52 protein-coding genes and 1 riboswitch (2 of these 53 running past the window's edge) are annotated in these 55656 nt (G+C 66.9%); of the genes, 23 read left to right on the forward strand and 29 right to left on the reverse strand.

All coding sequences use genetic code 11. The annotated features are described in order from the left end of the window. From BLQ74_RS05685 to BLQ74_RS05695, 3 genes are all read right to left on the reverse strand, one after another. On the reverse strand, positions 1–405 hold the 5' portion of the coding sequence (locus tag BLQ74_RS05685; RefSeq protein ID WP_090261569.1) for a class II aldolase/adducin family protein. The gene continues 378 nt to the left of window position 1, outside the view; the window shows 405 of its 783 coding nt (coding positions 1–405); it begins with the start codon at positions 403–405; the stop codon falls past the left edge of the window. Between the two features lie 153 nt (positions 406–558). Beyond that, a complete protein-coding gene (locus tag BLQ74_RS05690; RefSeq protein WP_090261570.1) occupies positions 559–1245 on the reverse strand; it encodes an LrgB family protein in 687 nt (228 codons plus the stop codon). Next, the gene (locus tag BLQ74_RS05695) at positions 1232–1651 is read right to left on the reverse strand and encodes a CidA/LrgA family protein (protein ID WP_170842769.1); all 420 of its coding nucleotides are present in this window, start codon (positions 1649–1651) and stop codon (positions 1232–1234) included. The genes BLQ74_RS05690 and BLQ74_RS05695 overlap by 14 nt, the downstream gene beginning before the upstream one ends. 54 nt (positions 1652–1705) lie before the next feature. Here BLQ74_RS05695 and BLQ74_RS05700 point away from each other — a divergent pair, with 54 nt between their 5' ends. Continuing rightward, a complete protein-coding gene (locus BLQ74_RS05700) occupies positions 1706–2617 on the forward strand; it encodes a LysR family transcriptional regulator (protein ID WP_090261572.1) in 912 nt (303 codons plus the stop codon). A gap of 132 nt (positions 2618–2749) precedes the next feature. On the opposite strand, the gene BLQ74_RS05705 is transcribed toward BLQ74_RS05700, so the two are convergent. Together BLQ74_RS05705 and BLQ74_RS05710 are read right to left on the reverse strand one after the other, a co-directional pair. Beyond that, positions 2750–3217 carry a cupin domain-containing protein gene (locus BLQ74_RS05705; protein WP_090261573.1) on the reverse strand — a complete coding sequence of 156 codons (468 nt, stop codon included), beginning with the start codon at positions 3215–3217 and terminating at the stop codon, positions 2750–2752. Between the two features lie 5 nt (positions 3218–3222). Next, positions 3223–3675, reverse strand: coding sequence for a flavodoxin (locus BLQ74_RS05710; protein ID WP_090261574.1), 453 nt, complete (start codon positions 3673–3675; stop codon positions 3223–3225). A gap of 294 nt (positions 3676–3969) precedes the next feature. Between BLQ74_RS05710 and folM the strand changes: the two genes are divergently transcribed. The 5 genes from folM (at position 3970) to BLQ74_RS05735 (ending at position 6443) form a co-directional block, all read left to right on the forward strand. Beyond that, the gene (gene folM, locus BLQ74_RS05715; protein WP_090261575.1) at positions 3970–4680 is read left to right on the forward strand and encodes a dihydromonapterin reductase; all 711 of its coding nucleotides are present in this window, start codon (positions 3970–3972) and stop codon (positions 4678–4680) included. Positions 4681–4708: 28 nt separating this feature from the next. Then, complete coding sequence (folE, locus tag BLQ74_RS05720; protein ID WP_090261576.1) at positions 4709–5269, forward strand: GTP cyclohydrolase I FolE; 561 nt, start codon at positions 4709–4711, stop codon at positions 5267–5269. Between the two features lies 1 nt (position 5270). Next, complete coding sequence (gene folX / locus BLQ74_RS05725) at positions 5271–5642, forward strand: dihydroneopterin triphosphate 2'-epimerase (RefSeq protein WP_090261577.1); 372 nt, start codon at positions 5271–5273, stop codon at positions 5640–5642. Positions 5643–5767: 125 nt separating this feature from the next. Beyond that, the gene (locus BLQ74_RS05730; RefSeq protein ID WP_090261578.1) at positions 5768–6091 is read left to right on the forward strand and encodes a DUF1244 domain-containing protein; all 324 of its coding nucleotides are present in this window, start codon (positions 5768–5770) and stop codon (positions 6089–6091) included. A gap of 13 nt (positions 6092–6104) precedes the next feature. Beyond that, entirely contained in the window at positions 6105–6443 is a 339-nt protein-coding gene (locus BLQ74_RS05735) for a HopJ type III effector protein (RefSeq protein WP_090261579.1), read from the forward strand. Between the two features lie 68 nt (positions 6444–6511). Here BLQ74_RS05735 and trxB read toward each other — a convergent pair whose 3' ends face one another. Then, positions 6512–7459 (reverse strand): thioredoxin-disulfide reductase, encoded by a 948-nt coding sequence (gene trxB / locus BLQ74_RS05740; RefSeq protein ID WP_090261580.1) that lies wholly within the window; start codon positions 7457–7459, stop codon positions 6512–6514. Positions 7460–7840: 381 nt separating this feature from the next. On the opposite strand from trxB, the gene BLQ74_RS05745 reads away from it, so the two are divergent. The 3 genes from BLQ74_RS05745 to BLQ74_RS05755 all read left to right on the forward strand — a co-directional run bounded on the left by BLQ74_RS05745 (position 7841) and on the right by BLQ74_RS05755 (position 12559). Then, the gene (locus BLQ74_RS05745; RefSeq protein WP_090261581.1) at positions 7841–9787 is read left to right on the forward strand and encodes a sensor domain-containing diguanylate cyclase; all 1947 of its coding nucleotides are present in this window, start codon (positions 7841–7843) and stop codon (positions 9785–9787) included. Between the two features lie 84 nt (positions 9788–9871). Beyond that, entirely contained in the window at positions 9872–10621 is a 750-nt protein-coding gene (cysZ, locus tag BLQ74_RS05750) for a sulfate transporter CysZ (protein ID WP_090261582.1), read from the forward strand. 204 nt (positions 10622–10825) lie between these two features. Beyond that, positions 10826–12559 (forward strand): sensor domain-containing diguanylate cyclase, encoded by a 1734-nt coding sequence (locus BLQ74_RS05755; RefSeq protein WP_090261583.1) that lies wholly within the window; start codon positions 10826–10828, stop codon positions 12557–12559. Here the strand turns inward: BLQ74_RS05755 and BLQ74_RS05760 are convergent. Beyond that, the gene (locus tag BLQ74_RS05760) at positions 12556–14265 is read right to left on the reverse strand and encodes an acid phosphatase (RefSeq protein WP_090261584.1); all 1710 of its coding nucleotides are present in this window, start codon (positions 14263–14265) and stop codon (positions 12556–12558) included. The genes BLQ74_RS05755 and BLQ74_RS05760 overlap by 4 nt on opposite strands. Before the next feature lie 180 nt (positions 14266–14445). Between BLQ74_RS05760 and BLQ74_RS05765 the strand changes: the two genes are divergently transcribed. Further along, on the forward strand, positions 14446–15648 hold the full coding sequence (locus tag BLQ74_RS05765) for a glycosyltransferase family 4 protein (RefSeq protein ID WP_090261585.1): 1203 nt from the start codon (positions 14446–14448) through the stop codon (positions 15646–15648). Position 15649: 1 nt separating this feature from the next. On the opposite strand, the gene BLQ74_RS05770 is transcribed toward BLQ74_RS05765, so the two are convergent. From BLQ74_RS05770 to BLQ74_RS05795, 6 genes are all read right to left on the reverse strand, one after another. Then, positions 15650–16609, reverse strand: a complete 960-nt coding sequence (locus BLQ74_RS05770) for a DegV family protein (RefSeq protein WP_090261586.1) — start codon at positions 16607–16609, stop codon at positions 15650–15652. Positions 16610–16804: 195 nt separating this feature from the next. Next, positions 16805–17917 carry an NADH:flavin oxidoreductase gene (locus BLQ74_RS05775; protein WP_090261587.1) on the reverse strand — a complete coding sequence of 371 codons (1113 nt, stop codon included), beginning with the start codon at positions 17915–17917 and terminating at the stop codon, positions 16805–16807. Between the two features lie 56 nt (positions 17918–17973). Then, on the reverse strand, positions 17974–18567 hold the full coding sequence (locus tag BLQ74_RS05780) for a TetR/AcrR family transcriptional regulator (RefSeq protein WP_090261588.1): 594 nt from the start codon (positions 18565–18567) through the stop codon (positions 17974–17976). 101 nt (positions 18568–18668) lie between these two features. After that, positions 18669–19409: a nitroreductase family protein gene (locus BLQ74_RS05785; RefSeq protein ID WP_090261589.1), complete on the reverse strand. Its 741-nt coding sequence runs from the start codon at positions 19407–19409 to the stop codon at positions 18669–18671. A gap of 171 nt (positions 19410–19580) precedes the next feature. After that, positions 19581–20063: a glutathione peroxidase gene (locus BLQ74_RS05790; protein ID WP_090261590.1), complete on the reverse strand. Its 483-nt coding sequence runs from the start codon at positions 20061–20063 to the stop codon at positions 19581–19583. A gap of 203 nt (positions 20064–20266) precedes the next feature. After that, positions 20267–20752: an FKBP-type peptidyl-prolyl cis-trans isomerase gene (locus tag BLQ74_RS05795; protein WP_090261591.1), complete on the reverse strand. Its 486-nt coding sequence runs from the start codon at positions 20750–20752 to the stop codon at positions 20267–20269. On the opposite strand from BLQ74_RS05795, the gene BLQ74_RS05800 reads away from it, so the two are divergent. The 4 genes from BLQ74_RS05800 (at position 20721) to BLQ74_RS05815 (ending at position 25512) form a co-directional block, all read left to right on the forward strand. Then, positions 20721–21059: a DUF3565 domain-containing protein gene (locus BLQ74_RS05800; protein WP_090261986.1), complete on the forward strand. Its 339-nt coding sequence runs from the start codon at positions 20721–20723 to the stop codon at positions 21057–21059. The two genes, BLQ74_RS05795 and BLQ74_RS05800, sit on opposite strands and share 32 nt — an antisense overlap. 7 nt (positions 21060–21066) lie before the next feature. After that, positions 21067–22251: an acetate kinase gene (locus BLQ74_RS05805; protein WP_090261592.1), complete on the forward strand. Its 1185-nt coding sequence runs from the start codon at positions 21067–21069 to the stop codon at positions 22249–22251. 90 nt (positions 22252–22341) lie between these two features. Next, the gene (pta, locus tag BLQ74_RS05810) at positions 22342–24465 is read left to right on the forward strand and encodes a phosphate acetyltransferase (protein ID WP_090261593.1); all 2124 of its coding nucleotides are present in this window, start codon (positions 22342–22344) and stop codon (positions 24463–24465) included. 132 nt (positions 24466–24597) lie between these two features. Next, positions 24598–25512 carry an acyltransferase gene (locus BLQ74_RS05815; protein WP_090261987.1) on the forward strand — a complete coding sequence of 305 codons (915 nt, stop codon included), beginning with the start codon at positions 24598–24600 and terminating at the stop codon, positions 25510–25512. Positions 25513–25572: 60 nt separating this feature from the next. Here BLQ74_RS05815 and BLQ74_RS05820 read toward each other — a convergent pair whose 3' ends face one another. From BLQ74_RS05820 to BLQ74_RS05855, 8 genes are all read right to left on the reverse strand, one after another. Beyond that, on the reverse strand, positions 25573–26328 hold the full coding sequence (locus BLQ74_RS05820; protein WP_090261594.1) for a YiaD family glycine zipper/OmpA-like lipoprotein: 756 nt from the start codon (positions 26326–26328) through the stop codon (positions 25573–25575). Between the two features lie 96 nt (positions 26329–26424). Next, the gene (locus BLQ74_RS05825) at positions 26425–27069 is read right to left on the reverse strand and encodes an MBL fold metallo-hydrolase (protein ID WP_090261595.1); all 645 of its coding nucleotides are present in this window, start codon (positions 27067–27069) and stop codon (positions 26425–26427) included. Positions 27070–27296: 227 nt separating this feature from the next. Next, positions 27297–28313, reverse strand: a complete 1017-nt coding sequence (locus BLQ74_RS05830; protein ID WP_090261596.1) for a DUF2955 domain-containing protein — start codon at positions 28311–28313, stop codon at positions 27297–27299. Then, positions 28303–29427, reverse strand: a complete 1125-nt coding sequence (locus BLQ74_RS05835) for an HlyD family secretion protein (protein ID WP_090261597.1) — start codon at positions 29425–29427, stop codon at positions 28303–28305. Before BLQ74_RS05835 ends, BLQ74_RS05830 begins: the two co-directional genes overlap by 11 nt. Then, a complete protein-coding gene (locus BLQ74_RS05840) occupies positions 29424–30938 on the reverse strand; it encodes an efflux transporter outer membrane subunit (protein ID WP_090261598.1) in 1515 nt (504 codons plus the stop codon). The genes BLQ74_RS05835 and BLQ74_RS05840 overlap by 4 nt, the downstream gene beginning before the upstream one ends. A gap of 17 nt (positions 30939–30955) precedes the next feature. Then, positions 30956–32059 carry an AI-2E family transporter gene (locus BLQ74_RS05845; protein ID WP_090261599.1) on the reverse strand — a complete coding sequence of 368 codons (1104 nt, stop codon included), beginning with the start codon at positions 32057–32059 and terminating at the stop codon, positions 30956–30958. A gap of 83 nt (positions 32060–32142) precedes the next feature. Continuing rightward, positions 32143–33918 carry a monovalent cation:proton antiporter-2 (CPA2) family protein gene (locus tag BLQ74_RS05850; RefSeq protein WP_090261600.1) on the reverse strand — a complete coding sequence of 592 codons (1776 nt, stop codon included), beginning with the start codon at positions 33916–33918 and terminating at the stop codon, positions 32143–32145. Between the two features lie 306 nt (positions 33919–34224). Next, positions 34225–35241, reverse strand: a complete 1017-nt coding sequence (locus BLQ74_RS05855) for an AraC family transcriptional regulator (protein WP_090261601.1) — start codon at positions 35239–35241, stop codon at positions 34225–34227. A 125-nt stretch (positions 35242–35366) separates the two neighbouring features. On the opposite strand from BLQ74_RS05855, the gene BLQ74_RS05860 reads away from it, so the two are divergent. Both BLQ74_RS05860 and BLQ74_RS05865 read left to right on the forward strand, forming a co-directional pair. Next, positions 35367–36206 carry a metal-dependent hydrolase gene (locus BLQ74_RS05860; protein WP_090261602.1) on the forward strand — a complete coding sequence of 280 codons (840 nt, stop codon included), beginning with the start codon at positions 35367–35369 and terminating at the stop codon, positions 36204–36206. 205 nt (positions 36207–36411) lie between these two features. Continuing rightward, positions 36412–36744, forward strand: coding sequence for an EF-hand domain-containing protein (locus BLQ74_RS05865; protein ID WP_170842770.1), 333 nt, complete (start codon positions 36412–36414; stop codon positions 36742–36744). Positions 36745–36802: 58 nt separating this feature from the next. Here the strand turns inward: BLQ74_RS05865 and BLQ74_RS05870 are convergent, their stop codons facing one another. Then, a complete protein-coding gene (locus tag BLQ74_RS05870) occupies positions 36803–37741 on the reverse strand; it encodes an alpha/beta fold hydrolase (RefSeq protein ID WP_090261604.1) in 939 nt (312 codons plus the stop codon). Between the two features lie 194 nt (positions 37742–37935). On the opposite strand from BLQ74_RS05870, the gene BLQ74_RS05875 reads away from it, so the two are divergent. Further along, positions 37936–38799, forward strand: a complete 864-nt coding sequence (locus BLQ74_RS05875) for a pre-mRNA-processing factor (RefSeq protein ID WP_090261605.1) — start codon at positions 37936–37938, stop codon at positions 38797–38799. Between the two features lie 25 nt (positions 38800–38824). Here BLQ74_RS05875 and BLQ74_RS05880 read toward each other — a convergent pair whose 3' ends face one another. The 4 genes from BLQ74_RS05880 to BLQ74_RS05895 form a co-directional block, all read right to left on the reverse strand. After that, positions 38825–41551 carry a winged helix-turn-helix domain-containing protein gene (locus tag BLQ74_RS05880; RefSeq protein ID WP_090261606.1) on the reverse strand — a complete coding sequence of 909 codons (2727 nt, stop codon included), beginning with the start codon at positions 41549–41551 and terminating at the stop codon, positions 38825–38827. Between the two features lie 305 nt (positions 41552–41856). Beyond that, entirely contained in the window at positions 41857–43224 is a 1368-nt protein-coding gene (locus tag BLQ74_RS05885; protein WP_090261607.1) for a DUF1329 domain-containing protein, read from the reverse strand. Positions 43225–43329: 105 nt separating this feature from the next. Beyond that, the gene (locus BLQ74_RS05890) at positions 43330–45252 is read right to left on the reverse strand and encodes a DUF1302 domain-containing protein (RefSeq protein WP_090261608.1); all 1923 of its coding nucleotides are present in this window, start codon (positions 45250–45252) and stop codon (positions 43330–43332) included. 207 nt (positions 45253–45459) lie between these two features. After that, entirely contained in the window at positions 45460–47142 is a 1683-nt protein-coding gene (locus tag BLQ74_RS05895; RefSeq protein WP_090261609.1) for a fatty acid--CoA ligase, read from the reverse strand. A 189-nt stretch (positions 47143–47331) separates the two neighbouring features. Here BLQ74_RS05895 and BLQ74_RS05900 point away from each other — a divergent pair, with 189 nt between their 5' ends. Next, positions 47332–48507 carry an acetyl-CoA C-acyltransferase gene (locus BLQ74_RS05900; protein WP_090261610.1) on the forward strand — a complete coding sequence of 392 codons (1176 nt, stop codon included), beginning with the start codon at positions 47332–47334 and terminating at the stop codon, positions 48505–48507. A 111-nt stretch (positions 48508–48618) separates the two neighbouring features. Here BLQ74_RS05900 and BLQ74_RS05905 read toward each other — a convergent pair whose 3' ends face one another. Continuing rightward, a complete protein-coding gene (locus tag BLQ74_RS05905) occupies positions 48619–49248 on the reverse strand; it encodes a LysE family transporter (protein WP_090261611.1) in 630 nt (209 codons plus the stop codon). Positions 49249–49347: 99 nt separating this feature from the next. Here BLQ74_RS05905 and BLQ74_RS05910 point away from each other — a divergent pair, with 99 nt between their 5' ends. From BLQ74_RS05910 to BLQ74_RS05925, 4 genes are all read left to right on the forward strand, one after another. Beyond that, positions 49348–50313, forward strand: a complete 966-nt coding sequence (locus BLQ74_RS05910; RefSeq protein WP_090261612.1) for a 2-hydroxyacid dehydrogenase — start codon at positions 49348–49350, stop codon at positions 50311–50313. Positions 50314–50412: 99 nt separating this feature from the next. Next, positions 50413–51411 carry a methyltransferase gene (locus tag BLQ74_RS05915; RefSeq protein WP_090261613.1) on the forward strand — a complete coding sequence of 333 codons (999 nt, stop codon included), beginning with the start codon at positions 50413–50415 and terminating at the stop codon, positions 51409–51411. 68 nt (positions 51412–51479) lie between these two features. Continuing rightward, positions 51480–51587: riboswitch (yybP-ykoY riboswitch) on the forward strand. A 110-nt stretch (positions 51588–51697) separates the two neighbouring features. Further along, positions 51698–52276 carry a TMEM165/GDT1 family protein gene (locus tag BLQ74_RS05920; protein WP_090261614.1) on the forward strand — a complete coding sequence of 193 codons (579 nt, stop codon included), beginning with the start codon at positions 51698–51700 and terminating at the stop codon, positions 52274–52276. A 92-nt stretch (positions 52277–52368) separates the two neighbouring features. After that, positions 52369–52812, forward strand: a complete 444-nt coding sequence (locus tag BLQ74_RS05925) for a ketosteroid isomerase-related protein (RefSeq protein ID WP_090261615.1) — start codon at positions 52369–52371, stop codon at positions 52810–52812. 7 nt (positions 52813–52819) lie between these two features. Here the strand turns inward: BLQ74_RS05925 and BLQ74_RS05930 are convergent, their stop codons facing one another. Beyond that, on the reverse strand, positions 52820–53842 hold the full coding sequence (locus BLQ74_RS05930; protein WP_090261616.1) for an NAD-dependent epimerase/dehydratase family protein: 1023 nt from the start codon (positions 53840–53842) through the stop codon (positions 52820–52822). Positions 53843–53882: 40 nt separating this feature from the next. Next, positions 53883–54704, reverse strand: a complete 822-nt coding sequence (locus BLQ74_RS05935; RefSeq protein WP_090261617.1) for a M48 family metallopeptidase — start codon at positions 54702–54704, stop codon at positions 53883–53885. Between the two features lie 177 nt (positions 54705–54881). Between BLQ74_RS05935 and BLQ74_RS05940 the strand changes: the two genes are divergently transcribed. After that, positions 54882–55656, forward strand: the 5' portion of a protein-coding gene (locus BLQ74_RS05940) for a methyl-accepting chemotaxis protein (protein ID WP_090261618.1). 1367 nt of this gene lie beyond the right edge of the window; 775 of the gene's 2142 nt are visible here — the first part of the coding sequence; it begins with the start codon at positions 54882–54884; its stop codon lies beyond the right edge, outside the window.

Consider the following 55656-nt stretch of genomic DNA (forward strand, 5'->3'; position numbering starts at 1 on the left):
CTGGGAAATCGGCAGCAGGCCCTGCGTCTGTGCCGACACCGCGATCCCGGCCGGTGTGTGCGTGTGCAGCACGCAGGCCACGTCATGGCGCACCTCGTGGATGGCGCTGTGGATGGTGTAACCGGCCGGGTTGATGTCATAGGCGCTGTCCATCAGCTTGTTGCCGGCCAGATCGATCTTCACCAGGCTGGACGCGGTGATCTCGTGGAACATCATGCCGTAGGGGTTGATGAGGAAGTCTTCGGTGCCCGGAACCTTGGCCGAGATGTGGGTGAAGATCAGATCGTCCCAGCCATGCAGGGCGATCAGCCGGTAGCAGGCGGCGAGATCGACGCGGGTCTGCCACTCGGCGGCGGAGACCTGGTCGCGAAGGCTGGCGGCGGGCTGGGGAGTGACAGCGTGCATGACGGTTCCTCATCGGTTGTTGTTATTCGACGAGGGCAGTCTAGTCAGGCGTGGCGGGCGGGACTGTCGCCGGCATGACAGTCTCGCCGCATGAATGATGGGGGATTCGCGCGGCGATGCCGGCGCAGCGCAGGTTCTCCGTAGCCTGCGCCGCTACAGGCAGAGCGCCAGCAGCGGCGCCAGGAGCAGGTTGAACAGCCCGGTGAGGACCATCAGCAGGCCGGCCGCCGAGCCTTCTTCGCCGCCGAATTCGTAGGCGCGGCTGGTCCCCGCACCGTGGGCGCCGACGCCGAGCAGCGCACCACGGGCCAGGCTGGAACGCAGGTGCAGCAGCTTCATCAGCACACCGCCGGCCAGGGCGCCGAAGACCCCGGTGATCATCACGAAAGCCGCCGTCAGCTCCGGCACGCCGCCGAGGTCGTGGGACATTTCCATGGCGAACGGCGTGGTGATCGAGCGCGGCACCAGCGACAGCGCCACCGGGCCGTCCAGAGCCAGGGCGCGGGCCAGGGCCCAGGAGCTGCCGATGGCCACCGCGGAACCGGCGCACATGCCCACCAGCAACGCCGGCCAGTGGCGCGCGAGCAGGCCGCGCTGCTGCCAGATCGGTATCGCGAAGGCCACGGTCGCCGGGCCCAGCAGGGTCACCAGCCAACGCGTATCGCGGGCGTAGTCGGCATAGTGCGCATGCAGCGGGATGGCCACGGCGAACAGCAGCAGCGGGACGAAGACGATCGGCGAAAAACCGTACCAGCGCACACGGCGGTAGAGCAGGCGGCTGAACAGATAGCCGGCCAGGGTCAGCGCCAGCCAGAACAGGGCGTGTCTATCGAGGCTCATGGCGCGACCTCCAGCGATACATCCACTCCACCGAGAGCGCGGTGACCAGCATCACCAGCAAGGTGCTGCACATGATCACCAGGAGAATCTTCCAGCCTTGGCTGCGCAGCAAGGCGCCGTAGTCCAGCAGGCTCATCAGCGCCGGGATGAAAAACAGCAGCATCTCCGCCAGCAGCAGGCCGGCGCCGCCCTGCAGCAACGCCGGGCGGATCGCGCCACTGGCGAACAGCGCCAGCAGCAACGCCAGGCCGATCACCCCGCCGGGCAGCGGCAGTCCGCAGGCCTGGGCCAGCCAGCCGCCGAACCACCAGAAGCCGATGAGGATGGCGAGCTCGAAGCACAGACGCGAGGCGCGGCGGAACATGGGGAGACCTGCAAGAACGGGGTTTTCGATGGCGCTCAGCATAAGACCAGGGCTAGTATCGCCAAAACGAATTGTTCGAATCGGAGTCATTCCAGAATGGAATTCCGTCAGTTGCGCAGCTTCGTCGAAGTGGTGCGCCAGGGCAGCTTCACCCAGGCCGCAGCCATCCTCCATGCCAGCCAGTCAGCGGTGAGCAAGCAGGTCGCCCAACTGGAGCAGAGCCTGCAGGTCCAGTTGCTGGAGCGCAGCGGGTCGCACATCCGCCCGACCGCCGCCGGTAGCGTGGTGCTGCGCCGCGCCGAGGACATGCTGCGCCTGCGCCGCGAACTGCTCACCGAACTCGACGAACTGAGCCAGATGAAACGCGGCGAACTGCGCCTGGGCCTGCCGCTGCTCGGCGCCGATCCCCTGTTCGCCTGGCGCTTCGCCGAATACCGCAAGCGCTACCCGCAGATCCAGGTGCGCCTGCTGGAAGGCGGCAGCAAGACCCTGGAACAGGCGGTGCGCGCCGGCGAGCTGGAGCTGGCCGGCTGCCTGACGCCGAGCGACACACTCTTCGACTGGCAGGAATTCTGTAACGAACCCCTGGATGCCCTGCTGCCGGCCGACCATCCACTGGCCGAACGCCCGAGCATCGCCCTGCGCGAACTGGCCGATACGCCGTTCCTGCTCTATCAGCAGAGTTTCACCCTCAACGACCGCCTGCTGCGCGCCTGCCACGAAGCCGGCTTCGAGCCGCGCGAAGGCGGTCGCAGCGGCCAGGCCGACTTCCTCGGCGCGCTGGTCGCCGCCGGCCAGGGCGTGGTGCTGCTGCCCCGCGCGGTGGCCCGCGAGATCGAGCGGCCCGGCGTGGTGCGGGTGCTGCTCAGCGAACCGGACCTGCGCTGGGACATCTGCTTCATCTGGCGCCGTGACGCCTACCTGTCCCACGCGGCCAGGGCCTGGCTGGAGCTGCTCAAGGAGAACCCACTGCGTGCCGCCGAGTCCGAAAAAGCGCAGGAAGGCTGAAGCGCGCTGTGCGATAGCCACGCGCTGGCCTGGCCGCCAAGGCGATGGGCAGCGCTTCGCTCAACGCTAACCTCCGAACCCACACCGCCGTAGCGTCGGGGCGTGGCGCGCTACCTGGCAAGCCACACGGCGTCAAACCAGTTCGGGGTAGTCCGCCGCCAGTTGCGGCCAGTCGCGTTGCGTCTGTTCATCGTCAGCGAGCAACTGGAAGCCGGCGAACTCGAAGGCCGGCGACACCGTGCAGCCGACCAGCGCGTAGTCGCCCAGGCAACGCGCCGCCTGCCAGGCCCGGGCCGGCACGGCGCGCTGCGGCAGGCTGCCCTCGCCCACCGGGCCAAGAAGCTCCCGGCGCAGCGTGGCGGGGCTTTCGGCGATCAGCAGTTCCAGCGGGCCGCCTTCGTGGTAATGCCAGAGTTCATCGGCATCGACCCGGTGCCAGCGACTCACCGTGCCAGCGGGCAGCAGGAAGAGGATCGCCGACGACTGCGCTCGGCCCGCCGCGTCGCACTGGCGCGAGGTGAAGAGGCGGCGGTAGAAGCCGCCTTCCGGGTGCTCGGCCAGCCCCAGGCTGTCGATCAGGTAGCGGGCGCGCGGATGCATCGGTGTCAGCCTTTCAGCGCCGCGATGAAGTCGGCGATCCAGGGTTCGGCATCGGTTTCCGGCGTCACCGTTTCGCTGGCATCCAGGCGCAGCATCGGCAGCACCTCGCGCAGGCCCAGTTCGGCGTACAACTCACGGACCTGCTCGCCACCGCCGCAGTAGGTGTCGCCATAGCTGGAATCGCCCAGGCCGATCACCGCGCCGGGCAGGCCACGCCAGTTCGGCAGGCGGTCGCGGATGGCGTAGTAGAGCGGCTGGAAATTATCCGGCAGTTCACCGAGGCCAGTGGTCGACGTCACCACCAGGAAGGCTTCCGGCGCCGCCGCGCAGAGCGCCTCCAGGGTGGCGCGCGGCTCGTACCAGGTCTCCAGGCCGGCGGCCTCCAGCAGGCGCTTGGCATGGCGCGCGACTTCTTCGGCTGTGCCGTAGACCGATCCGGACAGAATGGCGACTTTCATGGTGACTCCCAGTTCACACGACAAGGCCCGTCATTATGCCGCAAGGCGATGCTGACGCGGCATCGACGCCCCTGTACAAGCCCGCAAAAATCTATACAAAAACAAAAATTCGTACACAAATAGAATTGCAGGATTCCACCAGAACAACGGAAAAGACCCACGCTTCAAGAGGTTGCCGTATAAAGGCAGGCACCGGGCGGCAAAATGATTTGTACAAAACGATGGACTGGTATAAGTTTTACCCCAGCACATTACTGGGTCTTTTCCCCTCACCGCCCACTTCGCGAGATCAGCATGGGTTCGAGCAACGCCCCGATTCTCATCACTGGCGCCAGCCAGCGTGTCGGCCTGCACTGCGCCCTGTGCCTGCTGGACGCCGGCCAGCCGTTGATCGTCAGCTACCGTCGCGAGCGCGAGGGCCTGGCGACATTGCGTGAACGCGGTGCGATTTGCCTGCCGGCGGACTTCGCCGACGAAGCCGGCATCCTCACCTTCATCGAGCAGGTGAAAGACCACACCGACAGCCTGCGCGCGATCATCCACAACGCCTCCGACTGGATCAGCGAAGCGCCCGGCCACGAAGCCGAGGCGTTCCGCCAACTGTTCAGCGTGCACATGCTCGCGCCCTACCTGATCAACCTGCACTGCGCGCCGCTGCTGGAGCGCTCGCAGCCCGCCGACATCATCCACATCAGCGACGACGTCGCGCGCAAGGGCAGCGCCAGGCGCATCGCCTACAGCGCCAGCAAGGCCGGGCTGGACAACCTGACGCTGTCCTTCGCCGCGCGCTTCGCCCCGGCGATCAAGGTCAACACCATCGCTCCGGCGCTGGTCATGTTCAACGCCGAGGACGATGCCGACTACCGCGCGCGCACCCTGGCGAAGTCCGCCCTGGGCATCGAGCCCGGACCGGACGTCATCTACCAGGGCATCCGCTACCTGCTGGACAACCCCTATGTCACCGGCACTACCTTGACCGTCAACGGCGGCCGGCATCTCAAATGACCGCCCGCCGGGGCGCGAGGAAGCATTCATGAACGAACCACTGTCCAGCCACTACCGCGAGATTCTCCTCGGCCTGGGCGAGAACCCCGCCCGCGAGGGGCTGCTCGACACCCCCAAGCGCGCCGCCAAGGCCATGCGCTACCTGTGCCACGGCTATGAACTGACCCTGGAAGAGATCGTCAACGGCGCGCTCTTCGCCTCCGACAACGACGAAATGGTGATCGTCCGCGACATCGAGCTGTATTCGTTGTGCGAACACCACCTGTTGCCCTTCATCGGCAAGGCCCATGTGGCGTACATTCCCACCGGCAAGGTACTGGGACTGTCCAAGGTGGCGCGCATCGTCGACATGTACGCGCGGCGCCTGCAGATCCAGGAGAACCTGACCCGCGAGATCGCCGAAGCCATCGAGCGGGTTACCGGCGCTGCCGGCGTGGCGGTGGTGATCGAGGCCAAGCACATGTGCATGATGATGCGCGGGGTGGAGAAGCAGAACTCGCTGATGAACACCTCGGTGATGCTTGGCGCCTTCCGCACGTCCACCAACACCCGCCAGGAATTTCTGCAACTGATCGGACGGAGCAAGTGAAATGACGCGACTCGAGCCGGGCATGGCGCGCATCCGGGTCAAGGATCTGCGCGTGCGCACCTTCATCGGCATCAAGGAGGAGGAAATCCTCAACAAGCAGGACGTGCTGATCAACCTGACCATCCTCTACCCCGCGCAGGATGCGGTGCAGGTCAACGACATCGAGCACGCCCTGAACTACCGCACCATCACCAAGGCTATCCTCGCCCACGTCGAGGGCAACCGCTTCGCCCTGCTCGAACGCCTGACCCAGGAAATCCTCGACCTGGTGATGTCCAACCCGGCGGTGCACTACGCCGAGGTGGAAGTCGACAAGCCGCACGCCCTGCGCTTCGCCGAGTCGGTGTCGATCTCCCTCGCCGGACAGCGCTGAGCCGACCAACGCCCTCCGCCTTTCGGCCCGAGGGCGTTGCTGGCGCGGCACCCGACTCTTATCATCTGCGCAGCCCCGAAATGCCCCGACGCCCCGCGACGACGCGCTAACCGAGAGCCCCTGCGATGACCAAGCCCGCCACCGACACGATCGACCTCAGCCAAGAACAACGCACCGAACTGGAAGCCGCCGCTTTCCGCACGCTGGTCCAGCACCTGCGCACGCGCAAGGACGTGCAGAACATCGACCTGATGAACCTGGCCGGTTTCTGCCGCAACTGCCTGTCCAAGTGGTACAAGGCGGCGGCCGACGACATGGGCCTGGCGCTCAGCGCCGAGCAGGCCCGCGAAGAGATCTACGGCATGCCTTACGCCGAATGGAAGGCCAAGTACCAGAAGGAGGCGACGCCGCAGCAGCAGGCCGCCTTCGACAACGCGAAGAAGCACTGACGAGTCCGCCTTGATGACCCTCACCGATTTCCGCGCGCGCCTGCGCAGCGAGCAACACCTGTTCACCGATACCCTGGCGTTCATCGCCGAGCACTACAGCTACAGCCCCAGCGCCTTCAGCAACGGCACGGTGGAAAACCCCGCCGGGCAGAACGAGGGTTCGTGCAAGACCCTGGGCTTCGCCATTCTCGAAGGCCTCAGCCTGGAAGAAACCCTGCTGGCCTTCGGCGAGCACTACCGCGCGGTGCGCGATAACCCCGAGGGCACCGACCACGCCAACATCCGCGCCCTGCAGGCCACCGGCCTGGCCGGCGTGCGCTTCGAGCGGCAGCCACTGTCGCGGCGCGGCTGACGCCCAGCAGACAGGAAAAAGCCCCGCGATCGCGGGGCTTTTTCATTGCACGCCGGCACTCGGAGCCGTTACAGGGAATCCAGGTAACGCTCGACGTCCAGCGCCGCCATGCAGCCGGCGCCGGCAGAGGTGATGGCCTGGCGGTAGACGTGATCGGCAACGTCGCCAGCGGCGAACACGCCGGGGATATTGGTCGCCGTGGCATTGCCGTCGCGGCCGCCGTTGACCACCAGGTAGCCGTCCTTCAGTTGCAGTTGCCCCTCGAACAGCGCGGTGTTTGGGGTATGGCCGATGGCGACGAACAGGCCATCCACCTTCAGTTCCTCGACGCTGCCGTCGCCGTTGCGCAGACGCACACCGGTGACGCCCATGTCGTCCCCCAGCACCTCGTCCACCTGGGCATTGAGCTTGAGCACGATCTTGCCCTCGGCGACCCGCGCTTGCAGCTTGTCCTGGAGGATCTTCTCGGCGCGGAACGTCTCGCGGCGATGCACCAGGGTCACCTTGCTGGCGATGTTGGCCAGGTACAGCGCCTCTTCCACCGCGGTATTGCCGCCACCGACCACCGCCACCTCGCGGTTGCGATAGAAGAAGCCGTCGCAGGTAGCACAGGCGGAAACGCCCTTGCCCATGAAACGCTCTTCCGATGCCAGGCCCAGGTAACGCGCGCTGGCGCCGGTGGCGATGATCAGCGCGTCGCAGCTGTAGGTCGCGCTGTCGCCCTTGAGGACCAGGGGCTTGCCGGTCAGATCGACCGCGTTGATGTGATCGAAGACGATCTCGGTCTCGAAGCGTTCGGCATGCGCCTGCATGCGCTGCATCAGCGCCGGTCCGGTGAGGCCATGGGCATCGCCCGGCCAGTTATCCACCTCGGTAGTGGTCGTCAGTTGCCCGCCGGCCTGCATCCCGGTGATCAGCAACGGCTTGAGATTGGCGCGGGCGGCATAGACGGCGGCCGAGTAACCGGCGGGGCCGGAACCCAGGATGATCACGCGGGCATGACGGACTTCAGACATGACGGATTCCTCAGCGAGAAAGAGAAAAGGGAGCTGCCAAGTACCAGGGGGAAGGTTGGGAGGAGCGGCAGCTCCCGGCAAACGCAGTTTCGCGAGGAGTGCAGCGACCGACAGGAGCGAACCGGCGCTGACGTGGAGTGACCCACGGCCTGAAGTCTGACAGAAGATTCCCAATACACATTGAGATAAGTCAGGCTCACTCCGAATCGTCGGCAGACCGCCCCACCCTCGCGAAGCAAAACATGCCGCGCAGGGTAAGGCCGGGCAGGCTGGCCACAGAAATGCCGATTCTCAATTCCCACGATAGAGAGCGGCTATGCACACCGCTCGGCGGCGAGCCAGCTAGACTCAGGGAGCCTTCCACCGACCTGCATTCCTGGAATGACGCTACGAACCCGACTGCTGTGGATGTTCCTGCCGTTGCTCGCCACCAGTCTGGTGGGCATCTGGTTGCTATCCGAGCAGATCCTGCTCGAGCGCTTCGACCGCGACGACCGTCAGCACCTCTACGACGAAGTGCGCATCCTCGGCAATCGCCTCAACTTCGAAAAAAAGCGCCATCTGGATATCGTCCGCAGCTACGCCTGGTGGGATGCCAGCTACCGCTTCGTGTCGCGGCCGACGAAGACCTATGTCGAGGAAAACCTCGACATCGACATGCTCGGCAACCTCGACTTCGACTTCGTCATCTACCTCGACAGCCACGCCAAGGTCATCGCCCAACGCTGGGATACCCAGCGCCTGGAGCATCTGGTGCCGGCCGGCGGTTCCCTGCCGGCGTTGCCGCGCCTGCAAAGCGACGTGCTGAAGAAAGCCATCGAACTGGGCGCGACAGACTTCCAGGGCGACCCCGGCCACAGCCTGTCGCAGTGGCTGCTGGTGGATGGCGCGCCGCTGCTGCTGCTCAGCCATCCCATCAGTGACAACACCGGGCTGGCCGAGCCGGTCGGCGCCATCATCGCTGGCTACCTGCTCGACCAGCGCCACCTGCAGTACCTCCAGGAACAGATGGACTCGCGCCTGCAGGTGCTGCCGGGAACGGCGGCCGGGGAAGGCTGGCGGCCGCTGAACATCCCCGGCCGCGACGGCGGTTCGCTGCTCAGCCCACGGCGCGTGGCGGACGCCGACACGCAGCAGGCCACCCTGCTCTACCTGAGTTCCACCGGCGAGCCGCAGTTCCGCTTCGAGATCAGCCAGACGCGCCGAGCCTTCCAGCAGGGCCAGGAAGCCACCCGGCTGTTCCTCGGCATGACCCTGCTGATCACCTTCGTCGCCCTGCTGCTGGCCTACCTGGCGCTGGAAATCTGGATCATCCGCCGCGTACGGCGCCTCAATCAGGAAGTCGCCGGCATCGGCAGCGCCTCGCGGCTGTCGCGCCTGAGCGACCTCGGCGCGGACGAAATCGGCCAGTTGGCCGGCGAAGTCAATCGGATGCTCACTCGCCTGGAGCAGAGCGAAGCACGCGACCAGGCGATACTGGAGAGCATCCGCGACGGCTATTTCGAGCTGGACGACGACGGCATCGTGCTGCGGGTGAACAGCGCCTTCTGCCGCATGCTCGGCTACAGCAACGACGAGGTGCTGGGCCAATCCTACCGGCAACTGCTCGACCTGCCGGACGCCGATCGCGCCCGCGACCTCTATGAACGGGTGCGCGCTGGCGAACAGGAAACCACCTTCGCCGCGCCCTTCCGCCGCCGCGACGGCCAGCGCATCAATGTCGAAACCCGGGTCTCGCCGATGTTCGATGCCAACGGGCGGATCGCCGGGCTGCGTGGCATCCTCCGCGACATCAGCCTGCAGGTCGCCTACCAGAACCGGCTGCTGGAAATGGCCTACCGCGACGCCCTGACCGGCCTCGGCAACCGCAAGGCCTTCAACGAGGAACTGCCACTGGCCCTGCAACGCGCCCAGGGCGGCGTGGGCGCGGCCCTGCTGTACATCGACCTGGACCACTTCAAGCCGGTCAACGACCGCTTCGGCCATGCCGTCGGCGATGCCCTGCTCAAGCAGGTCGGCGAACGCCTGCGCGGCAATCTGCGGCAACCGGACATGGCCTTCCGCCTGGGCGGCGACGAGTTCGCGGTGATACTCGACGACGCCGATGGGCAACTCGCGGAGAACCTCGCCAAGCGCCTGCTGCACAGCCTCAACGCCGACTACCAGGTGGAAGGACAGCACCTGGACTTCCTCTCGGCCAGCATCGGCATCGCCGTGTATCCACAGGACGCCAGCGACGCCGACGGGCTGATCCAGGCCGCCGACAGCGCCATGTACCAGGCCAAGGGCCAACGCAACCGCTACCAGCGCCATCGCGCCGGGCAATAGCCCCGCGAGCGGCCAAACAGACGGCTCGCGGCGCCATGGGCGGCTCTGCTAAGGTCGCAGCCTGGATTCCCACGGAGACACTCCATGCCCAGCCTGAGCGGCCCGCAATACCTCGGCGAAGGCCTGAAACTGATGATGCGACCGGGCCTGCGCCTGTTCGTGCTGCTGCCCCTGGCGGTCAACCTGCTGCTGTTCCTCGGCCTGATCGGCTTTGCCGTGCGCGAGTTCAACCACTGGGTCGCCTGGCTGATGCCGAGCCTGCCGCACTGGCTGAGTTTCCTCGAATTCATCCTTTGGCCGCTGTTCGTCCTGCTGGTGCTGCTGATCCTGTTCTTCAGCTTCACCCTGGTAGCCAACCTCATCGCCTCGCCATTCAACGGCTTCCTCGCCGAAAAGGTCGAAGTGGTGGTGCGCGGCACCGACCAGTTCCCCTCCTTCAGCTGGACCGAACTGATCGCCATGGTGCCGCGCACCATCGGCCGCGAACTGCGCAAGCTCGGCTACTTCCTGCCGCGCGCCATCGGCCTGCTGATCCTCAGCCTGATCCCCGGCGTCAACCTGGTCGCCACCCCGCTGTGGCTGATCTTCGGCGTGTGGATGATGGCCGTGCAGTACATCGACTACCCGGCCGACAACCACAAGCTCGGCTGGAACGAAATGCTCGCCTGGCTGCGCAGCAAACGCTGGGCCTGCATGGGCTTCGGCGGGGTGACTTACCTGGCGCTGCTGATCCCGGTGGTCAACCTGGTGATCATGCCCGCTGCCGTCGCCGGCGCGGTGCTGTTCTGGGTGCGCGAGGGCGGCGACCAGGCGCTCAGCCGAGGCGGGCGCTGAGCCGCCAGAGGAAAAGCCGTGGGCCGAGCGGCCTTTCGCCGTTCAGGGGAAACCTGCACAAGTAGGAAAATTCACCAAGAACCAAGCCTCCCTTCCGACTGATCCGTGCACGCCATCCCGCGAGAATATCCGTAGCCCGGCTTCTCCGGGTTGGCTGCGGCCCGCGCCGGCCGACAGTGCCATCGCCACCGACGGATCACTCGCATGTCCAGACTGCTCAACCTGCTGCTGCGCCGCTCTCATTCGCTGCGGCGCACCCTGATGCTGTTCTATGCCGTGGTGGTGCTGCTGGTGGCCGGGGCCTTTTCCGCGCTCGCCTATCTGTCCCACCAGAGCAGCCTGGAGACCCATGCGTCCAAGGTGTTGTGGGAAAACTCGCAGCGCATCGCGCAAACCTTCGAGGACTATCTGGGCAAGCTCGATGTGATGCTCGCGGTCGCCTACCCGGAAGGCCTGCCGGCAGTCGCCGAGCTGGGCGAGGTGCCGGCACGCGACGAGCTGGTACAGCGCCTGAAGCAGGCCACCATGCTGTTTCCCCCGCCCTACGACCGGGTGTTCTACGGCAACCAGCGCGGGCAGGCGGTCGGCCTGACCCAGCATGAAGACGGCAATACCGAAATGTTCATGCGCCTGGATGTGGAAACCCGCAGCAGCTACCAACTGCTCGGCGGTCTGCAGGGGCGCTGGCAGCTCACCGACAACGAGCGTCTGCCCAACGATGTCCGCACCCGCCCCTGGTACAAGGTCGGCCGGGAAAGTCCGAACCTGACCTGGACGCCCCCCTACCTGTCCTTCTCCGGCCAGGAGCTGGTGGTGGCACGGGTTCGCGGCGTGGCCGACGGCAGCGGCCGCATCGGCGGGGTGCTGGGCGCGGAAATCTCGCTCAAGGCGATGGACGATTTCACTCGCGCGCAGCGGATCAGCGAACACGGCCTGGCGTTCGTCATGGAGGCGAACGGCGCAATGATCGCCGCCAACGATCAGGAATCCATCACCACCGGGGTGTTCCGCCGTTACGCCCAGGATTACCCGGTCTATGGCATTCGCCAGGTCTACAAGGCGCTGGCCGGGCAAAGCGGCATCGCCAGCCTGATGCCGGGCGAGGCCCGCGCCTTTGGCATGCGCCTCGACGGTGCGCCCTACCAGGTGTACGTCCAGGTGCTGCACGTCGGCCACGGTCTCAACTGGCTGGTGGTCACCGCCGCGCCACTGAGCGACTTCGCCGGCGAAATGAACCTGCACCTGCTGATGCTCGCGGTCGGCCTGGCCCTGGTGCTGATCGGCGCGCTGCTCTTGAGCTGGCGGATCGCCGCCTGGATCACCCGCGACGTGAGCACCCTCTCGGCCGCCGTGCGCCAGCTCGGCGAGGGCGGCGTGAACATCGACTTCACGGTCGAGCGCCGCGATGAGATCGGCCAGTTGGGCGACGCCCTGCACCAGATGCACGCCGCGCTGAACAACGACCCGCTGACCGGGCTGTGCAGCCGCGTCGGCCTGACGCGCAACCTGGAGCGGGCGATCGCCCGTCAGGGCGCGTCATTCTCGCTGCTGTTCATCGACCTCAATGGCTTCAAGGCGATCAACGACACCTATGGCCACGATGCCGGCGACCAGGCGCTGATCGAGGTGGCGGAGCGCCTGCGCCTGGCGGTGCGCCAGGGCGATCTGGTGGCGCGCCTGAGCGGCGACGAGTTCGTCGTGGTGCTCTGGCGGGTCGACAGCGACGCCGTCGCGGCGCAGGTCGCGGAGAATATCCGCCGCGCGCTGCAACCACGACTGCAACGCCTGCGGCCATTCGCCGGCGAGCAGCCGGTCCAGGTTGGAGCCGCGCTCGGTACGGCCCTCTACCCGCGCGACGGCGAAGACCTGGAGTCGCTGCTGCGCACGGCGGACCAGGCCATGTACGCCGACAAGTCCGCCAGCAAGGCGCAGCGCTAGGCGCCCAGGCGCAGGGCCGCGGTCAGGTCGCCCATCGGCGTCTGGCCGCGCGCGCGCATGGCCTCGTCGCGTCGCTTCAGACCATCGAGGGTCTCCAGGTCGAAGACCCGCGTGATCAGGCGCAGGATCGAGCCGGTGTCATAGACCGTATGGTCCACCGTGCCCTTGCGCGCGAACGGCGAGACCACCAGTGCCGGCACGCGCGTGCCCGGCCCCCAGCGATCGCCCTTGGGCGGCGCCACGTGGTCCCACCAGCCACCGTTCTCGTCGACGCTGATGACGATGACCATGTTCGCCCACTGCGGACTCTCCTGCAGGTGCTTCACCGCCCGCACGATATGCCGGTCGCCGCTGGCGATATCGGCGTAGCCGGCATGCATGTTGAGGTTGCCCTGCGGCTTGTAGAAGGTCACCGGCGGCAGCTTGCCGGCGCGCGCGTCGGCGAAGAAGCGGTTGCTCGACGGATCGTCGCCTAGCCCCGCGTCGCGCAGTCGCCGCGCCCGTTCCTGGGGATACTCCGGGCCCAGGCGGACGAAGTAGTTGAATGGCTGGTGGTGGTACTGGAAGTTGGGAATCCTGGGGATACCGCCGGAGATCTTGTACTGCTCCAGGGTGGCCTGCCAGGCTCCGGCGTACCAGGCCCAGTCGATGCCCTTCTTGTTCAGCTTGTCGCCGATGTGCTCATGTGTTTGCGGCACCAGCACATTGGCCTGCGCCGGCAGCGCGTAGTCCGGCCGCGCCGGATCACGCTGGGCGGTCGGCCAGTACGGCGGCAGCATGGTGTTGACGGCAAAGCCATCGGGCGTGAGGGCGCTCGGACCGAACTTGGGCGGGCCACCCTGGACGCTCGCCGGGGAGTCCTCCAGCGGCTTCAGGCGCGGGTCCTCCGGGTCGTCGCTTTGCAGCGTGGCGATCTGCGAGCGCGCCGGCGAGTCATGCGCGTCCGGGTAGACCGGCGCGGTCGCGGCGACCAGATACTGGTGATTGAGGAAGGAGCCACCGAAGGCACCCTGGAAGAAGTTGTCGCAAAGCACGTAGTCCCTGGCCAGGTCCCACAGACGCAGGCTGTACGGCGTTTGCGCGTAATAGCCCATGGGCAGCGCGCCAGAGTCGGCCCAGGCGACGAACCGGTCGTTGCGGCCGCCATTGATCTGCATCTGGTTCTGGTAGAACACATGCCAGAGATCGCGGGTCACCAGGCCCAGCGGCAAGTCTTCGCCTTGCGGGCCCTTGAGCGCGAAGGGCGCATTGGGCAGATCGACCTGGTACTGCACCCCCTCGGCATAGGTCACACCTTCCAGGGTCTGGCCGAGCGGCAGCACACCACCGAATACCGGCGGCAGCTTCTCCAGCAGGCTGCCGTCGCGGTCGCGCTGCTGGTACTCGGCCGGTTGCAACGCCGAGAGCGGCTTCTGCACACCGGGGAAATCGCCGAACAGGTTGTTGAAGCTGCGGTTCTCCGCATAGATCACCACGATGGTCTTGACCTGCTCGCGCAACGCCCGGTCCAGCTCGACGCCGCTCGACTCGAGGCCGCTTGGCGCCCCTTGCGCCTCGCCCGCCTGCGCGCCGTCCTCGCCGATCAGTCCGCCCAGGGCGACGCCCGCGCCGAGCACGGCGACCCCACCGAGGAAGCGGCGGCGCTCGGCATCAGGCAGTTGATCGTCATCGTTGCCCGGCAAACGCTCGTCTGGTTTTTCGCTCATCGCGGACTCCACTGGTCGGAAATCAAACCCGCTGAACTCTAGCAGTGCTTTGTGACGAGCAGGCGAAGGCTCTGAGGCGGCGCTTTCCGCACCGGCCGCGGATTTCTCCGGAAAACCCTGTCACATGGCTGTCATCCGTCTTTCACATGAGCTACATGACGTCGGCAGAAACTGCCCCCCATGAGCACGACTCCCCTGCGCATCGCGCTGATCAGTGAAACCTTCCCACCGGAAATCAACGGCGTCGCCAATACCCTCGGCCGCCTCGCCGCCGGTCTCCTGCAACTCGGCCACCGGGTGCAGGTCGTGCGGCCGCGGCAAAGCGGCGACGATGGCCGTCACAGCAACGACGAGCTGCTGCTCACGCGCGGCTGGCCGCTGCCCGGCTACCCGGGCCTGCAGTGGGGCCAGTCGTGCCTGCACAAACTGCTGCGCCACTGGCAACGCCTGCGCCCGGACGTGCTCTACATCGCCACCGAAGGCCCGCTCGGCCTGGCCGCCCTGCGCGCCGCCCGACGCCTGCGGATTCCGACGCTCAGTGGCTTCCACACCAACTTCCAGCAATACAGCGCGCACTACGGCCTGGGCCCGCTGACCCGCCTGGTCACCGCCTACCTGCGCTGGTTCCACAACCGCACCCTGCGCACCCTGGTGCCCAGCGCCAGCCAGGCGGTGGAACTGGAGCGGCGCGGCTTCGAGCACATCGCCCAGCTCGCCCGCGGGGTCGATGGCCGCCTGTTCCAGCCCGGCCGCCGCGATGACGCCCTGCGCCGCCAATGGGGTCTCGCCGAGCAGGACATCGCCGTGCTGCACGTCGGCCGCCTGGCCGCGGAGAAGAACCTGGCACTGCTGGGACGCACCTTCCGCCAGCTGTGCGTGGCGCACCCACAGCTCAAGCTGCGCCTGGTCATCGTCGGCGACGGGCCGCAGCGCGCCCAGCTCGCCCATGAGCTGCCGGAGGCGATCTTCTGCGGCTTGCAGCGCGGCGAGGAACTGGCCCGGCATTACGCCAGCGGCGATCTGTTTCTGTTTCCCAGCCTCTCCGAGACCTTCGGCAACGTGGTCCTCGAAGCGCTGGCCTCGGGGCTGGCGGTGGTTGCGTTCGACCAGGCCGCGGCCGCCCAGCACATTCGCCATGGCTACAACGGCGCGCTGGCCACGCCCGGCGACGAAGCCGACTTCATCGACGCCGCCAGTTGGCTGCTGGACGATCGCGAGCATCTGCGCCATCTGCGCCTGAACGCGCGCCAGCATGCCGGGCGCCTGGAATGGGGCAGCATCGTCGAGCGTTTCGAGGGTTACCTGCTGGACGCCAGCCGCTTGCAGGCGTCCAGCGCGACCGGCAATGACGCCGCGCTGAACGCCAGCTCGCTGCGCAAGTGAGTCAGGCGAAGGGCTTCGGCTCGGCGGCGAACGACAGGCTCATCGCCCCGGCGCCCAGGTTGATGCCGCCAGTCGGACTGAGCATGGCCAGGTGCACGGCGATGCCACGTTCCAGGCAACTCTGCTCCAGCGCATCGAACCCCGGCAGGTCGCGCAACGCCGAGGGATCGCCGGCATAGCTCAGGCAGACGTGCGGGGCCAGCAACTCACCGGCCTCGACCCGCGCACGGGCGAAATTGAGCAGGCGCTCGGCGGATTTCTCGTAGTTCGGCGAGACCGACACCGGCTTGTCTTCGCCATGCACCAGGCTGAGCACCGGCTTCATGTCGAGCATCGAGCCGATGCCGAGGAAGGCGCCACGCAGGCGATCGCCGATGCTGCTGCGGTCGCCCTTCTGGAAACCGCGGCGGCGAATGTGGCCGAGATCGTTGGCCACCAGGAAGGTGTTCATCTGCTCGCTGAGTTGCTCCAGGCGCGTGCGGATGGCATTCGGATGTTGGTCCTCGGCAAGCAGTCGCACGCCTTCGGCAGCCAGTACGGCAAGCCCGGCGAATACCGTCTGGCTGTCCACCACGCGCAGCGCGAAGGGGCCATTGATGCCGGCGGCCGCGCGGCGTTCACGGTAGTTCTGCAACAGACCGAAGGACGCCTGGGTGGCATTCTCGAAGATCGGACTGCGCACGCTGCTGACGGTCAGGCAGATCACGTAGTCGAAGTCGGTCACCAACTGGTCGAGGAACCAGTTCTGCACCTCGGCGGCGTTCAGCGGCTCGCTGCCATCCTCAGGGCCGACCTTGGGCAGGTCCTGGGAATAGAAACGCAGGGTAGTCTCGGGGTCACGGTCATCGATGATCCGGCGCTCGCCCAGGCGAATCCCGATGGGCATCACGCGGATGTTGTTAGCAGCTAGGAATTCAGGGGGCAGGTCGCAGGTCGCATCCACCACCACGCCAATCCGCATGGTATTGCTCCTTTGGCCGTGTACCGGCCTATTGTTGTGTGATCGCGGTCATACAATGCCTGTTTCCGACATTTAAGTCAGCATACTGGAACCTTCGTCTCGGAAAAGTTTTGTAATTGCGCCACAAACCGTCCTCCCAAAGCCAAAGGCCCGCCCGGGGCTGAACCCCCGCGCGGGCCTGGGTAGTACGTCGACTCAGGCCAGCGTGGCCAGCGACTCTCGGCTGAACGGCTTGATGTCGGCCAGGCGGCCGTCACGCACCTTGAGCGCCCAATCCGGGTCGACCAGCAGGGCGCGACCGACCGCGACCAGGTCGAACTCCTGGTTGTTCAGGCGCTCCAGCAGACCGTCGATACCGGAGGGCTGGGCGACCTCCTGGGTATTGCCGAAGAAGGCCAGGAACTCGCTGCCGTCGAGGCCGACGTTGCCCACGGTGATGGTCGGCTTGCCGGTGAGCTGGCGGGTCCAGCCGGCGAGGTTGAGCTCGGAACCCTCGAACTCGGGAATCCAGAAGCGTCGGGTCGAGCAGTGGAAGATATCCACACCCGCCTCGGACAGCGGCTTGAGGAACTCGCCCAGGGCTTCCGGGGTTTCCACCAGGCGCGCGCCGTAGTCCTGCTGCTTCCACTGGGAGAAGCGGAAGATGATCGGATAGTCCGGCCCCACCGCCTCGCGAACGGCTTTGATCAGCTCGATGGCGAAGCGCGAACGATTGGCCAGGCTGCCACCGTACTCGTCGCTGCGCTGGTTGCTGCCGGCCCAGAAGAACTGGTCGATCAGGTAGCCGTGGGCGCCGTGGATTTCCACGCCGTCCATGCCGATGGCCTTGGCGTCGCGGGCGGCCTGGGCGAAGGCGGCGATGACATCCTGGATATCCTGCCGGGTCATTTCATGGACCAGCACCTGACCGTCCTTGACCTTGCCGCTGGGGCCATAGCCCGGCACGCTCGGTTCCGGCTCGGTGCCCAGACGGCGCACCGCGCCGACGTGCCAGAGCTGCGGAACGATCTTGCCGCCTTCAGCGTGCACGGCATCGACCACCTGCTTCCAGCCGGCCAGGGCGTCCTCGCCGTAGAAGCGCGGCACGTTCGGGTAACCGTTGGCGGCCGGGTGGTTGACCGTGGTGCCCTCGGTGACGATCAGGCCGACGCCGGCGGCGGCGCGGCGGCGGTAGTACTCCACCACGTCGGCATGCGGCACGCCGCCCGGGCTGAAGTTACGGGTCATCGGCGCCATGACCACGCGGGTCGGCAACTCCAGGTTAGCGAGGCGGAAAGGCTCGAACAGTCTCTCTACGGATGCGCTCACGAAGGTACTCCAGGGACGGCCAGGCGACCGGTCGTCTCGTCAGTGGTTGAAGGAAATCACGCCCGCAACAGGTGCTCCAGGCGAGTGAGGAAAGCTTCCATGGGCTTCAGCGACGCGCCGCTCTTCAGCCGCGACAGCACGCCCTGCCAGGCATTGCTGATGAATTCGGCGAGGTTCGCGCAGTCCTCGCCCGCCGGCAGCTCTCCGGCACGCTGCGCGTCCTGCAGGCAGGCGCGGAGGATGTCCACCGCGCGCTGCTGGATGGTCTCCACCTTGGCGCTGATCGCCGGTGACAGCTCGGCCATCTCGAAACTCAGGCTGCCGATGAAGCAGTGGTATTCGAGCTTCTCCTGGCGCGAGAAGTGCGCCATCAGCTCGCGGTAGTAGGTCAGTATCCGCGCGCGCGGCCCCAGCAGCGGATTGCCCAGTGCCTCGGCGTAGCGCCCCAGGCGCTGGCCGTAGAGGTGCTCCAGGGCCTGCAGGGCGAAATCTTCCTTGCTGGCGAAGTAGTGATAGAAGGAGCCCTTGGGAATGCCGGCGGCCTGGACGATGTCCTGCACGCCGGTGCCGTGGTAGCCGCAGCGGGTCATGACCTGGGAGCCCTTGGCAAGGATCAGGTCGCGCTTGTCGAGTCGGATGCTGGTGTTCATGGCCGGGAGAATATGACCGGTCGTCTCGCCCCGCCCAGCACTATTGATATCGGTGATTGGCGCTCACAATCCAACGCGGCCCCGGCTCGCCGGGAACGGCCTCAGAGCCAGGTCACGCTGCGCTCCAGAGGGAAGCGCAGGCGCGGGTTGTAGACGCCCTTCTCGCTGGCCTTGCCGACCGCCACCAGCATGACCGGCACGGCCTGGCGGGGAATCGTCAGTACGCGGCGCAGGCGCACGTCGTCGAAGCCTTCCAACGGGCAACTGGCGTAACCATGACTCTGCACGGCGAGCATGAAGTTCTCCGCCGCCAGCGCAGTGGACTTCACCGCCCACAGGCGCATCTGCGCACGACTGTTGGGCGTGCGCATCACGGCTCGGCGCAGGCCGACGACCCGCACCAGCCAGCGTTTGAAGCAACCGAGCAGGCCAAAGGGCCCCTGGTTGTACTGGAAGGGCGCGGTGCGGCGATAGAAGTCGCGGATCGGCGGCGGCACCTCGGCCTCCGGCCATTGTTCGATGATCTGCTGGCAGGCCTCGCGCCAGGTGTCCGGGCGGGCCAGGACCAGCACCAGGACCTGGGCGCTACGCGCGGCGTTCTGGTTAAGGCAGACCGGGTGAAGGCGGCGGAGCAGCTCGGGGTCACGGATGACCTGGAAACTCCAGGGCTGCAGGTTGCAGGAGTTGGGCGCGAGCGTCGCCAGCTCCAGGCAATCGCGCAGCACGGCATCCGGCACCGCTTCGTCGGTGAAGCGCCGCACCGAACGCCGCTGCTCGATCAGCAGGCGCAATTCGGCGGGGCTGGCGGGCAGGATCGGGGACTCGGAAATGAGTCGGGTCATGGCGGCGGCATCCTCGGTCGATCGGAGGATTTAAACCGCACGCGGGACGGGCGGGAAGTGTCCGGGCGAAATGCCGGCAGAAATGGCGCAAGCGCCCTTGGCGCCAGGCAGCCGGCCCGAGACGCTCAGACGCGAAGCGGGCAGCGCCTCGGGCGGAGGCCGCCACCCGGCTCAGCCGAGGGCTTTCTCGATGGCCTGCACCAGTGCCGGGTCGTCCGGCGTGGTGCGCGGGCTAAAGCGCGCCAGCACGCGGCCGTCGGGGCCGAGCAGGAACTTCTCGAAGTTCCAGGTGATGTCGCCGGGGAACTCCGCGCCCTCGCCGGCCAGCAAGCGATACAGCGGGTGCCGCTCCGGCCCGTTGACCTCCAGCTTGGCGGACATCGGGAAACTCACGCCGTAGTTCAATGAGCAGAAGGCCTGGATTTCCGCCTCGCTGCCCGGCTCCTGGCCGGCGAACTGGTTGCACGGCAGGCCCAGCACCACGAAACCGCGCTCACGGTATTGCTGGTAGAGCTTCTCCAGCGCGGCGTATTGCGGCGTCAGTCCGCACTTGGAGGCGACGTTCACCACCAGCACGACCTTGCCCTTCAGCGGGGCAAGCGGCAGATCCTGGCCGTCGAGGCCGTGCAGAGTCAGATCGTGGAAAGCGCTCATGGCGTACTCCTTGGAATTGATGTGGCACAAAGTGCCCCGCGCCCTGCCAGACAAAGCGTCCGCGCGGCGCGTCCCAGTCGGATCGGGAAAAGAACCCTGGCGTCCCTGCGTGCGAAAGGCGCCCGCAGGCGCCTTTCAACGAAACAGCTTAGCAGTTCCGACCGGGCTTCACCGGGCCATCAATCGGCCCGGCGAGCGCGATATCAGTGGTGATGACCACCTTCGCCGTGAACGTGGCCGTGGGCGACTTCTTCCGCGGAAGCGTCGCGCACCTGGACCACCTTGACCTTGAAGTTCAGGCGCTGGCCGGCCAGCGGGTGGTTGCCGTCGACGGTCACGTCGTCGCCGTCGATGTCGCGGATGGTGACGATCTGCATGCCGCCGTCCGGAGCCGATGCATGGAACTGCATGCCGACTTCCAGCTCATCGACGCCTTCGAACATTTCGCGGCTCAGGGTGGCGACCAGCTCGGCGCTGTACTCGCCGTAGGCTTCGCCCGGCTCGATGGAGACGTCCAGCTCGTCACCGACCTGCTTGCCTTCCAGCGCCTTTTCCAGGCCGGCGATGATGTTGCCGGCGCCATGCAGATAAACCAGCGGAGCGCCGCCAGCGGAACTGTCGATGACATCACCTGCATCGTTGGTCAGGGTATAGTCGATGGAAACCGCCTTTTTGGCTGCGATCTGCATGGTACGAAACCTTTCGGAAAAAGAAGAAGAGCGGGCAAGTTTACGCTCCGCCGGGGCCGAATGCGACCCGAAGGCTGACGGATGGCCCGCCGTCGAGGTGCCGCGCCTGCTTGACTTCCATCAGGACGAGGACGGCCACTGGGTGGCAGTGTTGTCCTGCGGACATACCCAGCATCTGCGCCACCAGCCACCCTGGCAATCGCGCGCCTGGGTGCTCGATCCGGCCCGCCGCGCGGCGCAGATCGGCCAGCCATTCCCTTGCGGCTGGTGCGCTCGCGGCGGCAAGCCCGACAACGACAAGGAATGAGGTGACCATGCCGGCGCGCAACATCCTGGTGATCAACTGCGGCAGCTCGTCGATCAAGTTCGCCCTGGCCAACGAGGAGCGCAGCGATTTTCTCCTGCATGGCCTGGCCGAGCGCCTCGGCTCGCCCGAGGCGGTGCTGCATTGGCAGCGCGGTGAACAGAGCGACAGCCAGGACTTGGCCGGCGGCGCCCACGAGGCCGCCCTCGCGCGCCTGCTGCCGCTGGTCGAGCAGACCCTGGAAGGCCCGCTGCACGCGATCGGGCACCGTGTGGTGCATGGCGGCGAGCGCTTCACCCAGGCCTGCCGGATCGACGCCGAGGTACGCCAGGCGATCCGCGCCACCGCGCCACTGGCGCCGCTGCACAACCCGGCCAACCTGCTCGGCATCGAGGCGGCCATGGCGCTCTATCCGCAACTGCCCCACATCGCCGTGTTCGACACCGCCTTCCACCAGAGCCTGCCGCCGCGCGCATACCGCTACGCCGTGCCGGATGCGCTGTACCGCGAGCAGCACGTGCGCCGCTATGGCTTCCATGGCACCAGCCACCGCTACGTCAGCCACCAGGCCGCGGAAATGAGCGGACTGGCGGTCGGCGACAGCAACTGGCTGTCGGCACACCTGGGCAATGGCAGTTCGACCTGTGCGATCGCCAATGGCCAGAGCCGCGACACCAGCATGGGCCTGACCCCACTGGAGGGCCTGGTGATGGGCACCCGCAGCGGCGACGTCGATCCCAATCTGCACAGCCACCTGGCGCGCACCCTGGGCTGGAGCCTGGAAAAGATCGACCACATGCTCAACAACGACAGCGGCCTGCTCGGCCTGTCCGGGCTGTCCAACGACATGCGCACGCTGGAACAGGCACGCGAGCAGGGCCACGCCGGCGCCGCCTTGGCCATCGAGGTGTTCTGCTATCGCCTGGCCAAGTCGCTGGCCGCCATGACCTGTGCGCTGCCACGCCTGGACGGCATCATCTTCACCGGCGGCATCGGCGAGAACTCGCCCCTGGTGCGCAACCTGACGGTGCAGCACTTGCACGTCCTCGATCTGCAACTCGACGGCGCGGCCAACGCCCGCTGCGTGCGCGGCGTCGGCGGGCCGATCCATGCCGCGGGTCACCCGCGGGTGCTGGTGATCCCGACCAACGAAGAACGCCAGATCGCCCTCGACACCCTGGCCGTGCTCGACTGAAGATTGCCACCGGCAGCACGCATGCCCCGCTCGCGCCGCCTGCCCGGCCCCACAAGGGCCACCTCGAACCGAACGGCTTAAGGAGCCCGGATGCATACCTTCTTCATCGCCCCGACCGGATTCGGCGTCGGCCTCACCTCCATCAGCCTCGGCCTGATCCGCGCCCTGCAACGCGCCGGACTGAAGGTCGGCTTCTACAAACCCATCGCCCAGCCGCAACTGGGCGACGACGGCCCGGAACGCTCCAGCGAGCTGGTCGCGCGCACCCACGGCCTGAAGACGCCCACGCCGCTGGCGCTGAGCAAGGTCGAACGCATGCTCGGCGAAGGCATGCTCGACGAGTTGCTGGAGGAGATCATCCAGCAGTTCCAGGTGGCCGCCGCCGACAAGGACGTGATGATCGTCGAAGGCATGGTGCCGACCCGGCATGTCAGCTACGCCGCGCGCATCAATATCCACCTGGCGAAGAGCTTCGACGCCGAGGTCGTCCTGGTCTCCGCGCCGGAAAACGAGACCCTCAACGAACTCTCCGACCGCCTGGAAATCCAGGCCCAACTGTTCGGCGGCCCGCATGATCCGAAGCTGCTCGGGGTGATCCTCAACAAGGTCCGCGATAACGACGACGAAGGTCGCCCGCTGCATGGCGAGGCCGCCGCCCGGCGCTACGCGGCGCGCCTGCAGGAACATTCGCCGCTGCTGCGCAACGGCGCCTTCCGCCTGCTCGGCTGCATCCCCTGGCAGGACGACCTCAACGCCCCGCGCACCCGCGACGTCGCCGAGCTGCTCGATGCCAGCGTGCTCAACGCCGGCGACTATGAGCAGCGGCGGGTGCAGAAGATCATTCTTTGCGCGCCCTCGGCGCCAAACACCGTGCACCTGCTCAAGCCCGGCGTGCTGGTGGTGGTGCCGGGCGACCGCGACGACATCATCCTCGCCGCCTGCCTGGCGGCCATGAACGGCGTGCCGCTGGCCGGCCTGCTGCTGTGCAGCGGCCTGGCCCCGGACGCGCGGATCATGGAGTTGTGCCGCAGCGCCCTGCAAGGCGGCCTGCCGGTGCTGACGGTGAAGACCGGCTCCTTCGACACCGCCGGCGACCTGAGCCGGATGAACAAGGAAATCCCGGTGGACGACCGCGAGCGCGCCGAGCGGGTCACCGAGTACGTCGCCGAGCACATCGATTTCGACTGGCTGCGCCAGTGCTGCGGCGCGCCCCACGAACCGCGCCTGTCGCCACCAGTGTTCCGCTACCAACTGACGCAACGCGCGGCGCGCGCCGGCAAGCGCATCGTCCTGCCCGAAGGCAGCGAGCCACGCACCGTGCAGGCGGCGGTGATCTGCCACGCCCGCGGCATCGCCCGCTGCGTGCTGCTGGCCAAGCCCGACGACGTGCGCGCCGTGGCGCAGATGCTCGGCATCGCCCTGCCGGAGGACCTGGAAATCGTCGACCCGGACCTGGTCCGCGGGCGCTATGTCGAGCCCATGGTCGCCCTGCGCAAGGGCAAGAACCTCAACGCGCCGATGGCCGAGCAGCAACTCGAAGACAACGTGGTGCTGGGCACCATGATGCTCGCCCTCGATGAAGTCGACGGCCTGGTTTCCGGCGCCGTGCACACCACCGCCAACACCATCCGCCCGGCGCTGCAACTGATCAAGACCGCGCCCGGCTACAACCTGGTGTCCTCGGTGTTCTTCATGCTGCTGCCGGACCAGGTGCTGGTGTATGGCGACTGCGCGGTGAATCCCGATCCTTCGGCCAGTGACCTGGCCGAGATCGCCCTGCAGAGCGCCGACTCCGCACAAGCCTTCGGCATTACCCCGAGGGTCGCCATGATCAGCTACTCCACCGGCGACTCCGGCAGCGGGGCAGATGTCGAGAAAGTGCGGGAAGCTACGCGCATCGCGCGGGAAAAACGCAGTGATCTGTTGATAGACGGGCCATTGCAGTATGATGCCGCCGCCATCGCCAGCGTCGGCCAGCAGAAAGCCCCGGACAGCCCGGTGGCCGGCCGCGCCACGGTGTTCGTGTTCCCCGACCTGAATACCGGGAACACCACCTACAAGGCGGTACAGCGCAGCGCCGACTGCATCAGCATCGGCCCCATGCTGCAAGGCTTGCGCAAGCCGGTGAACGACCTGTCGCGCGGCGCCCTGGTGGAGGACATCGTCTACACCATCGCGCTCACCGCGATTCAGGCCGACACGCAGCACCATTGACCGCAGGACGCCGCCCCCCCGGGGCGGCACAGGCCAACGCCGGGCACAGGAGTGCCGATCGCAACAAGCCGGGGCCAAGACCCCGCCCACGCGCCACGACCGATCATGGCGCCCATGTACAAGGACTGCTTCATGCTGAATGTTCTACCCCACTTCCTGCGCGGCTCGCTGGCCGGCCTGCTGTTGGTGCTCAGTACGCTGTGCTGGTGCCTTCCCCTGCTGGGCATGTCGCTGATCAAGCTGCTGCTGCCCTTCTCTGCCACCCAGCAGGCCTGCAGCAAGCTGATGAGCCTGATCGCCGAAGGCTGGATCGCCTGCAACAAGGGCTGGATGAACCTGGTCCAGCGCACCCGCTGGCACGTCGAGGGTCTGGAAACGCTGGACTACCAGCACTCCTACCTGGTGACCAGCAACCACCAGAGCTGGGTCGACATCCTCGTCCTGCAGTACCAGCTCAACCGCCGCCTGCCGCTGCTGCGCTTCTTCCTCAAGCAGCAACTGATCTGGGTTCCCGTCATCGGCCTGTGCTGGTGGGCGCTGGATTTCCCCTTCATGAAGCGCTACAGCAAGGCCTACCTGGAGAAATACCCGGAGAAGAAGGGCCAGGACCTGGCCACCACCCGCAAGGCCTGCGCCAAGTTCAGCCGCATTCCGGTGGCCATCTTCAACTTCCTCGAAGGCACCCGCTTCACCCGCGCCAAACACGACCAACAGGACTCGCCCTTCCAGCACCTGCTCAAGCCCAAGGCCGGCGGCATCGCCTTCGTGCTCGATGCCATGGGCGAACAACTGCGCACCCTGGTCAACATCACCATCCACTACCCGGACGGCAGCCCGACCTTCTGGTGCCTGCTCTCGGGCCGCCTCAAGCGGGTGGTGGTGCGTTTCGAGGAGTTGGAAATCCCGCGCCAGTTCATCGGCAAGAGCTACGACCAGGACGAGAACTATCGCGCCGAATTCCAGCGCTGGGTCAACCAGCTTTGGGAGCGCAAGGACCAGTTGCTGAGTCAGTTGCACCGCGAATTCCCGGCGGCCGCCAAGGCCTGACGCCAATCGCCGCCGCAACGAAAAAGCCCGCCATACGGCGGGCTTTTTCTTGCCGCGCAATCAGTACTGCGGCTGGTACTGCTGCTGCGGAGCGCCTTGCGGCTGGGTGCCCTGGGCACCGCTGCCCTGGGCGCCCGGCAGCGCGCGCAGGTTGACCTCGACGCGGCGGTTCTGCGCACGGCCGTCGGCGCTGGCGTTGCTCGCGATCGGCTGGTCCGGGCCCATGCCACGGGTGCTCACCCGGCTGCCATCGACACCCTGCGAGGTCAGGTAGGTGGCCACGCTCTGTGCGCGACGCTGCGACAGGTCCATGTTGTGCGCACGGCTGCCGGTGCTGTCGGTGTAGCCAACGATCTCGATGCTGTTCTGGTTGAACTGCTTGAACGAGTTGGCCAGGTTGTTCAGCGGGGTATAGAAGGACGGCGCGATGTTGGCCGAGTCGGTGGCGAAGGTGATGTTGCCCGGCATGATCAGCTTGATGTCATCGCCCTGGCGCTGCACTTCGACGCCGGTGCCCTGCATCTGCTGGCGCAGCTGGGCTTCCTGTTTGTCGGCGTAGTAGCCGTAACCGGCGCCGGCCATGCCGGCTACCGCGGCGCCAATCAGCGCACCCTTGCCACGGTTGTCGTGGTTGATGGCAGCACCGGCGACGGCACCGGCCAGCGCACCCAGACCACCGTACTTGACGGTCTTGCTCACGCCACCTTCGGGCGGAGCCTGGGTATTGGGATCATAAGGATTCTGCGCGGCACAACCGGCCATGAGGGCAAAAGCGGTTACGGCCGCAACCATGGACAGACGACGTGCGGTGAACATGAAGGAGGACTCCTCGAGTAGCGATACGCCCATTTTCGGGCGGCAGATTAGAGCACAGCACAGCGCGAAAATTCCGCGTTGCGCTGCAAATAGCCATCAGGCACGGATAAAGGGGTTCTCGCGCATCTCATCGCCCAGGCGAGTCTCCGGGCCATGGCCGGTGACCACAGTGGCGTCCTCGTCGAGGGTGTAAAGACGCTGGCGGATCGAGCGTTCGATGGCGCCGTAGTCGCCGCCCCAGAGATCGGTGCGGCCGATGCCACGGCGGAACAGGGTATCCCCGGCGATCAGCAGCTTGGCCTGGGGGAACCAGAAGCTCATGGAGCCCGGCGTATGCCCCGGCGTGTGCAGCGCCACACCGCAGCCACAGGCCAGCGCTTCGTCGTCGCGCAGCCACTGGTCCGGCGACGGAACCGGCTTGTAGGGCACGCCGAACAACTTGCACTGCATTTCCAGGTTGTCCCAGAGGAACTGGTCGTCCTGATGCAGGTGCAGGCTGGCGCCGGTCCGCTTCTTCATCTCGCCGGAGGCGAGGAAGTGATCCAGGTGCGCATGGGTGTGGATGATGCTCACCACCTTCAGGCCCAGGGCATCCAGGCGCTGCAGGATCAACTCATGGTCACCGCCCGGATCGACCACGATGGCCTTTTTCGTCAGCGGGTCGCCGATGATGGTGCAGTTGCACTGCAAGGGGCCGACGGCGAAGGTTTCTCGTATCAGCGCGGGTTTTGCGGCTTCCATGGATGTTCCTGCAGGGTTATTGGCACCTGTTGGGTGCGCTGTGATTGACGATGGCAATGATCAGGCGGAAAGGTCACGGCCACTGGCACGCCCACATCAGGCGTAAAGGGTGGCCCCAACAGCCCCGCACTTTCAACACCCCGGTCGAGGCAAAGGCCTGGCCGACGATGATCGGGCGCGCAACGCCGGCCACTGGCGCGCCGATCGCTTGCTCGCAGCGAGGCCCGCTAGGCTTCGCTCGGCCGCGAGCGGCGGCTATCGATCCATCGGAGCATGCCGCTGGCATACAGCGAAACGGCCAGGAACAGCGCCATGCGCACGGCGAAGGCACGATAGACGTCCTGGCCGCCGGCGCTGTCCTGCACCGACTGGCCGAGCAGGATGAGCATGGTCGACAGGCAGCTCACCCAGAACGCCGGGCTCTGCCGGGTGGCCACCGCCGCGTAGAGCCGACGCGCCTGCCAGAGGGCGAAGAGCAGCACCCAGAGGAAGAACATCCAGAGGTGGACGAAGACACTGAGCGCGCCCCATAGCAGGATCGCCAGCACGCCGGCCAACAGCGTCGAGCCGATCAGCTCGCGGCTGGCGTGCCGCGCGCGGGTCTCGCCGGCCTGCTGGCCGAGGCTCACCGACTTCATGATCAGCGGCATGAAGCGGTCCGGCGCGATCAGCGCGAGGAGAAAGGCCGGCATCACGATGAGCGTGGCGCGCAGGGCGATCCAGCCGACGTCCTCGGCGCTCGGCAAGGGCGCCGCCGGCAGCGCCGCTGCATTCGCCGGTTCCGGGAACAGGGCATGGGCCACGGCGGCGCTGAGCGTCGCCAGCAACATGCCCTTGGCCATGGCCTCGACCACCGACAGGGCGAGTTCGAAATCGCTGGCGCCGGCCGCGACGATCATGGTCAGGCCGACCACCAGCAGGTTCGCCAGCAAGCCATTGCCGCCGCGCAAGGCGTAGCGGAAGCAGAGGAACAGTCCCAGGCCGACCAGCAGCACCCCGCTCGCCGGGGCATGCCGCAGCAACGGAATCAGCAGCAGGCCGCTACCGCAACTGAGCAGCACCAGCAGGGCCAGGGCGGGCGCCGCGCGCAGCGGCAGCGGCTGGCTGCGCATGGCCAGGAGCAGCACGGCGAAGACCGGCGCCAGGATCGGTACCGGCAGCCCCAGGCCGAAGCTGGCCGCCAGACCCAGCGCGGTGCCCCAGGCCAGGCGTAGCGCGCGCCGTCGGCGCAGCTCAATAGGCATAGGACATCCAGCTCATGAACCACATGAACAGGCGGCCCAGCAGGTTCAGCGGGTTGCCCTCGCTGGGCAGGGCCATGACCTCGGCCTGCCCGCCGATGCGCAGGTCGCTCAACGCCGGCAGGACATCGCGATCGAGTTCGACAATCACCGGGAAACGCTGTGCGGAACGCAACCACTCGCGGTTGTTCTGCACCGTCGGCAACGAGCCCGGCGCGGTGCTCTGGCCCACGCTGACGCCGTAGCCGATGCTGCGGATGCGGCCGTGCAGCAGCTCGCCGGGCAGCGCATCGAGGATCACCAGCACCGGCGTGCCCGGACGCAGGTGGCCAAGGTTGTTCTCGGTCATGTCGGCGCTGATCCACAGGTCATGGATGGCGATCAGGGTCATCACCGGGCTGCCGGCACCGACGTAGTGGCCGACGTCGGTGCGCAGGTCGGTGATCAAACCGTCCGCGTCCGCGCGCACCACGGTGCGCGCGAGGTCCAGGCGCGCCTTCTCGAGGGTCGCCGCGGCGCTGCGCAACTGCGCGTTGTCCATCTCCTTGCCGCCCTGCTGCTCGCGTGCCCGCTCGACCTCGGCGCGGGCCGCCGCCACCTGGCTGCTGGACTGTTCGCGGGTCGCCTGGGCGCCCTCCAGGCGGCGCACGGAAACCGTGCCCGGGTCTTCCTGGTAGAGACGCTGCAGGCGCTCGCTGTCCTGCCGCGCCTTGCGCTCGTTGGCCAGCGCCGCCGCCAGCGAGGCCTGCGCCGAATCGATCCCGGCCGTGTTGGCGCCGATCTGCCGGCGCACCGCGTCCAGGTCGGCCTCGGCCCTCGCCTGGGCGATGCGGTATTGCTCCGGGTCCAGCTCGAACAGCACGTCGCCCTTGTGCACTTCCTGATTGTTGCCCACCGCGACCCGCGTCAACTGGCCGGCCACTTCAGCGCTCACCGGCACCACATAGGCCTGGATGCGCGCCTGCTGGGTGTAGGGCGTGAAGCGGTCGGCGAGCAGGTACCAGGCCAGGCTCAAGACGATCAGCAGCAACAGCCATTGGATCCCACGATCGGGCGTGGCGGGCGGCGTGGCAGGAGACTGGGCCTGCGCGGACGGCGTAGCGGGGGTGTCGCTCATTTCGGCTCACCTAGGTCCTGGGGGGCCGGCACATCGAGCATGTCGCCCCAGTCGGTTCGTTGCTGCATCTGCCGGCGGGTCGCCGGGTCGATCGGCGCGCGAGCGCTGTCCCAGCCGCCGCCGAGCGCCTTGTACAACGCCACCAGGCTGCTCACCGCATTGCCACGGCTGACCAGGTAGCCGTCCTGCTGTTGCAGCAGCAATTGCTGGGCATCGAGCACCCGCTGGAAGTCGGCGAAGCCCTCGCGGTACTGCGCGCTGGCCAGGCTCAGCGAACGCTGCGCGGCCTGCGACGCGTCGTGGCGGATGCCCGCGCTCTGCAGGGAACGCAGCAGGCTGCTGGCGGCATCGTCGGCTTCGCGCGCCGCCTCGCGCACATCCTGGTGATACAGCTCGATCAACTGCTGCAGGCGCGCGTCTTCCACGCGCACGGCATTCTTGCGCCGCCCGTAGTCCAGCGGATTCCACAACAGGCTGGGCCCGGCGGCGATATCAACGCTATTGGGCAGGTTGCCCGCCGAGACGAAGGTCCAGGCAATGCTGCCCAGCAGACTCAGCGAGGGGTACAGGTCGGCCTCCGCCACGCCGACCAGCGCCGACTGCGCCGCCACCGCCTGCTCGGCGGCGCGGATGTCCGGCCGCCGCAGCAGCAGGCTGGCCGGCACGTCCTGCAGGATCGCCCGATCGGGCAGCGGAAGCTGCCCGTAGCGTGCCGCCAGTTCCGGCATCGGCCCCGGCGGCCGACCGATCAGGGCGCACAGCGCGTTGTGCAAGGCATTCACCTGGTTCTCGAACTCGGGAATGGTCGCCTGGGTGGCCAGGTACTGGCTGCGTGCCTGCTGCCAGTCCAGCTCATCGTTCTCGCCGTGGCGGAACAGCCGCTCGGTGATCTGCAGGCTGCGTTCCTGGCGGCGGGCGTTCTCACGGGCGATGTCCAGGCGCGCCTCGGCGGTACGCAGGGCGAAATAGCTGTTCGCCACCTGCGCGCGCAACAGCACCATGGCGTCGGCATAGTTGGCCTGGGAGGCGAAGTAGGCGGCATCGGCGGACTCGATGGCGCGGCTGAAGCGGCCCCAGAAATCGATCTCCCAGCCGATCTCGAAGCCCAGGCTGGACTGCCAGAACACCGAGTCGCGGGCGCTGTCCGCACCGGACTGGTCGCGCTTGAGGTAGAGGCTCTCGGCGCGGACCTGCTGCAGCTGCGGATAGCGCCCGGTCTGCGCGATGGCCAGTTGCGCGCGGGCTTCGGCGATGCGCAGGCCAGCCACGCGCAGGCTGGTGTTGTGCGCGTCGGCCTCGGCGATCAGGGCATCCAGGTTGGGGTCGGCGAACACCGCCCACCACTGGCGGAAATCCGGGGAAACGCCGTGGCGACTGCCCTGATCGAGCGACGGGCTGTGCCAGCCGGCCACCCAGGGGTCGCGCATGGGCTGGAAATCCGGCCCGACCTGCATGCAACCGGCCAGCACGGCGGGCAGGATCAGCGCGGAGCGGCAGGCAGGTCCCGGCATGGCTGGCCCCCGGCGACTCAATCGGACTTGCCGGCGTCGGGATCAGGGGCCGGCGCCTGCTCGTCGATCCACTGCCAGAACAGGTTGTAGGCCACGGCCAGGATCACCGGGCCGATGAACAGGCCGATGACGCCCTTGACCACCATGCCGCCGAGGGCGCCGATCAGCACCACCGGCATCGGCACGTCGACCCCGCGGCCAAGCAGCAGCGGCTTGAGGACGTTGTCGGCCAGGCCGGCGACGAAGGTGTAGACGGCGAAGACGATGGTCGGGAGGACGAAACCGTCGGTGGAAAACACATAGGCGATCACCGGTACGGTGATCAGGGTCGCCGGTAACTGCACGATGCCCAGCAGGAGCACGGCGATCGCCAGAATCCCCGCCCCCGGCACGCCCTCGACGACGAAGCCGACGCCGATCAGGAGCATCTGGATGAAGGCGATACCGATCACGCCCTGGGCCACTGCGCGGATGGTCGCGGTGCACAGCTCGACGATGCGCGGCCCGCGCTCCGGTCCCGAGACGCGGCTGGCGATGCGCTCGGCGCTGCGCTGGCCCTTCTCGCCGAAAGCCATGATGATCCCGGCGATGATGACCGCCGCGATGAACAGCAGAAAGGCCGCCCCGGCGCTGGCCGCGGCGCCCAGCAGCACCCGCCCGGTGCCCTTGAGGTGCGGCAGCAGCCTGTGCATCGCGGTGGTCAGATCGCCCGATGCCGCCAGCCAGACCTCATGCAGGCGCGGACCGATCAGTGGCCAGTCGGCCACCGCAGCCGGCGGTGCCGGCAGGCGCCAGGCACCGCTCTTGAGCACCGCCACCAGGTCATCCAGAGAGTCGCCGATGGAAACCACCAGCAGGTAGATCGGTACCAGCAATACCAGCAGCGCGGACACGACGATCAGCGTGGCGATCCAGCCATCCTTGATCGCCAGCGAGGCCTTGAGCCGCCGTTGCAGCGGGTACAGGGTCACCGCGAGGATCAGCGACCAGAGCATCAGCTCCAGGAACGGCTGGAATACCTGGAAGGAGAAGACCACCAGGGCGGCGATCAGACCGACCTTGATGAAGAGGTCGAGCAGGCCCCGCGACAGGGCGCTGTCCAGCTTGAAACCTGACTGCATCGCTTGCCTCCATGCCGACCACCGTGGGTCGGCCCCTCGTTGTGCGGCCCGCGCCGGTTCGCCCGCGGCACTTCCCCGGGCGGCTAGTCCTGCGCTGGCAGCTTGTCGGCAGCGGCGGGATCGTCGTCGAATCCTCCGCCGTCCGCCGCCTCACCACGGTTCGTGCGGCGACGCAGGTCCATCAGGCCTTGCTCCTCCTGCGCCTGGTAGCGCCGCACCCAGAGCGCGGCCTGCTCCTCGCCCACGCCCAGTTCGACGAAGGCGCGGCGGGCCATCTCCAGGCTGGAATGGAAGGTTTCCCGCACCGGATTGGCGCCCAGGTCGAGCAGTTGCAGCATCTGTCGGCGGTTGCGCGCCCTGGCGATCACTCGGGTCGTCGGGTACAGGCGGGCAATCAGGTCGGCCGTCTTCAGGTTGGTCTGTGGATCGTCGGTGGCGACTATCACCAGCTCGGCCTGCCCGACCTTGGCCGCATGCAGGATCTCCGGGCGCGTCGGATCGCCATAGAAGATCGGCAAGCCACCCGCCCCGCCGTAGCGGCCGAGGGTGTCCACCGAGGTATCCAGGGCCACCAGCGGTACGCCCTGGGCCTGCAACAGGCGCGCGATGACCCGGCCCATGCGGCCCATGCCGGCGATCACCACCTTCGGCTCGTCGTCCGGCGGCGCCGCCGCCTCCGGCACCTCGGCGGTAATGCGTTCGGCGCGCAGCTGGCGCGCCAGAGCGATCAGCAGCAGCGGCACCAACGCCATCGACAGGGTGATGGCGAGCACCAGCAAGTCGTGCACCTGCGGGTCGAGCAAGCGCTGGTCCAGTGCCAGCTTGAACACCACGAAGGCGAATTCGCCACCGGACGCCAGCACCACGCCCAGGCAGGTGGCCTCGGCACGTTTCAGGCCGCCGGCCAGACGGCCGATGGCGAACAGCAGCGGCAGCTTGATGCCCACCAGCAGCAGGGTCAGGCCGAGCACCAGCAGCGGCTCGCGGAACAGCAGGCGCAGGTCCGCGGTCATGCCGACACCGACGAAAAACAGCCCGAGCAGCAGACCTTTGAAAGGCTCGATCTGCGACTCCAGCTCGTGACGGAAATGCGACTCGGCCATCAGCAGGCCGGCGAGAAAGGCGCCCAGCGCCATGGACACGCCGACGTGCTCCATCACCCAGGCGGTGCCGAGCACGACCAGCAGCGCAGTGGCGGTGGACAGGTCGCGCAGGCCCGAACCGACCGCCCAGCCGAACGCCGGACGCAGCAGATAGCGGCCGCCGACGATGACCACGCCGATGCCGAGCGCCACCGCCAGCAGCGGCTGCATACCGCCACCGGCACTGGCCTCGCCGCCGCCCAGCAACGGCACCACGGCGATCAGCGGAATGGCGGCGATGTCCTGGAACAGCAGGATGGCCACCGCCAGGCGCCCGTGCGCTCGCCCCAAATCCTTGCGCTCGGCCAGCACCTGCAGGCCGAAGGCGGTGGACGACAGCGCCAGGCCCAGGCCGAGTACCACGGCCGCGCGCGGTGACTGGCCGAACGCATAGAACGCCAGCCCCCCGAAGATCAGGCCGGTCAGCCCCATCTGCAACGAGCCGACGCCAAACAGCGCGTGGCGCATCATCCACAAGCGGCGCGGCGACAGCTCCAGGCCGATGATGAACAGCAGCATCACCACGCCCATTTCCGAGAGGCGGCCAACGTTCTGTGGATTGGTGACCAAGCCCAGCACCGAGGGGCCGATGAGGATGCCCGCCAGTAGATAGCCCGGCACCGCGCCGAGCTTCAAGCGTTGCGCCAGCGGCACGAGAATCACCACCGCCAGCAGGAAGATCACCGTCGCCTGGAGCAGGCTCCCGTCGTGTGGCATCCGCTTTCCCCCCTACCGTCGCGTCGGGAATCGTTCATGCGGGTGTCCTTCACCACTGCGAGCGCACCGACCGCCATCAAGCCGGCCAGGCACTCATTCCGGACGTTCTGCAAAGCGTCACTGCAACAGGCGCGGCTCGCCTTGTTGGCGCGGATCGACGAATGCCCGATGCCCCCGCTCTTCTTGGAATTGGGCAGCGTGCCTTGCGCCGATGCGTCGGCCGGTCCACGACGGCCAACGCTGCCGCCTCCGCTCCCCGCGCGCCACGCCGTCTGAGTATGGACGATCCACCGCCGCTTGCCGCGCTCAGTCGCCGCGATAATCGGTGGGCAGCTTGCCGGTCCACTTCCTGAATGCGCGGCGGAAGTTCGACGGGTCGTTGAAGCCGAGCAACAAGGCGATCTCGTAGAGCGGCAGGTGGGTGGTGGTCAGGTACTGCAAGGCCAGGCGCTTGCGGACATCATCGAGCACCTGCTGGTAGGTGGTGCCCAGGCTCGACAGGTGACGGCGCAGGCTGCGCCCGCTGGTGTGCAGCTCGCGCGCGGCGCTGTCCAGGTCGGGGAACTCGCCGGGGCGCGCCAGCAGCAGGCGGCGGATGCGCGTGAGCAGCCCCTCCTGCACGTCCAGGGTCGCCAGCAGCGCTTCGCACTGTTGCTCGCACATCTGCACGGTCGCCGGGTTGGCCAGGGCCATGGGCCGCGCCAGGTACTCCGTCGGCAGGCTGATGAAGTGATAGGGCTGATCGAAGGCCAGCGGACAGCCGAACACCTCCGCGTAGCGTGCCCCGTAGGCCGGCTCGGGGTAGGCGAAACCCAGCTCCACGCCCTGCAGCGGCTCGCCGACCAGGAAGCGGGCAATGGTGTGCAGGCTGGTCATCAGGCCTTCGCTGGCGAAGCGCTGCATCGGCCCCAGCGGGATCGACTCGCTGGCGCGCAACTGCGAACGGCCGTTGCCCTCGACCAGCTCCAGGTCGAAGGCCAGGCCGAGCACCCGGTAATACTTCAGGGCGAACTGGATGGCGCGCTCCAGGTTGGCGCTGGACAGCACCGCGTAGCCGAGGATGCCGTGGGTGGAGACGTTCAGCCGCTGCCCCAGCAGCAGACCGAGGGCCGGTTCGCCGCAGTGGCCGAGGGCGGCGCCGGCGAGCAGGTTGAAGTCGATGAAGGACAGCCGGCCGGTGGGGCTGTCGAGCACCTCGGGACGCACCTTGGCCAGCTCGAACAGGCGCTGGCGCGGCACGCCGAGCGTTTCGGCGAGGTCGATCAGGGCCTGGGCGTAGGCCACCGGCACCAGTTCGGCGGTGAAGTTGAGCGGCTGCTTCATGGGCTTTTCTTGTTTTGACCGCTGGCCGGATATGACCGGAAAGTTGGCAGAAGATAACCTTGTGAGCCTTCCCCCCGCAAGCCCATAGTCGCCCCATGGAAACCCACAACAACAAGGGAGCGGCCATGGCCAGCACCACCCCCGCAGGACTGGAAATCAAGCCCCGGCACCTGGACTTCGATCTGCCCGACCCGCTGCCGCGCCACTGGCATGACGGCGACGCCTTCAAGTCCCACCTGTTCGATGCCATGTCGGTGCTCTTCCCCGATGGCGAGCGCTTCTTCATCGATTCGGTGCGCCACTTCCGCGAACAGATCAGCGACCCGGTGCTGAAGGAGCAGATCCGCGGCTTCATCGGCCAGGAAGGCCATCACAGCCGCGAGCACCTGGTCTACAGCCAGCGCCTGCGCGATCTCGGCTACGACATCACGCGCATCGAGAAACTGGCCCAGGCGCGCATCCGCTACACGCAGAAGACCTTCAGCGCGCAGCGCCAGCTCGCCGCGACGGCGGCGCTGGAGCACATCACCGCGATCATGGCCAACGGTCTGCTGGAACAGCCGCGCACCCTGCAAGGCGCCCACCCGACCATGCAGCGCCTGTGGCGGTGGCACGCGCTGGAGGAGACCGAGCACAAGGCGGTGGCCTTCGACGTCTATAACCAGGTCTGCGGCAGCCGCGCGCTGCTGCGCCGGGCGATGCTCATGGGCACCTTCTTCTTCGTCCTCGACACCTTCCGCGGCCTGACCCACATGCTCAAGCGCGATGGCCTGCTGTGGAACTGGCGGGTCTGGCGCGACGGCCTGCAATGGAGCTGGGGCCGGCACGGCGTGTTCCGCCCCTTGCTCCGCGAATACCTGGACTTCTTCAAGGCCGACTTCCACCCCTGGCAGCACAACAACCTCGACCTGCTCTACAAGGTCCGTGAGGAATACGACGGGCAGGCCCTGGCCCAGGTCGGCTGAGCCCACGGCTCGGCCACGCCGCTCGCGGGGTGTGGCGATGCCCTCCCCTGCGGCAAACGGCCGACTGTAGGCACGGCCCGTTTCGTGCTCCCCTGATGCTGTCGCCGCCGCGCCAATGCGCGGCCGACGCCCCGACAAGAACCGAACGCCTGCGTGCACCCCAACCTGGCCAGCCGTTGCTGAAAGCCACAATCGGAGGTGGACCATGACCGTTCTGCAACATCCGCTCGTTCGCTGCGCCCTGCTGATCGCCCTCGCAGGCGCGCTTTGTTTCCAGACCCTGGCCGCCCCGGTACCCGCCGGAGGACCGCCGACATTCGCCGAATTCGACCAGAACAACGACGGCCGCATCGATGAACAGGAATTCAACGCAGCGCGCGGCAAGCGCATGAGCGAACGGGCGAAACAGGGCGGCCAGTTACGCAATGCCGCCAAGGCGCCGAGGTTCAGCCAGGTGGACAGCGATGGCGACGGGGCGATAAGCCCGCAGGAATGGGCGCGGCACCAGGCCGACTGCCCGCGCGGCTGTCCACGCTGAGCGTCGGCGATACCCGAGCGAAGCCCCGACCCAGCGGCCGGGGCCGTTCGTGCCGGCATCAGGCATGCAGGAAGCGCAAGGCGTCGGCCGCCGTCTGCTGGGGAATTTCCTCCATGGGGATATGCCCCACGCCCGGATAGACCTTCACCTGCAGACCCGGCACATCGCGCTGCCACAGCGGCACATGGGTCGGTGAAATCCAGCGGTCGCGCTCCCCCCACATCAGCAACGTCGGCACCTTGAGCGCGGCGACCCGTGCCGGGGTGGCGTGCAGTTCCTCGCGGTTGACCCTTACCAGGACGCGGAAGATATCGATCATCGAGCGGCGGTTGCCCGGCCGGCGGCTGATGTCGTAGTAGCGCTCGACCACGCCGGGCTGGATACGCTGCGGATTGCCATAGACCTCCTTGATCCCCCGGGCCAGCAGCGCGCGCGGCATCCACGCCGGCATCAGCAGGCCGGCTCCGGGCAACACGGCGCTGGCGATCATCAGCGGCACCTTGTGCATGGGGTAGCCGGCCGGATCGACGAGGATCAGCCGCTCCACCCGATCGGGCTGCGCCAGGGCGAAGTTCCAGGCGATATAGCCGCCCAGCGAGTTGCCGGCGATGGAGACCTTGCCCAGGCCGAGGCGATCGAGGAGCAGGCCGAGCACGCGGACCATGCGCTCGCCGCTGTACTCCTTGTCGCGCCCCGGGCCGGTAAGGCCGAAGCCGGGCACGTCGAGGCGGACGATGCGGAAATGCCGGCCCATCTCGGCGACCCAGCCGTCCCAGGTGTGCAGCGACGCCATCACCCCGTGGATCATCACCAGCACCGGCCTGTCACGGCTGCCTTCATCGCGGTAGTGGATGGAAAAGCCATCGACCTCGATGAAGCGCGAGCCGCTCGCGGGAGCGGCGTAACGCGCGATCAGGGCGTCCAGCGGCAAGGCACCGAAGCCGAAACGGGCGAAGCCGGCGGCCAGGGGCGGCTGTAGGGTTTGACTGACGGACATGGGCGCGATACTCCGGTTCTTGTTGGGCTCCAGCGCGGATCAGAGCACAGCCACGGCGGGCAACGCGCCCAACCTAGGTAGTGCGCGCACGGCGCTGCGGATTTCCGCTCGCCACCCAACCAAGGCGCGGGATGACGCCGTTCACGCCCGTGGTTAACCTAGGCCGACTCGCCCCGCGCAAGGAAAGCCCGTTCGTGCCGAAGCCAACCCGTCGTCTGCTGTGGCCGTTGACCCTCCTGCTGCTGGTTGTCTGCCGGCTCGCCCCGGCCGACGAACTCTACTACCTCGGGCAGCGCATTCCGGATATCCAGCGCCCGTGGAACAGCGCCGACTACCAGCAGCTCATCGAGGCGCTGAAGAAGATCGAGGAAAGCCAGAAGAACAGCCTGCCGCGGCGCAGTGGCGAATTCACCGGGCCGATCTACCAGCGCATGGTCAGCGAGGACAATTTCCGTCCGCAGATGAACATCTACGCGCCCCTGGAACTGCGCCAGAACGAGGCGCGCGAAGTGCTGTTCAAGCTCAAGGAGCTGATGCGCCTGTACTTCGACTTCCGCGCCGCCAAGCAGCCCTATGGCGCGGAGGCGCTCGGCCTGATGAGCTACTCGCTGCGCGAACAGGCAATCCTGTTCAATCTCACTGTGGAGTTCTGGATGACCCTGGCGCAGAGCGAACAGCGCAACCCGGTGCGCCTGCAGGGCATGCGCGAAGCCAAGGCCGCGGCCTCGATGCTGACCAGCAGCGCCCTGGACTACCTGGGCCTGACCGCGCAGTTCGAGCGCCAGGACCTGGTGCTGTACAGCGCCGAACTGTCCAAGCAGATGCCGGAGCTTTTTGTCCACCTGCCCGGCGAGGTGCGCGGCCAGTTGCTGGCGCGCATCCGGCAGTTCGCCGAACAGCACCCCGACGCCGAAGTGCGCGACAACCTGCGCGATCTGCTGCCGGTATTGCAGGCACTCCAGGCCGACATGCAGCGCCAGTTGGCGGCCCCGGCGAAGGGCGCGGCGGCGCCCAAGGCCCTGGACCTGAGCGTGCCGCCGCCGGAAGCCAAGCAATAACGTGGGGCGTGCGCCGCGCCCGCCGCTAACGTAGCAGCCCCAGGGCCTTGGCCCGCGCCACCGCCTGGGTGCGACGCTCGACGCCGAGCTTGTCGTTGATGTGCCGGGCGTGGCTCTTCACCGTGTGCAGGGAGATATACAGACGCTCGCTTATCTGCTGATTCGAGCAGCCCTGGGCGATCAGTTCGAGCACCGCCAGCTCACGTCCACTGAGACCGTCGGCGCAGACTCCGGGGCGTTCCGGCAGGGCCGGCAGACGCGCCAGCAAGGCTTGCTGCAAGGGGCAAGGTGGACGCCGCAGCAACTGCTCGCGCAACCACTCCGGCTCCTGCTCAAGGACGACATGCAAGGGTTGCAGGGCGCCGTTCATGGCCCCGCGCAGAGACGCTTCGAGCAGCCCGCAGGCTTCCTCCTCGCGGCCATCCTGCAACAGCAGGCAGATCAGCTGTCCCTGGGCCTGGAGCACCGGCATGTGCGCGCCGACCCGTGTCGCCGCGACGATCAGGCTCCGCAGGCGTCGCTCGGCCTCCTCCGGCCGCGCCTCATGGCGCGCCAGCAACGCCTGCCACAAGGCGATGTAGTACGGCAGTTGCGGATGGCACTCGGGCGGCGTGGCCGGCTGCTCCCCGGAATAGGTTTCGCCCAGGCGCTCCAGCCAGGCCGCGGCCAGTTCCAACTGCCCCTGGCCGAGCCACAGTTCGCATTTGATCAGGGTGATGACCGACAGGTAGAAGACCGGCGGCACATCCCACACATGCATCAGCCGCTCGACCTCGGCCAATTGGGCGAATGCCTGGGTGTACTGGCCCTGCTGGCCTTCCAGGCAGGCCAGCACGGCATAGCCGATGACCAGGCTGACGTCGCGGCAGGCACGGGCTTCGTCGATGCCGGCCTTGAGCCGTTTGCGCGCCTCCTCGGTCTGCATGCCCAGACTGCGCAGGTAGCCCTGGTAGATCAGCAAGCGGCCGCGCACGGCATAGCGCCGATGCGCCGGCAAGCCGGACAGCCGCGCCAGGCCCAGCTCCAGCTCTTCGTCGGCGCGGCGCAGTTCGCCACGGGCCTGCAGCCCGCGCGCGCGGTCGTAGTGCACCAGCGCCTCGAACAACGGATTGCCGAAACGTTGCGCCTGTTCGAGCGCCTCCCGGTTGAGCGCGCGGGCGCGCCAGCCGTCGCCGCGGACAATCGCCAGGTTGCTCAAGCTCGACAGGCACAGCAGGCGCGGCCCGGAGCGCTCCGCGGGAAGACTGGCGAGCGCTTCGCCGCAATGCCGCTCGGCACTTTCGATATCGCCACGGCCCCGGGCGATGACCCCGGCCAGCGCCTGCCACTGCGCCAGCAGGTCGGCCTGGGTGACGGCATCGGCCGCTGGCAGGAAACGCGCCAGTTGCGCCGCCAGTTCCTCGGCGGCGTCCAGTTGGCAGGCCAGGGCCAATGCCCAGCCGTAGAGCACGATCAACCGCGGCGTACTGGCCAGCAGGCTGTCCGGCAGGTCCATTTTCCAGCGCAGCAGGGTGGCGACGTTCTGCTCGGCCAGCAGTTGTTCTTCCGAAAGGCTCTGCACCAGGCTCGCCGCCACTTCCGGGTGGCCCGCGCGCAGCGCCTGATCGACCGCCTCGTCGAGCATTCCCTGGGAACTGAACCAGCGGCAGGCACGCAGGTGCAGGGACGCCGCCGACGGACCGGAGGCCGGCAGCTCGCGGGCCAGCAGCAGATCGGAGAACAGGTGGTGATAGCGGAACCAGCGGCCTTGCTCATCCAGCGGCACCAGGAACACCTGGTGCCGTTGCAGGTGCTGCAGGATAGCCGCGCTGTCATGGGCATCGCGCAAGGCATCGCAGAGTTCGGGGCAGAATCGCTCGAAGCGCGCGGTCTGTTGCAGGAAGGCCTGGACCTCGGCGGGCTGCTTGTCGATCACCTCTTCCAGCAGATAGTCGCGGATCAACTCTTCGGCGCCGCTCAGCGGCACTTCGCAGCCCCGCTCGGACAGGCCATCGGGGTGCGCCAGCAGCCACAGGCGCAGGCCGGCGATCCAGCCCTCGCTGCGCTCGATCAGGCGCTCGATGATCTCCTCGTCGATCCGCGCGCCACTGGCGGAAATCAGCGCAGCGGTTTCCTCGCCGGTCAGGCGCAGGTCGTGCTCGGCGAGTTCGAGCAACTGCCGGGACAGACGCAAACGCGCCAGATGCCAGTCCGGGCGCTGGCGGCTGGTGACCAGCAGGAGCAGACCATCGGGCAGGTGATTGAGGAGGAATTGCAGGCAGCGGTCGAGCACCGCGCCCTGGGCCAGGTGATAGTCGTCGAGCACCAGCAGCAGGGGCGCATCGGCGGACAGGCAGCCGCTCAACTCATCCAGCAGGTCGTCGAGCCAGGCCTCGAAGGCGAACGGCTGGTGCCGTTGACGCATCTTCAGCAACGCCATGGCGTCATCGCCGAGGTTGGGATGGTAGAGGCGCAGGCCTTCCAGCAGGCGTTCGAGGAAGCGCCCCGGATCGCCGTCCCGCGCGCTGACGCCCAGCCACAGGCTGCGCCACTGCGGGCCGAGGGATTCGCAGAACTCGATGGCCAGGGAACTCTTGCCGAAACCGGCCGGCGCCGAAACCAGCAGCAGCCGTCCGCCGAGCCCGGCGCGCAGACGCTCGCAGAGGCGCGGCCGGTAGACATAGCCGGCGGGCAGTGGTGGACGGTAGAAACGCCCGCCACTCACTGGCATGGCAGCGTCGCCCACCGCTGGCAGAGTCGAGAAGTCGGTCATGCGCCTGGCTTTGCTCTTGCTCTTGTACTGGGGTCCTGTGCAGCCGAGCCTAGCCCCTTGCTCGGGCTATTTGAAGTTGAATTTGTTACAGAAGCAGGCGTTTTCCTGCAAGACATTCGGAACCCGCCGTCAGTCATCGGCCGCACCGGACGACAAAAACCCCGGAAAAGACCGTCGGAACCAAGGCATCACCGAGGAATCCGCCCCTCGGCCGGACGCGCTGCGGTACGCGCGGAATCCGGCAGGCACTGGAGGCGGATGAAAAAAACCGGCCCGAAGGCCGGTTCAGCAGGGGATCAGCGGACTCAGCGCACGCCTTCCTGACGCAGGGCGGCCGGCGTGAAATCGCTTTCCGAGGCGCTGTAGTTGAAGTCGTAGGCGGACTTCTCCTCGTTCTTCAGGCCCAGCACCAGGTAGCGACCGGAGAGCAGGTCGTAGAGGGTTTCCGCGGTGTACCAGGGCACCTGGTGGTCGTAGTAGTACTGCGAGAAGGCCTCGGCGACGCGCCACAGGGTGCCGCGACCGTCGTAATGATCGATCTCGGCGGCTTGCCAGGTATCTTCGTCGATGTAGAAGTCACGCTTGGCGTAGATGTGCCGTTCGCCCGGCTTCAGGGTGGCGACCACGTGCCAGACGCGGTGCAGTTCGTAACGGGTCAGGTCCTGGTTGAGGTGGCCGGGCTTGATGATGTCCGCGTACTTCAGCTTGGGATCATCCAGCTTGTAGTTGTTGTACGGGATGTACAGCTCCTGCTTGCCCACCAGTTTCCAGTCGTAGCGATCCGGCGCGCCGTTGTACATGTCCAGGTTGTCCGAGGTGCGCAGGCCATCGGCGGCGGTGCCGGGGCCGTCGTAGGACACCTGCGGCGCGCGGCGCACACGGCGCTGGCCGGCGTTGTAGAGCCAGGCCAGGCGCGGTTCCTTGACCTGGTCGAGGGTCTCGTGGACCAGCAGCACGTTACCGGCCAGGCGCGCCGGCGCGGTGACCTGCTGCTTGAAGTAGAAGAGCACGTTGCTCGGCTTGCTCGGGTCGTAGTCCTTCAGATCGGTACGGAAAACGAATTCGTCCTGGAAGTAGACCAGCGAGTAGCTGCCATTGACCTGCGGCGTGGCCTGGGTCACCAGGCGCCGCACATGGCCGCCGCGGTAGCGGGTGATGTGGTTCCAGATCACTTCCAGGCCGTTTTGCGGAATCGGGAAGGGGTTGGCGGTCTGGAAGTTCTCCAGGCCGTTGCCGCCCTGCACCAGGCTGGTGGTGCTGGCGTTCTTCTTGGCCGCTTCGAGGACCGAATCGGGCACGCTGGCAGTGCGGTGCGACGGGTACACCGGCATCTTGTAGGTGTCCGGGTAGCGCTGGAACATCGCCAACTGCCCCGGGGTCAGCTTGCTCTTGTACTTGTCGACGTTCTGCGCGGTGATGGTGAACAGCGGTTTCTCGCTGGCGAAGGGATCGGAGAGGAAGCCCTTGCTGTCGGCGCTGCCGGCGTTCTTCGGCAGGCCGCCGGTCCAGGCCGGGATGCTGCCGTCGGCGTTACCGGCCTTTTCGGCGCCCATCGGAGTCAGGCTGGAACTCAGCTTGGCCGCATCGGCGGCGGATACGGCAGCCATCACCTGGGTGGCCAGCAGGCTGAGGGCCAGGGCGCCGGTTTGCAGCAATATTCTTGTTGTTCTCATTATTGCGTCGTCCTCGAAGTGAGTCGTTACTGCTCGCCCGGCGGGACGCGCCCACCGACGATGGTTCTGCCTTGCCCCGCCCGCACGAGCGGGCGGGGACAACGCTTAGAAGTTCACGCCGAAGCTGAGCGCGACGAAGTCGCGATCGACCAGGGTGGAGTACTTGCCGTCGAAGTAATTGGTGTAGGAAAGGCTGGCGGTGTAGGTGTTCTGGTAGTCGGCATCGACGCCCAGGCTGATGGCCTTGCGGCCTTCCTCGAAGTTGCCGCCAGGGCCGGGCGAGTAGCCGCTGACATCATGCGACCAGGCCACGTTGGGCTTGAGGTTGACCCCCGCGAAGACGTCGTTGTAGTCCCAGATCGCCCGCATGCGGTAACCCCAGGAGTCGGCGGTGGTATAGCCTTCGCTCTCGCAATAGCGGGAGACGTTGTTCTGCGGCCCACCGGCCAGGGTCGAGGTGTTCAGCGCCTCGCAGGTCGGCTTGCCGTTGAGGGTGCCGGCCAGCGGACCGGGGCCGAATACCGGATCGCGGCCATAGCGCGCCTTGGACTGGCTTTCCAGGCCACCGACGTGAGTCCAGCCGATCTCCCCCACCATGGTCAGACGCTCGGCGCCCATGACCTGGTCGAAGAACTGGGTGAAGGTGGTCTGCAGTTGGGTGATTGCCTTGCGCTCGTAGCCGTTGATGTCCTGGCCGGCCTGGCCGTTGAGCACCGAGGCGTTGTCATAGAGCTGGTTGCCGCCGATGTTGATCGTATTCAGGCCGGCATAGAGGATATCGGTGGTGTTCAGCTGCACCGGCGCATTCGGCCGGTAGCTGATCTCGCCGCTCCAGGCGGTGCCGGTGGGCAGCGTGGTGGAGAAGCTCAGGCCGTACAGGTGGATATTCTCCGGGTACTCGATGAAGTAACTGGAGTTACCGGCCATGGCCACGGCGGCGGCCTGGGCCGCCAGGGTCGGACTGACGCCGGCGAGGCGGGTCGCCAGGGCATTGATCTGGTTGACCTGGGCCACCGAAGCGCTGGAGCCGCTGAAGATCGGCAGGCGGCTGTGGTAATTGATGAAGTAACCACCGAATTCAGTGTTCAGCTTGTCGGCGAAGTACTTCAGCGACAGGCCGTACTGGCCGCTGTCACTGGGATCATGGTCAGGGCCGCGCCGCACCACTACGCCCTCGCCCCAGGGTGACTGGGTCACCGCCAGGCTCGGGCCGAGCAGGCCGTTGAGGGCGTTGATGGCCGAGCGGTTGTTGCTCAATACGGCCAGGTTCTGGGTACAGCCGTTAGCCACCACGTCGGGCTGGGAGAAGAAGGTGCCGCAGTTGTCCAGCACTGTCTGCTGCCATTCCAACTGGTAGAAACCTTCGGCGGACAGGTTGTCGGTGAGGTTCTGCGACAGGTAGAACATGTTCACCGGCACCAGGGCTTCCTTGATTTCCGAGCCCGGACGGCGGAAGGCGGTGACATCCACCGGGTTGATCACACTGATACCGTTCTGGATGAAGGTGCTTTCGCCCCAGTTCACCACCTGCTTGCCCAGGCGCACGTTACCCGGCAGGTCGGCGATGCTGTACTTGTGATAGACGAAGGCGTCGAGCAACTCGGCGCCGGAGGCCTGGGCCGACGACTTGCGACCCTCGTCGTCGATCGCCTTGAAGTGCGTGCCCTCGTCCTTCTGTTCGAAGTCGTACCAATACTTGCCGCGCAGGAACACACCGCTGTCGCCGTACTTCAGTTCGAGGTCATGGATGCCCTTGAAGATCTTCGAGAAGGTTTCCCCGGCCCGGTAATTGAGATGGCCGTCGTCGGAGGTCTGCGACAGGCCCTTGCCACCGTTGTTCACCCCGATCAGGTTCTTGTCCGGATTCTGCGTCGACCAACTGGCCCCGACGGACAGGGACGAGTCGAAGGAGCCCTCGATCTCGCCAATGTTGAAGGTCACCGCCGAGGCGGGAGCGGCCAGCGAGGAGGCCAGGCTGACGGCCAGTGGCAAGCGTGCCAGGCGCCAGATTGTCTTCAATGTTGTCATCGACGCTACTCCATGTACGTTTTTGTTATGAGTAGCGCGACTATAGAGACGCCTCTGGATACCTTGATCGCTCTAAAGTGTGATTTCGCTTACAAGGGCCCCGGCAGGCTTCGCGGCGGAGAAACGTCCGATGCGCAACGCCCCAAACGACGCGGGCCAAGCGCTTGCTTGGCCCGCGAGGGGGACGACCGAGAGAGCGGCCGCGGATCAAACCGTGGAGAGGAATTCGCTGCCGGACTCCTGCCAACGAGCGATGTCGACGCGGATTCGTTTCTTGTCGAGCTTGCCGACGCTGGTCTTGGGAACTTCAGTAACAACGGCGATCTGCGAGGGAATCGCCCACTTATTGATGTGTCCCTGCTCGACGAAGGGCTTGAGATGCTCCTTCAAGCCACGGGCGTCCAGGCGCTGGCCGTCGAACAGCACCAGCAGGGCGAAGGGCCGCTCGCCCCATTGCGGGTCCGGCACGCCCACCACCGCCACTTCGCGCACCGCCGGATGACGGCTGATCAGATCCTCCAGTTCCAGCGAGGACAGCCACTCGCCGCCGGTCTTGATCACATCCTTGATGCGGTCGCGGATGTCGATGAAGCCCATGCCATCGATGGTCGCCACATCGCCGGTGTGCATCCAGCCGCCGGCCCAGAGTTCCTCGCTCTTCTGCGGCTCCTCGAAATACCCCTGGGTCAGCCAGGGCGAGCGCAGCACCAATTCGCCCTGGGACTCGCCATCGGCGGGCAGGAAGCGGCCGTGCTCGTCCATGATCGCGGCATCCACCAGCGGCACCGGCACGCCGGCCTTGATGCGGTAGGTGGTGCGTTCGTCCTCGCTGCCGGCGCGCAGCTCCTCATTGAGATAGGCGCAGGAGATCAGCGGGCAGGTCTCGGACATGCCATAGGCAGCGGTGAGCTGCATCCCGCGGGCCTTGGCCGCGTCGTACAGCGAGCGGTTCAGGGCGCTGCCGCCGATGATGATCTTCCAGCCCTTGAAGTCCACGCCCTGGGCCGCCTTGGCGTTCATCACCATCTGCAGGATGGTCGGCACGCAGTGGGAGAAGGTGACCTTCTCGCGCTTCCACAGCTCGACGAGGAATTCCGGATCGTAGCGCCCCGGATAGACCTGCTTGATACCGAGCATGGTCGCCACATAGGGCGTGCCCCAGGCGTGCACATGGAACATCGGCGTGATCGGCATGTACACGTCGCTGTTCCCCATCAGGCGGATGCTGTCCAGGCTGGCGATGGTCGAAGCCATCGCCAGGGTGTGCAGGACCAGTTGGCGGTGAGTGAAGTACACGCCCTTGGGGTTTCCGGTGGTGCCGGTGGTGTAGAAGGTGGTGGCCACCGAGTTCTCGTCGAAGTCGGGGAAAGCGTAGTCCGGGCTGGCCGCGGCCAAGAGCGTCTCGTATTCGCCGACGCAGTCCGCCAGCTCACAGCGCTTCTCGGCGCCATCGGTCAGCAGCAGGGTCTTGCGCACCGTGGTCAGGTGCCCGGCGATGCCCTGGTAGAGCGGGACGAACTCGCTGTTGACCAGCACGAAGCGGTCCTCGGCGTGGTTCATGGTGTAGAGGATCTGTTCCGGCGAGAGGCGGATGTTGATGGTGTGCAGCACCGCGCCGATCATCGGAATGGCGAACATCGCCTCCAGGTAACGGTGGCTGTCCCAATCCATCACCGCCACGGTGTCGCCCGCCTGCACCCCGGCCTCCGTGAGCACGTTGGCCAGGCGTGCGACGCGCTCGTTGAAGGTCGCGTAGCTGTAGCGCACCAGGTCGCGGTAGACGATCTCGCGACTCTTTTCGTAGCGCGCGCCAGACAACAGCAGGCTCTTGATCAGCAGCGGGTACTGATAGGCGTTGCTCGCAGCGGGAATGATTCGGGTCTTGAGCATGTTCGGCGTACCTGTCGGGCAATCAGGGTGAAGAGATGGCTAAAGACTCTAGGCCCGGCTCGATGACCATTCATCCATCCAAAGAGTGATTTGCTGGTGACTCTTTGGCCTGATCCGGTCACGCGGTAGAATCGCCGCGCACGGTCGTTCACGACCGATCCCAGAACAAGAGCCAGAGGTAGTTTTGTCATGTCCGAAATCGTCATCGTCAGCGGCGCCCGTACTCCCATGGGCGGCTTCCAAGGCAGCCTGTCCGGTGTTTCCGCCGTCGACCTGGGCGCTGCCGCCATCCGCGAAGCAGTCGCCCGCGCAGGTATCCCGGCCGCCGATGTCGAGGAAGTGATCATGGGCTGCGTGCTGCCCGCCGGCCTCAAGCAGGGTCCGGCCCGCCAGGCGGCACTGAATGCCGGCCTGCCCGCCGCCAGCGGCTGCACCACGATCAACAAACTGTGCGGTTCGGGCATGAAGGCAGTGATGCTGGCCCATGACCTGCTCAAGGCCGGCACCAACAACGTGATGGTCGCCGGCGGCATGGAGAGCATGTCCAACGCGCCCTATATCCTGGAGAAAGCCCGCAGCGGCCTGCGCATGGGCCACGGCGAGATCAAGGACCACATGTTCCTCGACGGCCTGGAAGACGCCCGCACCGGCCGCCTGATGGGCTCCTTCGCCCAGGACACCGCCGACCAGTACGGCATCGGCCGCGAAGCGATGGACGCCTACGCCATCGAATCGCTGAAGCGCGCCCAGGCCGCGATCAAGGACGGCTCGCTGGACGCCGAGATCGTTCCGGTCACCGTCAGCACCCGCAAAGGCGACATCGTGGTCAAGGACGACGAACAGCCGCTCACCGCCAATCTCGACAAGATTCCCACCCTCAAGCCGGCGTTCAAGAAAGACGGCAGCATCACCGCGGCCAATGCCAGCTCGATCTCCGACGGCGCCTCGGCACTGGTCCTGATGACCGCCGAAGAAGCCGCCCGCCGTGGCCTCAAGCCGCTGGCCAAGATCGTCGGCCATGCCACCCAGAGCCAGGACCCGAGCGAGTTCACCCTGGCGCCGATCGGTGCCATGAGCAACCTGTTCAAGAAGACCGGCTGGAACAAGGACGATGTCGACCTCTTCGAAATCAACGAAGCCTTCGCCATGGTAACCATGCTGGCCATGCGCGAGCACGGCCTCGACCACGCCAAGGTCAACGTCTTCGGCGGCGCCTGCGCCCAGGGCCATCCGGTCGGCTCCACCGGCTCGCGGATCATCATCACCCTGATCAACGCGCTGCAGAAGAAAGGCGGCAAGCGCGGCATCGCCTCGCTGTGCATCGGCGGCGGCGAAGCCACCGCGGTCGCCGTGGAACTGCTCTAAGCGTCAGCAGCAACGCAAAGGGCGCGGCACCTGCCGCGCCCTTTGCGTTTCCGTCCCGCGCGGCCAGGGCGCGAGGACAAAGGCCAGCGAGTCAGCGGCGACGGGCGCGCCTCAGCGCAACTCGGTGAACGCCAGCTTGATCCCCAGGCCCACCAGCACCACGCCCATCACCCGATCGAACCAGTGGCCCATGCGGGCGAAGCCGGCACGCACGCGCTGCTGGCTGAACAGCAGCGCGACCAGGCAGAACCAGGCGGCCGTGGCGCACGCCAGGTAGACGCCATAGCCGGCCTGCACCAGCAGCGGCGTATGCGGGTTGATCACCACGGTGAACAGCGACAGGAAGAACAAGGTCGCCTTGGGATTCAGGCCATTGGTGACGAAGCCGGCGACGAAGGCGCCACGCGGCGTCCGCAGTGCCGGAGCCGGCGCCATCTCGTCGCTGCCCGCCGCTGCCGGCCTGGCGCGCAGGGCCTTGATGCCGATGTAGAAAAGATAGGCGGCAGCCAGCCACTTGAGGCTGTTGAACAGCATGATCGACTGCGAAACGATCAGCCCGATGCCGAGCAGCGAATAGGTGACATGGATGGAGATCGCGCAGCCGACACCCAAAGCCGTCCAGGTTCCGGCACGACGCCCGTGGCTCACGCTTTCGCGCACCACCACGGCGAAATCCGGCCCCGGGCTGGCCACTGCCAGCAGGTGGATCAGCGCCACCGTAAGAAACTCCGCCCAGTACATACCCACTCCCCTCCTCTTCAGCGAAAACCGTTAGGCTGACAACCTTACGCCTGTCACGATTATCCGCATTTAGCCGCACTGCAAAAGGTACAGCCACCGATGAACAGCTCCCGCGCCGTCTTCCTCGACACCGCCTCCCTCGACCTCGGCGACCTCGACCTGCAACCGCTGCGCGAGGTGTTCGGCGAACTGACCCTGCACGCCGCCAGCGCCACGGACGAGATCGCTGCGCGTCTGCGCGGCGCCAGCGTGGCGATCAGCAACAAGGCGCCGATCGACGCCGCCACCCTGGCGCAATGTCCGAACCTGAAGCTGATCCTGGTCACTGCCACCGGCACCAACAACGTCGACCTGGCCGCCGCCCGCGCCCGTGGCATCCGCGTGTGCAACTGCCAGGGCTATGGCACCGCCTCGGTGGCGCAGCACGCCATCCTCCTGCTGCTGGCCCTGGCCACCCGGCTGCCCGACTATCAGGCAGCGGTGCGCGCCGGACGCTGGCAGCAGGCCACGCAGTTCTGCCTGCTCGACTTCCCCATCGTCGAACTGGAGGGTAAGACCCTCGGCCTGCTCGGCCACGGCGAGCTGGGCAGCGCCGTCGGCCGCCTGGCCGAAGCCTTCGGCATGCGCGTGCTGCTCGGCCAACTGCCTGGCCGTCCGGCGCGTCCCGAGCGCCTGCCGCTGGAGCAGTTGCTGCCGCAAGTCGATGCCCTCAGCCTGCACTGCCCACTGAACGAGCAGACCCGTGGCATGCTCGGCCAGCGCGAGCTGGACCTGATGAAGCCCGGCGCCTTCCTCATCAACACCGCGCGCGGCGGCCTGATCGACGAACAGGCGCTGGCCGATACCCTGCGCCGCGGCCACCTGGGCGGCGCCGCCACCGATGTGCTCAGCGTCGAACCGCCGAAGGACGGCAACCCGCTGCTGGCCGCCGACATCCCGCGACTGATCGTCACCCCGCACAATGCCTGGGGCAGCCGCGAAGCACGCCAGCGCATCGTCGCCCAGGTCGCGGAAAATGCCGTGGCATTCTTCGCCGGCCAGGCGCTGCGGGTGGTCAACGCCTGAGCGCAGCCCGGCGCCGCACGGCAGTCGGGCGGGAAGCGCGCGGGCAAGCCTGCTAAGCTTGCACCCTTTTTTCGAGGAGCCCCCATGTCCAGAGGCGCCATGGACCCTTGCAGCGAAGTTCTGCTCCGCCAGGCCGAGCGTTTTTCCGGCCGCGTGTTGCTCGCCGGTCTGCCGGCCGACGGCCTGCTCGGCGAACTGCCGCACGCCCAGGGCTGGAGCTGGCACGCTGGCGAGCAGAGCCAGTTGCAGACGCGCTTTCCCGGCCGCACGCACTTCGGCGTCGAGCCGCCGGCCGGCACGTTCGACGCCGCCGTGCTGTTCCTGCCGAAATCCCGCGAGCTGACTGATTACCTGTTCGCCGCGCTGGCCAGCCGCGTGCCCCATGGCCAGTTGTACCTGGTCGGCGAGAAACGCGCCGGGGTCGAACGCGCCAGCAAGCAACTGGCGGCCTTCGGCAAGACCGGCAAACTGGACAGCGCGCGGCACTGCCAGCTCTGGCATTGCCCGATCGACGTGGCACCGGCGACGCCGGATCTGCTGGCCCTGGCACAACGCTACGAGCTGCCACTGAGCGATGGCCCGCTGCAGGTCGTCAGCCTGCCTGGCGTCTTTGCCCACGGCCGCCTGGATCGCGGCAGCGCGCTGCTGCTGGAACACCTCGACGGACTGCCCAGCGGCCACCTGCTGGACTTCGGCTGCGGCGCCGGGGTGCTCGGCGCCAGCCTGAAACGGCGCTACCCGGATAGCCGCCTGACGCTGCTCGACGTCGACGCCTTCGCGGTGGCCAGCAGCCGCCTGACCCTGGCCGCCAATGGCCTGGAGGCCGAGGTCTGCGCCGGCGACGGTATCGACGCGGCGCCCTCGGCGCTGGCCGCCATCGTCAGCAACCCGCCCTTCCACCAGGGCGTGCACACCAGCTACCAGGCCACCGAACAGCTCCTGCGCGAAGCCGCCCGGCACCTCGATGGCGGCGGTGAACTGCGCCTGGTGGCCAACAGCTTCCTCAAATACCCGCCGCTGATCGAGGAACACCTCGGCGCCTGCCGGACCCTCGCCGAAGCCGACGGCTTCCGCATCTACAGCGCCAAGCGGCGCTGAACGCCGGCGCCCCGCCGCGACGTCGATTGAGCCCAGGCTTGCCGACGCTCCGGGACTTGGGCAGAATGCGCCCCGTCCTAGGGGAGTAGTCTCCCGCGAGTGGCGCCGTCCGGCACCCTCGCCCGGCACGCGTCAACACACTTGGTCCGCAGACCATGGCGCGTGCGACCCGGGCCCGCGCCAGCGGCCCAGGGTTTGACAAGACCTATGACACGAGCGATCTGACCCGGGGCGGGCAGATGGCGCGTGTCATGGTGATGAGTCGACCCGCCCCTTAGGAAGCCTGATGGAATCCCTGTTCGTCCCCATCCTGGTGGTTGCCCTCGCCGAAATCGGCGACAAGACGCAACTGCTCGCCCTCGTCCTTGCCGCGCGTTTCCGCAAGCCCTGGCCGATCATCGGCGGCATCATCGCCGCGACCCTGGCCAACCACTTCGCCGCCGGCGCCGTGGGCAAATGGGTCTCCACCTTCTTCTCCGAAGCCACCCTGAGCTGGTTGCTCGCGGCCTCCTTCCTCGCCGTGGCGGCCTGGACCCTGGTGCCGGACAAGCTCGACGACGACGAAGGCGGTCTGAAGAAGTTCGGCCCCTTCCTCACCACCCTGATCGCCTTCTTCCTCGCCGAGATGGGCGACAAGACCCAGGTCGCCACCGTGATGCTGGCCGCGCAGTACCCGCACTTCTGGCTGGTCGTGATGGGCACCACCATTGGCATGCTGCTGGCTAACGTGCCCGTGGTACTGGCCGGCAACTTCGCCGCGGAACGCCTGCCGCTGGTGCTGATCCGCCGCCTGGCCGCCAGCGCCTTCGCCGTGCTCGGCCTGGCCGCCGCCTGGCACGCGGCGAAACTCAACGGGCTGTTCTGACAAAGTCGCGCCGGCCGTCGGCATGACGGCCAATGTGCGCCTGGGTGCGCGCGTCTAGAGTCATGGCTGTCTCCCGCTGAAAGGAAGCAGCCATGACCGACAAGGACCTGAAACGCCTGGCGCACCGGCACATCGACCTGACCTGGAACAGAGGTCGCCTGGCGCTGGCCGAACAACTGCACAGCGCCGACTTTCTCTACAAGAGCACCTTCACCGCACACCCCTTGGACAGCGCCGGCTACCGCCGACTGGTAGAGGACATCCGCGCGGCCATGCCAGACCTGCAGGTGGTGGTCGAGGAATGCATCGCCGAAGGGCGCAAGGTGTTCACTTGGAGCACCCTGATCGGCAGCATCGCTCAGCCGGCCCTGGGTTACCCGGCCAGCGACAAGGTGCTGAGCATCCCGGCCATGGCCTTCTGGGTGTTCAACAGCCAGGACCAGGTACAGGAACTCTGTACCTTGTTCGACATGGAGAGCTTTCGCACCCAGATGGGCCTGCAGAACCGCCCCTTCGCCGAGCAGGCCCTGCCGTGAGCGGCCGCTACAGGTAGCCGTTGGCGCGGAACCAGGCGATGGCCCGCTGCAAGGTATCTTCCAGCGCCACGCGGTTCTCGAAACCGAGTTCCTCGCGGGCCTTGTGGCCGTCGAGGAATTGTCCGCCGGCCATCACTTCGATGGCGGTGTCGTCCAGCAACGGCAGCTTGCCGGTCAAGCGGTAACGCCAGCGCCCCAGCGTCGCCAGGGCGCGCGCGCGGTGCAACGGCATGGGCGCGGGCGCCGGCTTGCCCAGCAGGCGCGCGATGGTGGCGGTCAGTTCGGCCATTTCGACGTTGTGCCCGGTGAACAGGTAGCGCTCGCCCACCCGTCCTCGCTCCAGCGCCAGCAGCAGGCCACGCCCGGCTTCGCCGGCATCGATCACATTGCGCCGCCCCGGCACATAGAGAGACATCTCGCCACGCCCGATGGCGGTGATCAGGCGTCCGGTGGTCGGGCCTATGTCCAACTCGCCGAGCGCCATGCCGGGAATCCCGATCACCACCGGCAGGCCGCCACGGGCTTGCTCCCGCGCCTGTTCGTCCAGCGCCCATTTGCACATCACATAGGCGCTCTTGCCGGTGGGGAGCCCCTCGTAGAACAGCCCCTCGTGCCCGGGCAGGCCCTGCGGGTGCATGGGCATGGCGAACGCCGAACCGACATAGAGAATGCGCGGCACCTTGTTGTGCTGGCAGGCGGCATAGAAGTGGTTGGTCTGGTCCAGCGCGCTGGCCACCTCCTCCTGCCAGCGGCGCGGGCGCACCGGGTAATAGCCGGCGCTGAAAATCACCCCGTCCAGGCCACTCAGCGCTCGTTCCAGGCCGCGATAATCGAACAACTCGGCGACCCGGCATTCCGGTTCCAGGTAGGCCAGGCGCTGGATCTGCGAGGAGGGACGATGGATCAGCACCAGTTGGTGTCCGGCGGCCTTGATGGCGCGAGCGGCATGGTGGCCGAGGAGCCCGGTGGCTCCGAGTACTGCGATTTTCACTGGCGCTCCCTGGTGATGGACAAGCCGGCCTGTCGCCAGGCCGGCACGACGGCATTCGAACCGGCGTCGCGCGCGCGGCTCAATTGCGCCCCTTGGCCTGCTCGTAAAGCGGCATCACCTTGGGAATGGCGGCCTGCAGGTTGGCCATGCGCGTGCTGTCCGCCGGGTGGGTGCTGAGAATCTCCGGCGGCGCGTCGCCACCGGCCTGCCCCATCTTCTGCCACAAGGTCAGCGCGGCATTGGGGTTATAGCCGGCGCGGGCGGCCAATTCCAGGCCGATGAGATCGGCTTCGTTCTCGTTCTCCCGGCTGTTGGGCAGGGTCAGGCTGTATTGCACCACCTGGTCGGCCAGCTGCATGCCGCCCTGCCCCAGGCCGAGCAGCGCGCCGCCGAGGCTCTCGCCCATCTGCACGGCATAGGCCCGCGACATTTGTTCGCGGCCATGTTCGCGCAGGGCGTGGGCGATCTCGTGGCCCATGACCGCGGCAATCTCATCGTCGGTCAGTTGCAGCTTATCGATCAGGCCGCTGTAGAAAATGATCTTGCCGCCCGGGCCGCAGTTGGCATTGAGCTCGTCGCTCTTGATCACGTTGACCTGCCATTGCCAGCCTGGCGCGTCCTGGCGGAAGGCGCCGGTCTGCGGAATCAGTCGCGCGGCGATAGCCTTGACGCGCTTGGCGTCGGCGCTGTTGTTATCCAGCTTGCCGGCCGTGGTCGCCTCACCGATGGTCTTCTGGTAGGACTGCGCATACATCTGGTCGACCTGCTGGCTCGACAGCATGCTGAACATGTATTGCTGACGTTGCACCCCGACGGCGCCGCCGTTGGTGGTATTCACCGGCTGGCAGCCGGCCAGGGAAAGGGCGGCTGCCAGGGCAATGTAACGGAAAGGATGGGACATGATGGCTCTCCAGTGGCTCATTCTCCCTTGGACAGCGCGCATGGTAGGCCGACCCCGGAAAGCCGGCAACAGGACGAAAAACAAGGTGTTACAACCCATTACAAGCCCCGCCTAAGGAATTTCCGAAACGCTGCCGATACAGCGGAACAGGCCTCTCTGGTGCGCGGGTATTTCGTCATGAAGTTCAAGTCGATCCAGTTTTCCGTGGTGGCGCTGGCAGGGGCCAGCGTTCTGGCAGTGGTGGCAGCGCTGGTGATCTATGCCCTGTTCGCCGGGGGACGGACCCAGGCCCTGGTGCAGGATCGCACCCAGGCGCTGCTGGAAAAAGTCATCAACGAACGCCTGGTCGCCCTCGCCCGCGCTCAGGCCAGCCAGATCCAGCGCGAACTGGAATACCCGCTGACGGTGGTCAAAGGCCTGGCCCAGGCCAACATGCTGATGGACCAGAAGGATGCCGATGGCAAGCCGACCCTGGGCATCAGCCGTGGCGAAATGTCCAACCTGCTGCGCCAGACCGTCGCGCAGAACCCCAAGCTGCTCGACGCCTTCGCCGGCTGGGAACCCAACGCCTTCGCCGGCCAGGACAGCCTCTACGCCGGACAGGCCAGCCAGGGTTACGACGCCAGCGGACGCTTCATGCCCTGGTGGTACCGCAAGGCCGACGGCAGCCTCACCGTGGAAGCCATGGGCAACACCCTGGAAAGTCAGAAGCTGCTGCCCACCGGTGTCCGCGAGGGCGAGTACTACCTGTGCCCGAAAGAAAAGCTCAAGCCCTGCGTGATCGACCCGGCGCCCTATGAGATGGGCGGCAAGATGGTGATGATGTCCTCGTTCAACGCGCCCATCCTGGTCAACGGCCAGTTCCGTGGCGCGGTGGGCGCCGACCTTTCGCTGGCGTTCATCCAGGACCTGCTGAAGAACGCCGACAGCGGCCTCTACGACGGTGCTGGCG

The sequence above is a fragment of the Pseudomonas panipatensis genome (assembly GCF_900099785.1).
GTDB lineage: Bacteria > Pseudomonadota > Gammaproteobacteria > Pseudomonadales > Pseudomonadaceae > Pseudomonas > Pseudomonas panipatensis.

What these genes read in the sequence shown, in the direction of transcription:
- BLQ74_RS05690 (WP_090261570.1), bottom strand. Translation starts at nt 1,245, where the DNA reads ATGAGCCTCGATAGACACGCCCTGTTCTGGCTGGCGCTGACCCTGGCC.
- BLQ74_RS05695 (WP_170842769.1), bottom strand. Translation starts at nt 1,651, where the DNA reads ATGCTGAGCGCCATCGAAAACCCCGTTCTTGCAGGTCTCCCCATGTTC.
- BLQ74_RS05700 (WP_090261572.1), top strand. Translation starts at nt 1,706, where the DNA reads ATGGAATTCCGTCAGTTGCGCAGCTTCGTCGAAGTGGTGCGCCAGGGC.
- BLQ74_RS05705 (WP_090261573.1), bottom strand. Translation starts at nt 3,217, where the DNA reads ATGCATCCGCGCGCCCGCTACCTGATCGACAGCCTGGGGCTGGCCGAG.
- BLQ74_RS05710 (WP_090261574.1), bottom strand. Translation starts at nt 3,675, where the DNA reads ATGAAAGTCGCCATTCTGTCCGGATCGGTCTACGGCACAGCCGAAGAA.
- folM (WP_090261575.1), top strand. Translation starts at nt 3,970, where the DNA reads ATGGGTTCGAGCAACGCCCCGATTCTCATCACTGGCGCCAGCCAGCGT.
- folE (WP_090261576.1), top strand. Translation starts at nt 4,709, where the DNA reads ATGAACGAACCACTGTCCAGCCACTACCGCGAGATTCTCCTCGGCCTG.
- folX (WP_090261577.1), top strand. Translation starts at nt 5,271, where the DNA reads ATGACGCGACTCGAGCCGGGCATGGCGCGCATCCGGGTCAAGGATCTG.
- BLQ74_RS05730 (WP_090261578.1), top strand. Translation starts at nt 5,768, where the DNA reads ATGACCAAGCCCGCCACCGACACGATCGACCTCAGCCAAGAACAACGC.
- BLQ74_RS05735 (WP_090261579.1), top strand. Translation starts at nt 6,105, where the DNA reads ATGACCCTCACCGATTTCCGCGCGCGCCTGCGCAGCGAGCAACACCTG.
- trxB (WP_090261580.1), bottom strand. Translation starts at nt 7,459, where the DNA reads ATGTCTGAAGTCCGTCATGCCCGCGTGATCATCCTGGGTTCCGGCCCC.
- BLQ74_RS05745 (WP_090261581.1), top strand. Translation starts at nt 7,841, where the DNA reads ATGACGCTACGAACCCGACTGCTGTGGATGTTCCTGCCGTTGCTCGCC.
- cysZ (WP_090261582.1), top strand. Translation starts at nt 9,872, where the DNA reads ATGCCCAGCCTGAGCGGCCCGCAATACCTCGGCGAAGGCCTGAAACTG.
- BLQ74_RS05755 (WP_090261583.1), top strand. Translation starts at nt 10,826, where the DNA reads ATGTCCAGACTGCTCAACCTGCTGCTGCGCCGCTCTCATTCGCTGCGG.
- BLQ74_RS05760 (WP_090261584.1), bottom strand. Translation starts at nt 14,265, where the DNA reads ATGAGCGAAAAACCAGACGAGCGTTTGCCGGGCAACGATGACGATCAA.
- BLQ74_RS05765 (WP_090261585.1), top strand. Translation starts at nt 14,446, where the DNA reads ATGAGCACGACTCCCCTGCGCATCGCGCTGATCAGTGAAACCTTCCCA.
- BLQ74_RS05770 (WP_090261586.1), bottom strand. Translation starts at nt 16,609, where the DNA reads ATGCGGATTGGCGTGGTGGTGGATGCGACCTGCGACCTGCCCCCTGAA.
- BLQ74_RS05780 (WP_090261588.1), bottom strand. Translation starts at nt 18,567, where the DNA reads ATGAACACCAGCATCCGACTCGACAAGCGCGACCTGATCCTTGCCAAG.
- BLQ74_RS05785 (WP_090261589.1), bottom strand. Translation starts at nt 19,409, where the DNA reads ATGACCCGACTCATTTCCGAGTCCCCGATCCTGCCCGCCAGCCCCGCC.
- BLQ74_RS05790 (WP_090261590.1), bottom strand. Translation starts at nt 20,063, where the DNA reads ATGAGCGCTTTCCACGATCTGACTCTGCACGGCCTCGACGGCCAGGAT.
- BLQ74_RS05800 (WP_090261986.1), top strand. Translation starts at nt 20,721, where the DNA reads ATGGAAACCGCCTTTTTGGCTGCGATCTGCATGGTACGAAACCTTTCG.
- BLQ74_RS05795 (WP_090261591.1), bottom strand. Translation starts at nt 20,752, where the DNA reads ATGCAGATCGCAGCCAAAAAGGCGGTTTCCATCGACTATACCCTGACC.
- BLQ74_RS05805 (WP_090261592.1), top strand. Translation starts at nt 21,067, where the DNA reads ATGCCGGCGCGCAACATCCTGGTGATCAACTGCGGCAGCTCGTCGATC.
- pta (WP_090261593.1), top strand. Translation starts at nt 22,342, where the DNA reads ATGCATACCTTCTTCATCGCCCCGACCGGATTCGGCGTCGGCCTCACC.
- BLQ74_RS05815 (WP_090261987.1), top strand. Translation starts at nt 24,598, where the DNA reads ATGCTGAATGTTCTACCCCACTTCCTGCGCGGCTCGCTGGCCGGCCTG.
- BLQ74_RS05820 (WP_090261594.1), bottom strand. Translation starts at nt 26,328, where the DNA reads ATGTTCACCGCACGTCGTCTGTCCATGGTTGCGGCCGTAACCGCTTTT.
- BLQ74_RS05825 (WP_090261595.1), bottom strand. Translation starts at nt 27,069, where the DNA reads ATGGAAGCCGCAAAACCCGCGCTGATACGAGAAACCTTCGCCGTCGGC.
- BLQ74_RS05830 (WP_090261596.1), bottom strand. Translation starts at nt 28,313, where the DNA reads ATGCCTATTGAGCTGCGCCGACGGCGCGCGCTACGCCTGGCCTGGGGC.
- BLQ74_RS05835 (WP_090261597.1), bottom strand. Translation starts at nt 29,427, where the DNA reads ATGAGCGACACCCCCGCTACGCCGTCCGCGCAGGCCCAGTCTCCTGCC.
- BLQ74_RS05840 (WP_090261598.1), bottom strand. Translation starts at nt 30,938, where the DNA reads ATGCCGGGACCTGCCTGCCGCTCCGCGCTGATCCTGCCCGCCGTGCTG.
- BLQ74_RS05845 (WP_090261599.1), bottom strand. Translation starts at nt 32,059, where the DNA reads ATGCAGTCAGGTTTCAAGCTGGACAGCGCCCTGTCGCGGGGCCTGCTC.
- BLQ74_RS05850 (WP_090261600.1), bottom strand. Translation starts at nt 33,918, where the DNA reads ATGCCACACGACGGGAGCCTGCTCCAGGCGACGGTGATCTTCCTGCTG.
- BLQ74_RS05855 (WP_090261601.1), bottom strand. Translation starts at nt 35,241, where the DNA reads ATGAAGCAGCCGCTCAACTTCACCGCCGAACTGGTGCCGGTGGCCTAC.
- BLQ74_RS05860 (WP_090261602.1), top strand. Translation starts at nt 35,367, where the DNA reads ATGGCCAGCACCACCCCCGCAGGACTGGAAATCAAGCCCCGGCACCTG.
- BLQ74_RS05865 (WP_170842770.1), top strand. Translation starts at nt 36,412, where the DNA reads ATGACCGTTCTGCAACATCCGCTCGTTCGCTGCGCCCTGCTGATCGCC.
- BLQ74_RS05870 (WP_090261604.1), bottom strand. Translation starts at nt 37,741, where the DNA reads ATGTCCGTCAGTCAAACCCTACAGCCGCCCCTGGCCGCCGGCTTCGCC.
- BLQ74_RS05880 (WP_090261606.1), bottom strand. Translation starts at nt 41,551, where the DNA reads ATGACCGACTTCTCGACTCTGCCAGCGGTGGGCGACGCTGCCATGCCA.
- BLQ74_RS05885 (WP_090261607.1), bottom strand. Translation starts at nt 43,224, where the DNA reads ATGAGAACAACAAGAATATTGCTGCAAACCGGCGCCCTGGCCCTCAGC.
- BLQ74_RS05890 (WP_090261608.1), bottom strand. Translation starts at nt 45,252, where the DNA reads ATGACAACATTGAAGACAATCTGGCGCCTGGCACGCTTGCCACTGGCC.
- BLQ74_RS05895 (WP_090261609.1), bottom strand. Translation starts at nt 47,142, where the DNA reads ATGCTCAAGACCCGAATCATTCCCGCTGCGAGCAACGCCTATCAGTAC.
- BLQ74_RS05900 (WP_090261610.1), top strand. Translation starts at nt 47,332, where the DNA reads ATGTCCGAAATCGTCATCGTCAGCGGCGCCCGTACTCCCATGGGCGGC.
- BLQ74_RS05905 (WP_090261611.1), bottom strand. Translation starts at nt 49,248, where the DNA reads ATGTACTGGGCGGAGTTTCTTACGGTGGCGCTGATCCACCTGCTGGCA.
- BLQ74_RS05910 (WP_090261612.1), top strand. Translation starts at nt 49,348, where the DNA reads ATGAACAGCTCCCGCGCCGTCTTCCTCGACACCGCCTCCCTCGACCTC.
- BLQ74_RS05915 (WP_090261613.1), top strand. Translation starts at nt 50,413, where the DNA reads ATGGACCCTTGCAGCGAAGTTCTGCTCCGCCAGGCCGAGCGTTTTTCC.
- BLQ74_RS05920 (WP_090261614.1), top strand. Translation starts at nt 51,698, where the DNA reads ATGGAATCCCTGTTCGTCCCCATCCTGGTGGTTGCCCTCGCCGAAATC.
- BLQ74_RS05925 (WP_090261615.1), top strand. Translation starts at nt 52,369, where the DNA reads ATGACCGACAAGGACCTGAAACGCCTGGCGCACCGGCACATCGACCTG.
- BLQ74_RS05935 (WP_090261617.1), bottom strand. Translation starts at nt 54,704, where the DNA reads ATGTCCCATCCTTTCCGTTACATTGCCCTGGCAGCCGCCCTTTCCCTG.